Origin of the sequence: Streptomyces sp. M2CJ-2, from assembly GCF_016757295.1 — a bacterium.
Classification (GTDB): Bacteria; Actinomycetota; Actinomycetes; order Streptomycetales; family Streptomycetaceae; genus Streptomyces.
The window spans coordinates 113,364-169,313 of sequence record NZ_JAESIF010000007.1; the positions used below are offsets into that span (position 1 = coordinate 113,364).

Consider the following 55,950-nt stretch of genomic DNA (forward strand, 5'->3'; position numbering starts at 1 on the left):
GATGGGGGTACGGCTCAGCCGGGTGCGGGCAGGCGCCTGGTGCCTGGCGGGCGCGCTCGCCGCGCTGGCCGCGGTGTTCCTCGCCGCGTTCCCGGCACCGGGCCTGGAGCGCACCACCGGCCAGATCGCCCTCAACGCGTTCCCGGCCGCGATCCTCGGCGGGCTGGCCTCCCCGACCGGAGCCCTGGCGGGCAGCCTGCTCATCGGCCTGACCGAGGCGCTGGTCGTCGGCCACCAGTCCGACCTGCACGTCCTCGGTGAGGGCTTCGGCGACGTCGCCCCGTACGCCGTGATGCTGCTGGTGCTCCTGGTGCGGCCCGCCGGGCTGTTCGGCGCGAAGGGAGCGGCCCGTGTCTGACCGTCTCCTCGGCGCCCTGACCCACCGCCCGGTCCGCATCCTGCTCCTCGCCGCCGTCCTGTGCCTCCCGCCGTTCTACCTGGACGCCTTCTGGCTCCGCATCGGCCTGTTCTCCATGGCGGCGGCCATCGGCGCCGTCGGCCTCGCCCTGCTCACCGGAACGGCGGGCCAACTCTCTCTCGGCCACGCCTTCTTCCTCGCCGTCGGCGCCTACGGCTACGCCTGTCTGGCGGGCGAGCCCGGACCGGGACTGCCCCCGGCCCTCGCCGCACTCCTCGCCGTGGCGCTCACCGGAGCGGCGGGCGGGCTGTTCAGCCCCGTCGCCGCCCGGGTGAAGGGCATCTACCTGGGCATCGCCACCCTCGCCCTGGTCTTCCTCGGCCACCACGTCCTGCTGACCGCCGACTCCGTCACCGGCGGATTCAACGGCCGCTCCGTGCCCCCGCTCACCCTCGGCGGCTTCACCTTCGCGGAGAGCGACCCCGAACTGACCGTGCTCGGGGTGCCGTTCGGTGCGGAGGAGCGGTTGTGGTTCCTGGGCCTGGCGCTGTTCGGGTTCACCTGGTTCACCGCCCGCGGCCTGCTGCGCGGCCGTTCCGGGCGGGCACTGGCCGCCCTGCGCGACAGCGAGACCGCGGCGGCGGTGATGGGCGTCGACGTCGCCCGCCACCGCTCGGCGGCCTTCGTGGTGTCGTCCATGTACGCGGGCCTGGCGGGCGTGCTCCTCGCACTCTCCTTCCGCCGGGTCGTCCCGGACTACTTCTCCCTGGTCCTCTCCGTCGACTACCTCGCCATGATCGTCATCGGCGGGCTCGGCTCCGTCGCCGGAGCCACCGCCGGCGCCGTGTTCGTCACCGCGCTCCCGCTGTTGATGACCCGCTACGCCGACCAGCTCCCGCTGGTGGCCGCCCCGGGATCGGGGGAGGGCTCCGTGGGCCCCACCGAGGCCGCCCGCTATCTCTACGGCGCCGCGATCGTCGTCGTCCTGCTGTACGCGCCCGACGGGCTGCACGGCCTGGCCCGCCGGGTCCGCGACCGCGTAGGACGCAGCCGCCCCCGTGCCCCCGCCACGGACTCAGCCGACCCAGCCGGCTCAACCGACTCAGTTTCCTCGCCCCCGCAACCGGCCGCAGCCGCACGATCCAAGGAGCACACCCCGTGAACACCACGCATCACCGGCCCCGCGACCGGCGCCGCACCGCCCCCGCCGCGCTCGCCGGCGCCCTCGCCCTGCTGCTCGCGGCCACCGGATGCAGCTCCAAGGCGGACGACGGCAACGGGGGCGGCGACGTTGCCGACGGGGTCCGCACCGGCCCCGGCGTCAGTGCCGAGACCATCAGGCTGGGCGCCCTCACCGACCTGACCGGCCCCTACGCCACGCTCGGCAAGAGCATCGTGCAGGCCCAGCAGATGTGGGCCGACGAGACCAACGCCGACGGCGGCATCTGCGACCGCGAGGTGGAGATCGTCGTCAAGGACCACGGCTACGACGTGCAGAAGGCGGTCACCGCCTACGCCGACATCGCCCCGGACGTCGTCGCCCTGCCCCAGGTCATCGGCTCGCCGGTCGTCGCCGCCCTGCTCGACGACATCGAACGCGACAGGATGCTCACCTTCCCTCAGGCCTGGGCGGCCTCCCTGCTCGGCAAGGACGCCATCCAGGTCCTCGGTACCACCTACGACGTCGACATGATCGCCGCGGTCGACTTCCTCACCCGCACCAAGGGGCTGAAGAAGGGCGACACCATCGGCCACGTCTACTTCGAGGGCGACTACGGCGCCAACGCGCTGGAAGGTTCCACCTGGGCGGCGGAGCAGGCCGGGCTGAAGGTGGCCGGCCAGAAGATCCAGGCCACGGACACCGACCTGTCCGCGCAGGTCTCGGCCCTGCGCAAGGAGGGCGTGAAGGCCGTCCTGATCAGCGCGGGACCCGCCCAGACGGCCTCCCTCGTCGGCGTCGCCGCCTCCCGCGGCCTGCGCGTCCCCGTCGTCAGCAGCGCGCCGGGCTACGCGCCCCAGCTGATGGAGACCCCCGCCGCACCGGCGCTGGCGGCCATGCTGCACATCGTGAGCGCCGCGCCCGCCGTCAGTTCCGAACTGCCGGGCGTGCAGCGCATGGTGGCGTCGTACAAGAAGAAGTACCCGGACTCGCCGGTCGACTCCGGAGTGCTGTCCGGCTACAACGCCGCGCAGCTCATGGGCGCCGACCTGAAGGCGGCCTGCGAGGCGGGCGGCCTCAGCCGCGAGGACGTGGTCACGGCGCACCGCTCCCAGAAGAACGCCGACACCGGCCTCGGCACCGCGCAGAACTTCTCCGAGGTCGACCGTCCGGCGAGCGTCGAGACGTATGTGCTCAAGCCCGACGCGCAGGCGGTGGGCAGCGTGGTGAACGCCGAGGAGGCGCACACGGCCCCGGGCGTCGAGAAGTACCTCTCCTCGCGTTAGGCACGCGGCACGACCGAGGCGGCCCCGGCTGTTCCCGAGAGGGAGGCGCCGGGGCCGCCGAGAACGGCCCCGACCGGCCGGTCCCGCGCGAGGACGAGCCGGTGGTCCGGCTCAGCCCATGGTGCCGAGACGGGCCTCGCGCCACAGGTCGACGCCGCCGTCGGTGGCGTACTTGTCGATCTCGGCCAGCTCCTCGTCGCCGAAGTCCAGGTTCTCCAGCGCGGCGACGTTCTGCTCCAGCTGCTCGGTGCGGGACGCGCCGATGACCAGTGAGGTGACACGCCGGTCCCGCAGGGCCCAGGCCAGCGCCATCTGGGCGAGCGTCTGCCCGCGGCGGGCCGCGATGTCGTTGAGGGCGCGCAGCCGGTGCAGCATGTCGTCCGTCAGCCATGCGGCGTCGAACGACTTGCCTTGCGTCGCCCGTGAACCCTCCGGCACACCGTCCAGATACCGTCCGGTCAGCAGACCCTGCGCCAGCGCGGTGAACCCGATGATTCCGAAGCCCTCCTCCTGGGCCACGTCCAGCAGTCCCTCCGTCTCGATCCAGCGGTTCAGCATGCTGTACGACGGCTGGTGGATCAGCAGTGGAGTTCCCAGGTCCCGGAGGATGGCGACCGCCTGCCGGGTGCGCTCGGCGTCGTAGGAGGAGATGCCGACGTACAGGGCCTTGCCCTGGCGGACCGCGGTGTCGAGCGCGCCCATGGTCTCCTCGAGGGGAGTGGTGGCGTCGAGCCGGTGGGAGTAGAAGATGTCCACGTAGTCCAGGCCCATGCGCTCCAGCGACTGGTCCAGGGAGGCGAGCAGGTACTTGCGTGAGCCGCCGCCCTGGCCGTAGGGACCCGGCCACATGTCCCAGCCCGCCTTGGTGGAGATCACCAGCTCGTCCCGGTACGGGGCCAGGTCCTGCTTCATCAGTCGGCCGAAGTTGATCTCCGCGGCCCCGTAGGGCGGGCCGTAGTTGTTCGCCAGGTCGTGGTGGGTGATGCCGAGGTCGAAGGCGCGCAGGGCGATCTCACGCTGGGTCTCGAAGGCCCGGTCGTCGCCGAAGTTGTGCCAGTAGCCCAGGGACAGCAGGGGGAGGTCGAGTCCCGAACGCCCGGTGCGCCGGTAGCGCATGGTGCCGTCGTAGCGCTCGGGATTGATGACGTGGTTCATCTGGTGTTCTCCGGGTGCGATGCAGGAATGTCCCGTGGGACGTGGGAACCCTGTCCACACTGCCTCCGCGTGATCCGGAAGTCCAACCGATCCTTCGCACAGGACTCAGCGACGCGGCTTCTGAATCCTGGGGGGCCGTTGCCGGACGGGCGGGGGCCGATTGACGGATTGCCGCCCTCGCCCGACGGGCAGGGAGGCTCCGAGTGTCATGAGCACGACTGCCCTTCCCCCACAAGGAGGTCGACCATGCGCATCCGTACGCTGACCGGAAGCCTGGCCGCGGTTCTGGTGATGTCCTTCCCCCTGTTGTCGGGCGGCCAGGCCGTGGCCGCCCCGTCCGGTGTGCCCGAGCAGTCCCTGGCTGCCCGTGTGCTCACCTACGACGCGAGCGGCTCCGCGGAGTTCAGGTCCGCCGTCGACCGCGGCGCGGCGGTCTGGAACGAGAGCGTCGCCGCCGTGGAACTCCGCCCGGCCGCGTCCGGACAGCGCGCCGACGTCCGGGTCCTGGCGGACAACGGCTGGCCCCGCGCCCTGCCCACCGGTCTGGGCGGCGGCACCGTCTACATCGGCCGCCAGGCCGTGAACCAGGGATACGACACGATCCGCATCTCGGCCCACGAGCTCGGGCACATCCTGGGCCTGCCGGACCGCAAGCCGGGCCCCTGTTCCAGCCTGATGTCCGGCTCCAGCGCGGGAACCGCGTGCACCAACCGCTACCCGAACGCGGCGGAGAAGGCGACGGTCGAGAAGAACTTCGCGGGCGCCCTCTCCGGCACGGGCGTGACGGAACAGGCGGGACCGACGCCACGAGCCGTGCTGATCAGGGACTGACCGGCGGCGCCACCGCACCCACCGGACCACCTGCCGTGCCGCTCACCCGCCCGATGTGACTGCCCGAGGCGAGTGTGGTTATGATTGACGCACGTCAAGGCGCCGGAACTCCCGGAGCCAGAGCGTGCGTTGGTGGTCCAAGGAAAGACGCCCCGCTTCCTGCGGGGAGATGCAGGTGCAAGGCCTGCCCAGCGCTCCACCACAAGCCCGGTTCCCGAACGATGTGTTCGGGAACCGGGCTTGCGTCATCGGTGCCACGTGCCCCCTGGAGTGGGTCAGGCCGTGTGCAGGGTCAGGCCGTAGCGGCCCAGGATCTCGTTGATCGGCTGGAACCAGGTCTCGCCCCCGCCGGAACAGTTGCCCCAGCCACCGGAGGTGACGCCCTGCGCCTGGTCACCGCTGATGAACGAGCCGCCCGAGTCGCCGGGTTCGGCGCAGACGCTCGTCTTCGTCATCTGATGCACCGCGCCCTGGCTGTAGTTGACGGTCTCGTTCTTGGCCAGGACCCTGCCGCAGTGCCAGCGGGTCGTCGACCCGGAGCGGCAGATCGAGGCACCGACGGGAGCCTCGTTCGAGCCGCGCACCAGCTGGTCGGGGACCGTGCCCCAGCCGAGCACCACCGGGACCGTCCACCAGCCGCTGCCCACGTTGACCCACGCGTAGTCGTTGTCCGGGAACGAGGAACCCTGGAAGTTGCCGATGTACGAGCCGTCCCAGCCCCGCACCTGGCCGCCCACGCCGCCGCAGTGCCCGGCGGTCACGAAGCCGCCGTGCACCGAGAAGCCGATGGAACAGCGGACGTTGCCCGTGTAGTAGGGGTCGCCGCCCACCGTCCCCGCGGCGAAGGTCTCCGCGGCGGCCTCCACGGTGCGCACGGTGACCGGTCCGGCCTCGCGGGCCTCGGAGAGGAACCGCCGGACATCGTTGTCGGCCCGCTCGCCCTCGACGACGTTCACCACCACCGTGTTGGCGGTCGGATCGACGGACCAACTGCTCACGCCCGAAGGTGCGTCGAGACGGTCCAGCCGGGACTTGGCCGCGTCGAGTCGCCGTGCGCTGTGCTCGACGACGCGGACGGCCGCGCCGGAGGAACGGAGGCCGCGGAGCGTCGACGCGTCCGCGTCCGGTGTGACCGCGACGGTCAGTTTCTCGCTCTTCGCGTCGAACCAGGCGCCGCCGTAGGCGGATCCGGCGGCCTTGACCACCTCGGGTTCGAGAGCGGTGGCCCGTCGTTCGGCGGCCAGCCGCGCCTCGGCCTGGGCGGGGGACAGGCCGAAGTCCCGCTGCATCGCCTGCAACAGGGTCTCGGAGGCCGGCGCGGAATCGGCCCGGGCGGTGGATTCGGCGGAGTCGGGAATGTCACTCGCCGAGGCGGGCAGGGTGCCGGCCGCGGTCCAGCTGCCGATCATGAGCAGGGCGGCCACGCAGGCATGCGTGAGTCGGGTGCGTCTCATGGGAAGTTGCCCTTCGTCGTTCCAGCAAGGTGGGGGTGGAACAACCGCGTCTGAGAGCGCTCTCATCGGAGTTGGGCAGAGCTTAGCGGCCCCGGAGTATCAGGTCCATGCCAATGCGGGAAATCCGGTGGGGTCCGAACGGGTGACGAAGCCGGACGGCGGCGCGGAGCGGCCGGCCGGGGCCGGACCCACACCGCGGGACCCGGGCCCGGAGGAGCCGGCTATGTCCTGATCCGAGGGTGTCGTGTCCTGAAGGACGGGCGCAGTAGGGTCCTGTTCGGGGTTGAGTGGTCCCCATGCCCCCTTCTGCGTCCTCGTCGTCCTCGTCGCCCTCGTCGCCCTCGTCATGCTTGTCATCCGCGCGACCGCCCTGACAGTCCTGATGGCCCTGACCACACCGACCGTTCCGCACCACTCGGCGGCCACCGGCCGGCCGACCCGTCCGCACGACCCTGGAGTTCAGCCATGACCGACACCCCGACCACCGCCCTCGCCGGCGTCACCCTGCCCGACAGCAGTCTCGTCCGCGAAGCCACCGAACTCGTCCGGGAGGCGGCCAACGACACCGTCTACCACCACTCCCGTCGCGTCTACTTCTTCGGCACCCTGCGCGGGCAGGCCCGGGGTCTGCAGGCCGACCCCGAACTGCTCTACGTCGGCGCGATGTTCCACGACCTGGGCCTGACCGAGCGGCACCGCGACAGCAAGCAGCGGTTCGAGATCGACGGCGCCGACGAGGCCCGGGACTTCCTGCGCCGCCACGGAATCGCCGACGACGCCGCCCATCTGGTGTGGGAGGGCATCGCCCTGCACACCACCCCGGAGATCCCCTGGCACATGGCTCCCGAAGTCGCCCTGGTGACCGCGGGTGTCGAGGCCGACGTGCTGGGCATCGGCCGCGACGAGATCCCCGCTCCGGCGCTCGCCGAGGTCGTGGCCGCGCACCCCCGTCCCGACTTCAAGCGGAGCATCCTCAAGGAGTTCACGCAGGGCATCGCGCACCGCCCGGAGACCACCTTCGGCAACGTCAAGGCCGACGTCCTGGAGCGCTATGTGCCCGGATACGTGCGCCAGAACTTCGTCGACGTCATCCTGGACTCCGACTGGCCCGAGTGACCGGTCCCCGCTCTTCCCGCCCCTCCCGCCCGCTCCGAGAGCCGCGCACCAGTACCGGCGGCGGCTCTCGGCGGGATCCACCCGTCCGAGGACCCATGCCGAGCCCCTCCTCCCACACGGTCGCCGTCCTGCTGTACGAGGGTGTGCAGTTGCTGGACGTCGCCGGACCGCTGGACGCGTTCGCCGCCGCCAACGAGTACGGCGGCGGATACGACCTGCGGACCGCATCGCTGAACGGAGCGGCCGTCCGCACCAGCTCCGGCGTCCTGCTGGGCGCCGACTGCTCCGTGGACGGTCTGCCCGGGGAACTGGGCACGCTGATCGTGCCCGGGGCGCCGAACTGGCGGCCCTCGCTCCTGGACCGCGACCTGCGGCAGGCCCTCACGGCCCTCGCCACCGGTGCCCGCCGCACCGCCGCCGTGTGCGCCGGCGCCTTCCCGCTGGCCTCGACCGGCCTGCTGAACGGCCGCAGGGCAGCCACCCACTGGGAGCTGGCCCCGCACCTCGCCGACCGGTTCCCCAGGGTCCAGGTCGACGCGGACTCGATCTTCGTCCGCGACGGCACCTTCTACACCTCGGCCGGGGTCACCTCCGGCATCGATCTCACCCTCGCGCTCATCGAGGAGGACCTGGGCGCCGACGCGGCCCGTGCCGTCGCCCGGCACCTGGTGGTCTTCCTCGCCCGGCCGGGCGGGCAGTCCCAGTTCAGTGTCCGCGCCCGGATCGGCCAGCCCCGCACCCCGGCGCTGCGCACGGTGCTGGACCTCGTCACCGAGAATCCGGCGGCCGAGCACACCCTCGACTCCCTCGCCCGCCAGGTCGGGCTCAGCCCCAGGCACCTCACCCGGCTCTTCCGGGCGGAGACCGACACCTCGCCCGCGCGGTTCGTGGAGCAGGTGCGCCTGGAAGCGGCCTGCACCTTGCTGGTGACCGGGACCGACCCGCTGGACGCCGTCGCCCGGCACGCCGGATTCGGCAGCCCGGAAACCATGCGCCGGGTCTTCCAACGCGAGCTCGGCGTCACCCCCGGCGCCTACCGCACCCGCTTCAGCACCATGGCGGGCGCGGCCCACCGGCACATACCGAACGCCTGAGCCGCAGATCCTCCCGGGGACGCCCGTCGCGTCCGACGGCGTTCGACGACGTGACCGGTGATGCGGCAGTGGAGCACTGCGGCCGGGGCGCGCCGAGTGCGCCCCGTTGCGGTGCCGGGGGCTTGACGCGGCGGGACGCGCTCGGCGCTACTGGAAGGCGTCCCGGGCGGACGTTCTGGGGGGACGCCCGGTACCGGCCCGGTATGCCCGCCCCCGCCGGGATGCACGTCGGAGGTGACCGGTGCGGCCTCGATGGGCGGCGGCGATCGCTCTGCTGACGTCGATACTCCTCGCGCACCTGTACTCGCCGGTGGTCGCCGACGTGGCGGACCGGCACACGGCGACCCACCCCACGGCCGCCCCCTTCCCCACGGACGCTCAGGAGCCCGCGCCCCAACGCGTCCGCGAGCCCTCGCCCGGTACGCAGGACGCCTGCCTCCACCGCCCCCTGGCACGCTCTCCGAGGACCGCGGGCGCGACCGGAGCTGCGCACCAGACGGCGACGGACGCCCGGATGGACGCGGTTCCCCCCGAACGGGCCGCCCTCGCCCCGTATCCGCCGGGGGCCCCACGCGGCGCGGAACCGGCGGGCCCGGCCCGCGCCGCCGCATCACGGACTCTTCGCTGCTGAGCGACCGCAGTACCGCCCGAGGCCTGCACCGCGCGGCCCGCGTACTCTCCGGTGACCGCTCGCGCACCACGCCGACGCAAGGCGGCAGGCCTCCGCACGTCCCGGAAACCGTGACGACACAGGAGACCCCATGTCCCGAAAGACGTCCCGAAAGCGCGTTCTCGTTCTGCGACCGGACGAACTGGGCCCCACCGAGTACAAGACGTGGAGACACCTGCGCAGCGAATCCGGCGCACCGGAGAACCCGTTCCTCGCCCCGGCGTTCACCGCGGCCGTCGGGCGGGGCCGGCCGGGAGCCAGGGTCGCCGTACTCGAGGAGGACGGCACACCCGTCGGCTTCTTTCCGTACGAGAGAGGGCCATGGGGGCAGGGCAGGGCCATCGGGCTCGGCGTGTCGGACAGCCAGGGCGCCGTCCTGCGCCCCGGCATCCGGCTCGACCCCCGCCGCCTCCTGGCCGCCTGTGCCCTCTCCTCATGGGAGTTCGACAACCTGGAGGCCGGTCAGCACCTCTTCGTACCGCATGCCACCGCGGAACTCGCCAGCCCCGTCGTCGACATCGGCGAGGGATTCGAGTCCTACACCCGACGGCTGCGCGCGACCGCCCCCGGATTCCTCCGGCAGACCCTGGCCAAGGAACGCAGGCTCGCCCGGCAGGTCGGCGAGGTGCGGTTCGTGTACGACGCGCACGACCCGGACGCGTTACGGGCGCTGATGCGCTGGAAGTCCGCCCAGTACCGGCGCACCGGCCGCCGCGACCGGTTCGCACAGCAGCGGATCACCGCTCTGGTGGAACGGCTCGCGGGCGGCGACGACCCCGAGTGCCGTGGACTGCTCTCCGTGCTGTACGCCGCCGACCGCCCCGTGGCCGCCCACTTCGGGCTGCGCTCGCCCACGGTGCTCTCCTGGTGGTTCCCCGCCTACGACCGCGACTACGGCACATACTCCCCGGGGCTGGTGCTGCACCTGCGGATGCTGGAGGCGGCGGCGGCCGACGGGATCCGCCTGGTCGACCTGGGCAGCGGGCCGGCCCGCTACAAGGATTCGCTCAAGACCCGTGAACTGCCGGTCTACGAGGGCGCCGTGGTGCGCCCGGTGCCGGGCGGGGCCGCGTACCGGCTGAGCCGCGAACCGGCACGGGCCGCCCGCCGCTTCGTACGCGACCGCCCCCGGCTGGCCGGCGCGGTCAGGCGCACGCTGGAGGAGGCGGGCCGGCTGCACGACCGGTGAGGGCCCTCCCGTACGCCGAGGCCGGTACCCGGGGTCGCTCCCGCTGCGGGACGCCCGCGGTGACCGGGCCCGGTGCCGTGGGGCAGGTGAAAATCAGCCGTCCCGCACGCCGGGCCTTCCTCGTCGTCCTTGTCGTCCCCTCCGCGAGCCGGCTCGGGCTCACCCCCGGGCTGCTCGCATCCGGTGGTGTCACCGCGGACACCACCGGCCCGCGGCCGCCGTGGGGGCATCCGCCCGGGCCGTGAGGCTCTTCGCCGACCGGCTCCTGATCCCGCTGATCCTCGCCACGGCCACTGCGACGGTCCTCGCTCTGCGACCGGGGGTGGACGCCCCGGCACCGGGTGGCCGGAACCCCGTATGACGTGCCCGGCACATTTCGCCGAACGGACGGTGAGCGACCGCCCGGCCCGGCATGGTGGGCCGGGGAGTGGGACCGGGCATTTCGGGTAGTCGCGCGGTGTGATCGGTGAGTGAAGGCGGACCGAATGGAACTAGTTCCGGTGGACGAAGGAGACCCAGTGTCGGGCGCACCGCGACGGGTGACGTACGCCCTGGACGGTGACGGCGCGTGGATAGCGAAGGCCCGGCAGCTGGCCGCCGCGTTCCTGACGCGGGCCCGGACGGAGGACGGGCTGCCCGTCTCGGCGCGCGTGGTGGAGGTCACCCAGCTCGTGGTCAGCGAGCTGGTCACCAACGCCCGCAAGTACGCCCCCGGCCCCGTCCGGCTGGACCTGCGCATCACCGATGACGCCCTCGAGGTGATGGTCCGGGACGGCAGCGGCGTGCTGCCCGTGGCCAGGGTCGCGAACCCGGACCGGGTGGGACAGCACGGCCTGGAGATCGTGATGGCCGTCGCCCACGGACTGGAGGTGCAGCCGGAGCCGACCGGCAAACGCATCACGGCCCGCATCCCCCTCGTGGAGACGACCGGCCGCTGACGACCGGCCGCCCCCACGAGGGTGCCGCTCCTCTCAGGCGCCGACGTACGACGCGAGGTGCTCGCCGGTCAGGGTGGAGCGGGCGGCGACGAGGTCGGCGGGGGTGCCCTCGAAGACGATCCGGCCGCCGTCGTGCCCGGCGCCCGGACCGAGGTCGATGATCCAGTCGGCGTGCGCCATGACCGCCTGGTGATGCTCGACGACCACGACAGACTTGCCGGAGTCGACGAGCCGGTCCAGCAGGCCGAGCAGTTGCTCGACGTCGGCGAGGTGCAGGCCGGTGGTCGGCTCGTCGAGGAGGTAGACGCCGCCCTTCTCCGCCATGTGGGTGGCCAGCTTGAGCCGCTGCCGCTCGCCACCGGAGAGCGTGGTCAGCGGCTGGCCGAGGGTGAGGTAGCCGAGCCCCACGTCGGCGAGCCGGCCGAGGATCCGGTGCGCCGCCGGTGTGCGCGCCTCACCGGCACCGAAGAACTCCTCGGCCCGCGCCACCGACATCGCGAGCACCTCGCTGATGTCGCGGCCACCGAGGCGGTACTCCAGCACCGACGCCTGGAACCGCTTGCCCTCGCAGTCCTCGCAGGTACTGGCGACCCCGGCCATCATCGCCAGGTCGGTGAAGACGACACCGGCACCGTTGCAGGTGGGGCAGGCACCCTCCGAGTTGGCGCTGAACAGCGCCGGCTTGACGCCGTTGGCCTTCGCGAACGCCTTGCGGATCGGGTCGAGCAGCCCCGTGTACGTCGCCGGGTTGCTCCGCCGCGAGCCGCGGATCGGGCTCTGGTCGACCGAGACCACGCCCTCGCCGTCCTCCCCCTCCAGCCGGCACAACGACCCCTGCACGAGCGAACTCTTGCCGGAGCCGGCGACGCCGGTCACGACGGTGAGCACCCCGAGCGGGACGTCGACGTCGACGCCGCGCAGGTTGTGCGTCGACGCACCGCGGATCTCCAGCGCCCCGGTGGGTTTGCGCACCGACTCCTTGAGGACGGCCCGGTCGTCCAGATGACGGCCGGTGACGGTGTCGCTGCCCCGCAGCCCCTCGACGGTGCCCTCGAAACAGACGGTGCCGCCCGCCGCGCCGGCGCCGGGGCCGAGGTCGACGACATGGTCGGCGATCGCGATCGTCTCCGGCTTGTGCTCCACGACCAGCACCGTGTTGCCCTTGTCCCGCAGCCGCAGCAGCAGGTCGTTCATCCGCTGGATGTCATGGGGATGCAGGCCGGTGGTGGGCTCGTCGAAGACGTAGGTGATGTCGGTGAGCGGGGAGCCGAGATGGCGGACCATCTTCACGCGCTGCGCCTCGCCGCCCGACAGCGTGCCCGACGGCCGCTCCAGCGAGAGGTAGCCCAGCCCGATCTCCACGAACGAGTCGAGACTGTTGCCGAGGGCGGTGAGCAGCGGCGCCACCGAGGGCTCGGACAGGCCGCGGACCCACTCGGCCAGGTCCCGGATCTCCATCGCGCAGGCGTCCGCGATGGAGATGCCCTGGATCTTCGACGACCTGGCCCCCTCGCTGAGCCGGGTGCCGTCGCACTCGGGGCAGGTGGTGAAGGCCACGGCCCGCTCCACGAACGCCCGGATGTGCGGCTGCATCGACTCCTTGTCCTTCGACAGGAACGACTTCTGGATCTTGGGGATCAGTCCCTCGTAGGTGAGGTTGACTCCCTTGACCTTCACCTTGACCGGCTCCCGGTACAGGAAGTCCTGCCTCTCCTGCTCGGTGAACTCCCGGATCGGCTTGTCCGGGTCGACGAAGCCCGACTCGGCGTAGACCCCGACGGTCCAGAAGCTGTCCGACTTCCAGCCCGGGATGGTGAACGCGCCCTCGGCCAGCGACTTGGAGTCGTCGTAGAGCTGGGTGAGGTCGATGTCGGAGACGGTGCCCCGGCCCTCGCAGCGCGTACACATGCCGCCGGTGCGCTGGTAGGTCGCCTTCACCGCCTTCTTGTTGCCGCGCTCGACGGTGATCGCCCCGCTCGCCCGGACCGAGGCGGTGTTGAAGGAGTACGCGCCGGGCGGGCCGATGTGCGGCGTGCCGAGCCGGCTGAAGAGGATGCGCAGCATCGCGTTGACGTCGGTGGCGGTGCCGACCGTCGAACGGGGGTCGGACCCCATCCGCTGCTGGTCGACGATGATCGCGGTGGTCAGACCCTCGAGGACGTCGACCTCGGGCCGGGCCAGGGTCGGCATGAACCCCTGCACGAAGGCGCTGTAGGTCTCGTTGATCAGCCGCTGGGACTCCGCGGCGACCGTGTCGAACACCAGCGAGCTCTTGCCCGAGCCGGAGACGCCGGTGAACACGGTCAGCCGGCGCTTGGGGATCTCGACGCTGACATCCTTGAGGTTGTTCACGCGTGCGCCGTGCACGCGGATCAGTTCGTGGCTGTCGGCACCGTGCGGCGCGGCCGGCCGCGTCTTCGTCCTCATGGCCATGCTGGTGGTGTCTTCCTCTCGTGGGTGATTCCCGGGTCGGGTGCGATCGCCGGGTCGGGGCCGGGCGGTGACTGCGGTGACCGGGCGGCTCAACGCAGCTGCTGGATGCGGATCAGGTTGCCCGAAGGATCGCGGAAGGCACAGTCACGGACGCCGTACGGCTGCTCGGTCGGCTCCTGGACCACCTCGGCGCCGTCGGCCGACTGCAGCCGCGCGAAGGTGGCGTCCAGGTCGTCGGTGGCCAGCAGGAGACTGGCGTACGTGCCCTTGGCCATCATCTCGGCGATGGTGCGGCGCTCGTCGTCGGTGACACCGGGGTCGGCGGCCGGCGGGGTCAGGACGACGGAGGTGCCGGGTTGGCCGACGGGGCCGACCGTGATCCACCGCATCCCGCCGTGTCCGACGTCGCCCCGGACCTCGAAGCCGAGGGTGTCGCGGTAGAAGGCCAGGGAGGCGTCCGGGTCGTCGTGCGGGAGGAAACTCGCGTGAATGGTGATGTCCATGGCCGTCACGCTAGAGGGGGGCCGGGCGCGGGCGCTTCTCGATTTCTGACCGGTCTGGTGACCTGCTTCGCCACGCACGGCGGCAGCCCCGCCGTCATGCTCGCCGCGCGGCGCCGATAGGTGCTGGGCGGCATGCCGACGAGCTCGGTGAAGCGCGTGCTGAACGTGCCCAGCGACGAGCAGCCGACCGCGAAGCAGACCTCGGTGACGCTGAGGTCCCCGCGGCGCAGCAACGTCATCGCACGCTCGATGCGCCGCGTCATCAGATAGCTGTACGGCGACTCGCCGTACGCCGCCCGGAACTCCCGGCTCAGATGCCCGGCCGACATGTGCGCGCCACGGGCGAGCGCCTCGACGTCCAGCGGCTGTGCGTACTCCCGGTCGATCCGGTCGCGGACCCGGCGCAGTCGCGCGAGGTCGCGCAGGCGCTGCGCCGGGGCCGGTGAGTCGGTCATATGCGGAATCGTACCCACGGTCGCCGCCTGACCTGGGCGGAATCCTCCAGGCCGGACGGTCATGGCCGGAACAACAGGCTTCCCGGCATGGTTGAGACTGCTGTACGTACGGCTGCGACGGTGCGGGACCATGAAGGTCACGAAGACGCGGCGGAACCGTCCGTCCAGGACGCGGGAGAAGGGCTGGAGCAGATGACGAGGACCGAGAAAACCGTGGAGACGGCGCTGCTGGCGGGCGGCTGTTTCTGGGGCATGGAGGAACTGATCCGCACGTTCCCGGGCGTCCTCGGCACGCGGGTGGGCTACAGCGGCGGTGACGTCCCCAACGCCACGTACCGCAACCACGGCACCCACGCCGAGTCGATCGAGATCACCTATGACCCCGCCGTCACGGACTACCGCACGATCCTGGAGTACTTCTTCCAGATCCACGATCCGAGCACGAAGAACCGGCAGGGCAACGACATCGGGCTGAGCTACCGCTCCGCCATCTTCTACCTCGGCGACGAGCAGAAGCGCGTCGCCGAGGAGACGATCGCCGACGTCGACGCGTCGGGCCTGTGGCCGGGCCCGGTGGTGACCGAGGTCGCACCGGCCGGACCGTTCTGGGAGGCCGAGCCCGAGCACCAGGACTATCTGCAGCGGTACCCGGACGGCTACACCTGCCACTTCGTCCGCCCCGGCTGGCGTCTGCCGAAGCGCGCGGAGTCCTGAGCCTCTGGGCACCTGGCCTTCATGAGCACCTGAGCTCCATGGCATCCGAGGCCGCACACAGGGGGCGCGCACGCGAGGCGGCGCGCCCCCTGTGCTGTCCGTCTGTGCCGTCCGTCAGCCGAACTGGCCGGGCTGGTAGTCGCCGGCGGGCTGCTGGTTGATGACGTTGATGCGGTTGTAGGTGTTGATGACGGCGATGAGGGAGATGAGGGCGACCAGCTGGTCCTCGTCGTAGTACTTGGTGGCGTCGGTCCAGGCCTCGTCGGTGACCCCGCCGGCGGCGTCGGCGATGCGGGTGCCCTGTTCGGCCAGTTCGAGGGCGGCGCGCTCGGCGTCGGTGAAGACGGTGGCCTCGCGCCAGGCGGCGACGAGGTGGAGGCGCTGGGCGGTTTCTCCGGCGTGGGCGGCGTCCTTGGTGTGCATGTCGGTGCAGAAGCCGCAGCCGTTGATCTGGCTGGCGCGGATCTTCACCAGTTCCTGTGTGGCGTGCGGCAGACCCGAGTCGGAGACGGCCTTGCCCGCCGAGTTGATGTGCTTCAGCACCTTGGTCGCGAGCGCGTTGCCGAAGAGGTTGATACGGGCATCCATGGTGATCTCCTGGTTCGCGTGTGCGGTGACACCCTTCTGACGAAGTGGCCCGCCGAGATGTGACAGGTTCCCGGGATGTGACGTGCGTCTCCCGGCCGGAGACGGCCCGCGGGGTGCGGTGGGTCGGACCGCGGCGGGCTCGCGGAGGCGTCGTCCACGGAGCGGCGGACGAGCGATAGCCTGACAGCATGCAGGACCACCCCTTTGCGCCCGCCGGGAGCGGCACCGCCCTGCCGCGCGTTCAGGGCCGCGGCCAGGACTGACGCCCCGGCCCGGTACGGGAGCAATGAGGGGACGGGAAGGCCGGGACGGGGAGCGGAGCGTCGGTGAGCGAGCGTCAGGAACGCGACTGGACGGACATGACGCCAGGGGATTTCGACCGTGACGCCCCGCTGTACCTGAACGTGGGCACCGGGCCCGTCGTGGTGCCGGCCGAGCCGGACGAGTACGGCACGGTGCCCCTGTTCGGCGAGGAGCCCTCGGCCCGACGCCCCGTCCCGCGTCGCCTCCCGCGCGGCGGCGCGCCCGCCGAACAGGAGCACCTGTTCTGACTCCGTTGCGCCCCGCGGCTCAGGAAGCCTGACGGAAGCGGTGCGCCGCCGGTCCCGTGCGGGAACCGGCGGCGCCCGGTGGGGTCCGGACGCTCCGGTCAGCCGAAGGCCCTGACCGCCTGGTAGTAGGTCCACGCAGTGCTGTTGCAAGCGGTCTTCGTGCCGCCGCTGTAGCCGGCGCAGACCCGCTTGAGGTCTTCGTAGAAGGCGCTGTCGAGGCGCGCCTTGTTGGCGTCGAAGGAACCGGCCGCCTTGTAGTTGCGGTAACCGAAGTCGTGGCGCGCGCAGGAGGTGGCGAAGGGGAAGCCGAACGGGTTGTCGGGGGAGGTGGAGCAGTAGTCGGTGCTCCAGTCGAACTGGTAGGCGGACCAGGCGGCTTGGTTGGACCGCGCCGCGACCCACTGGTTGTAGCTCGAGGCACTGGTCTGGGTCCAGTTCGAGAGGACCTGGGCCTTGTCGGCGGGAGCGGCGTCGGCGGCCGTGGCGGTGCCCAGCACGCTGACGGCGGCAAGGGCCGAGGTGGCCAGTGCGGTGGCGAGTCTACGGTGCATCCCGAACCTCCATGAGGCTGCGACCCGGCCATCGGATCGCAGGTTCATGACAAGAGATGCCCATGCCGCCGACGCTTTCACACCACGTCCGGCTCGACGGCCCGTCGACATCTGGCTTCACCGGGCATCATGGGCGCACGTCATGGATGAACGGCGCACCCGGAACCGACTCCGCCGTGTCGGCCGGACCGGTCCGCCCGCCGCCGGCGTCCCTCACCGCTCAGGGGGCCGAGGAACTGGCGGCCGTCCTCACCGCCGGCCGGGCCGTACTCGCCCCGCGCCCCCGGCCCGCGCCCACCGGCCGGTGGGTCCGGGGCGCGGGTCGGTTCTCTGTCCGTCTGTTTCAACCAGCCCTGTATGAAGGCGTGTTGATGTGCGAGACTCGGTGATCGTCAGCAGCCCTGGTCCACCGTGGGACGGAGTCCTCCATGTCGGCCGGCAGGTCCGATCCTCCGCAGATCGACACCAGCAAGGCGCACCCCGCGAGGGTCTATGACTGGTTGCTCGGCGGCAAGGACAACTACCCCGTGGACGAGGCCGTCGGCGAGAAGCTGCCGCCCGAGGCGCGGGACGGCGCCCGGCAGAACCGTCAGTTCATGCACCGGGCGGCGGCCTGGCTCGCCGGGCAGGGCGTCGACCAGTTCCTCGACATCGGCACGGGCATCCCCACCGAGCCGAACCTGCACCAGATCGTGCAGTCCGTCATCCCGGCCGCGAGGATCGTCTACACCGACAACGACCCCATCGTCCTGCGGCACGCGGAGACCCTGCTGATCAGCGGCCCCGGGGGTGTCACCGACTACATCCAGGCCGATGTGCGCGGTCCGGGAAAGATCATCGAACACGCCCGGACCGTCCTCGACCTCGGGCGTCCGGTCGCGCTGTCCCTGATCGCCCTCCTGCACTTCATCCCCGATGACCAGGAACCCCTCGCCATCGTCGGCGAGTTGCTCTCCGCGCTCCCGCCGGGCAGCTACCTCGTGCTGTCGCACGCCGCCTCCGACCGGCACGCGGAACTGGCCGCGCAGGTCACCGACGAGTACGCCAGAGCCGGCATCCGCCTCGGCTTCCGCACCCGCGCCGAGGTCGCCCGCTTCTTCGACGGACTGGACATGGTGGAGCCGGGCCTGGTGACCGCACCGGAATGGTTCCGGACGGCCCCGGCCCCCGCACCCGAGGACAGCGGCATCTACGCGGGCGTCGCACGGCTCCGCTGACGCGGCACCGCTCCCGCCCCGGCCGCCGTCGCGCCCGTCATCCCAGCGGCACCGTCACCTCACCCGCTCCCCGGACCTCCGCCCCGCCGGCGACACGCACCGTGAACGGCCGCTCGGTCCCCGACGCGGTGACCCGCAGGACGTCGCCGTCACGCAGGACCCGGAAGGCCGCGGCCCGCGCCCCCGCGGTGTCGGGCACGGTGATCTCGGCCGCGTAGTCGGGCGAGGCCGTCGGGTGGACGAGGAGGACCGGCGCGTCCAGCCAGTCGCCGTCCGGCCGCGAGTCGTCGCCGGCCAGTGGCAGGACGGCGCCCTCCCGGACGTACAGCGGGAGGCTGCCGTAGCCGTGCCGTTCGGTGCGCCAGCCCGGGCCGGTGACCCTCTCGCCGCTCAGCAGATGGGTCCAGGTGCCCTCCGGCAGGTAGACCTCGACCTCGCCGTCCGGGCCGAACACGGGCGCCACCAGGAGGTCGGGGCCCAGCATGTACTGGCGGTCGAGCGGACGGCACGTCGGGTCGTCGGGGAACTCCAGCACCATCGGCCGCATCATCGGCACGCCGGTGGCGTGCGTCTCGACGGCCGCGCCGTACAGGTACGGCATCAGGCGGTGCTTGAGCAGGGTGAACCGCCGGGCGACGTCGACCGCCTCGTCGCCGAACTCCCACGGCACCCGGTACGACGAGGAGCCGTGCAGCCGGCTGTGCGAGGAGAGCAGGCCGAAGGCGAGCCAGCGCTTGAACACTTCGGGATCGGGCGTGCCCTCGAAGCCGCCGATGTCGTGGCTCCAGAAGCCGAACCCGCTCAGCGACAGCGACAGACCGCCCCGCAGCGACTCGGCCATGGCCTCGAAGGACGACCAGCAGTCGCCGCCCCAGTGCACGGGGTACTGCTGCCCGCCGGCCGTCGCGGACCGGGCGAACAGCACGGCCTCACCCTGCCCGCGCTCCTTCTCGAGGAGCTCGAACACCGTGCGGTTGTACAGCTGCGTGTAGTAGTTGTGCATCCGTTCGGGGTCCGAGCCGTCGTGCCAGACCACGTCGGTGGGGATGCGCTCGCCGAAGTCCGTCTTGAAGCAGTCCACGCCCTGGTCGAGCAGGGCCTTGAGCTTCGACTGGAACCAGGCGCGTGCCTCGGGGCCGGTGAAGTCGACCAGGCCCATGCCGGCCTGCCACAGGTCCCACTGCCACACGTCGCCGCCGGGCCTGCGCACCAGGTGCCCGAGGGCGGCGGCCTCGTCGAAGAGCGGGGACTTTTGGGCGATGTAGGGGTTGATCCAGGCGCTGATGCGCAGGCCCTTCCCCTTGAGCCGGGCCAGCATGCCGTCCGGGTCGGGGAAGACGTCGGGGTCCCACCGGAAGTCGCACCACTGGTACTCGCGCATCCAGAAGCAGTCGAAGTGGAAGACGGACAGCGGGATGCCGCGCTCGGCCATGCCGTCCACGAACGGCGTGACGGTCCGTTCGTCGTAGGACGTGGTGAACGAGGTGCTGAGCCACAGGCCGAACGACCAGGCCGGGGGCAGGGCGGGGCGGCCGGTGAGGGCCGTGTAGCGGCTGAGCACGTCCTTCGGGGTGGGACCGGCGACGACGTAGTACTCCAGCGACTGGTCCTCGACGCTGAACTGCACCTGGCCCACGGACTCCGAGCCGATCTCGTAGGAGACCGCCCCGGGGTGGTTGACGAAGACGCCGTAGCCGCGGGAGGAGACGTGGAACGGGACGTTCTTGTAGGACTGCTCGCTGCTCGTGCCGCCGTCGGCCTGCCAGACGTCGACAGTCTGACCGTTCTTGACGAACGGGGTGAAGCGCTCGCCGAGGCCGTAGATCTGCTCCCCGACACCGAGCGCCAGCCGGGTCAGCATGTGGTGGGCTCCGTCGCCGGTGGTGGCGAAGGCGGTGCCCTTGGCGTCCGCGCGGGTCAGCTCGCGTCCGTCCGCGTCGTGGAAGCCGAGCGAGAAGGGGCCGGACCCGTCGAGGCGCAGGGTCAGCGGGCCGCTGGTCAGCTCGGTGACCGGGCCGTCCGTGCGCACCGTCCCGGCGCCGTTCGGATCGCCGGTGAGGGCGAAGTCGGGGCCGGGGCGCCGCTTGCCCGCGTGGTGGGTGACGCGGACGCCGATGACGCCCTCGGCGGGGGAGAAGCACTCGACCGTGACGAGGGGAGCGTTGAGGGTGTCGCCTCGACGTGTCACTCTCTTGACGGCGGCATAGCTGGTGAAGCGCTTCGACTCCGTGCGCACATCGCGCAACTCGGTGGCGTACGAGATCTGGACGCCCTCGCGGATGCGCCAGAAGCCGTCAGTGAACTTCATGATCTTCCTCGGAGGGGGAGGGATGATGGCGAGCAGGAGGACGTGCCTGACCAGGAACTATGACAGGTCCGTGAGTTCCTGTCACGCCCTGGAGTGAGGGGAACGTGCCGCCGGGGGCCAGCGCGACCGGCTCCTGCCGGCGTATGGGTAATCAGGCCGAACAAATTGCCTCCGACCCGCAGTGCGGGGTCGTGCGCGAGCGATGTACGTCGGCAAGATCGACTATTCGTCGAAGCGCTTCACTGACCCTGATGAGCCGCCGGCCCGGTGAAAAACCGGGTCGATCCCACCCGAGGGCACCCACCGTGACAGCACATCCCCCGGTTGCCGCTCTGCGCGGGCGCCGCCCGCGCAGAGCCGTCACGTCGTTCGCCGCCGTCTCCGTCCTGGTCTCCGGGGCGGCACCGACCGGCTGCGCGCAGGAACGCGACAGCGACGTGTACACCGTGATGAACTCCTCGACCGACGAGTCCTACCACCGCTGGGACGCCGAGGCGATGGCCCGCTTCGGTCTGCGCGGCACCCGCACCATCGTGTTCGGCACCCTGATCACCCAGATGCCGCCGGGCATCGTCATCGCCCAATACGGCTCCTACGTCGAGCTCGGGCTGGTCAACTCCCCCTTCGGCCTGATGCTCGCGGACGCCTCGCTCGGCATCCCGTTCCTTCCGGGCGAGGTCCTCGCGGCCGCGCAGATCGACGGCGCCGGCCCGCTGCACACCTTCGTCCAGGTGGTGCTGCCGATGAGCCGCAACTCGCTGATCACCTCCGGCCTGTTCGCCTTCCTGTTCTCGTGGAGCGACTTCATGTTCGCGCTCACCCTGAACACCACCGACGACGTCAAGCCGATCACCCTGGGCATCTACCGGTACATCGGCGCCCACGTCGGCGACGGGGGCTCGGTGATGGCCGCGTCCGTGCTGTCCGCCGTCCCCGCGGCGATCCTGCTCGTCCTCGCCCAGAAGTACATCGCCGCCGGCATCACCGGGGGCTCCGTCAAACGACACCGCACGCCTCGAGACGGACCTGAACGCATGAGCGACTCCAGCACCGGTACCGCCGGGGGATCGCCGTGCAGCGGGGCCGTCCCGCCCTGCGACGGCCCCGGTCCGGCACCCGCGGCGCGCGGTCAGACCGACGGCGCCGGGCCGTCGGTCCCGGAATCGGGCACCGCACGGAACTCCACGTCGACGACGCCGTCGACGTTGCGGCACAGCTCCTCGAGCTCCTGGGCCGTCGCCGGCGAGGACAACTGCCCACTGAGCCGCACATGGCCGTGCGTCACCGTCACCTCCACCGCGGAGGGCGCCTCGCCGAGCGTCCTGACCAGCACGTCCTCGACGATCTCCGTGCGGATCGCCCGGTCCGCGCGCACGAAGACGCGGAGCAGGTCGCTCCTGCTCACCACGCCCCTCAGCCGCCCGGCCCCGTCGACCACCAGCAGCCGCTTGATGCCGTGCCGGGCCATCACCCGGGCGGCGTCCACCACGCTCCAGTCCTCGGCGGCACAGAGCGCGGGCGAGGTCATCAGCCCGGAGGCGTCAGTGGCCCAGGCCTTCTCCGGCCGGGACTCCACTCCCGGCCCACCGGCATCGCCCTCCTGACGTCCCCACATCTTGTGCAGCAGGTCCGCCTCGGACACCACGCCCACCGGACGGTCCTCGGCGTCGACCACGGGGACGGCGGTGATGTCGTACTCGAGCAGCAGGTGCGCGATCTCCTTGAACGGTGTCCCGCCCTGGATCCGGACGACGGCGTCACTCATCACGTCGCGCACCCTCTGGTGGCTCATCGCGGTGATTCCTCCCTGCTCCTGGCACACGTTCGTCGGACGGACGGCCGCTGTGCGCACGCGGCTGCCACTGCCATCATCGCCGGTCGGAGGGGTCGAACGAGAACAAGAGGAGGAGTTCCTTCCGGTTTCCGTCGGCGCGGGCGGGGCCAGGGCGGCGAGCGGCCCGCCTTGTAGAGTTCGGTGATCCGGTCCACGCAGTGCCCGACGCCGTCAGGAGAGCGCCATGGCCAAGGTCACCGTCACACTCGATGCCGAACTGGTCGTGGAGGTCATGGTCCTGGCCGGAGTCGGGTCGCCGCAGGACGCCGTCGAGCTCGTGGTGCGGGACTACATCGCCCGCGGCCACCGTACGGAGACACGCACCGAACTCACCGACCGGAACCTGCGCGAGGTGGACACCAAGCCGCAGGAGCCGCAGGGCTGAGCCCGGGGCGTCAAGGGGTGCGGATGCCCGCCGGGCGGGCGGGGCGGCCGAAGCGGGCGGGAACGCCCGGCGAGTACAGGACGCTCACGGGGTCTCCCGCGGGCTTCGGCAGTCCCGCCGCCGTCAGCAGGTCCTCCGAGCAGTCGAGCACCTCGGCGCGGTGCAGGGACCAGCGCGGATGGGCGTTGGGCAGGTACATCGACCGGCCGAAGAAGGAGCCGTGCATGCCCCAGCGGGCGGTCAGGAAGTGCTCCAGCTCGGTGGGCTCCTCGACCCGCTCGCCCACCCGCACGGTGATGCGGCTGTGGGCGCCGCGAGGGCCGGGCCACCGCCGGGAGCTGGTGTACGTGAGGGTGTCGCCGCTGCGCCGGACGGCCATCCGGGACCAGCGGTAGGGCATCCGGAAGCCGATCCGGCCGATCGTCGCGGGCAGTAGCCGGGAGGCGTCCAGGGAGAGGAACACCACGCCGCGGCGTCCGTGCGCGTCCACCGAGTAGAGGCGGACGTTGGTCTCGGGGAAGGAGCCGAGGTAGGGGATCCCCGGGAGGCGCAGCAAGCCGACCCGGTGCATCCGGAGAGCGACGAGTCCGACGTAGGTGACACCGTCCAGTGTGTCGGGCACCGTTTTGGCCGGCAGCAGCGGGGCCACGTCGGCCGGGTCCGCGGCCCAGTGCAGAAAGGTCAGGTCGAGCCAGCACTGGGTGAGCAGCGGGCGCGCGATGGTCGCCGGTGCCTCGGCCGTGACGGGTTCCGGGGGCCTCGGGGGTGTCGGGCGCGGCTGTGACCGCGGAGTCGGCGGCATCGCACCAGTGTCCCAGAGGAGCGGCGGGGGAGCGGCGGCCGCGGCTACGACCGCCGCTCCCGGGAACTCACCCGGAGCGGGCCGAGCTCACCGCTCGACGCCGAGGCCCGCGTCGTCCACCTCGTCCTTGCCCTCGGCCTTGAGCACCTTGTTCAGCGGTGCGAGGTCGTAGATGCCGTCCAGGGCGGGCTGCTCCAGCAGGCCGGCCTTCACCGCGTGCTGCGCCTGCGAGTCGAGCGTGGTGGCCAGCGGGTCGTCCAGGAAGGTGATGGACTCCCAGGCCGGGTCGAGGACGTCCTCGGGCAGGGCCTTGCCGGACAGTTCCTCGAGGGCCTTGTTCGCGGACTCCTTGGCCTTGTCGGGGTTGGCCTCGATCCAGTCGTTGGTCTTCACCGAGCCGCGCAGCACGGCCTCGACGACGTCCGGGTGCTCCTCGAGGAACTTCTGCGACACGATGATGTTCGTGATCACGAACTTCTTGTCGGGCCACAGGCCGGCCTCGTCGAGCAGCACCTCGGCGCCCTCCGCGACCAGCCGGGACGCCGTCGGCTCCGGGACCCAGGCACCGTCGATCGAACCGGACTTGTAGGCGTCGGGCGCCACCTTGTTGTCGGTGCGGACGACGGAGACGTCGCCCTTGCCGCTGTGCGCGTCGACCTTCCAGCCCTTCTCCGCGATCCAGTTGAGGAACGCGACGTCCTGGGTGTTGCCGAGCTGCGGGGTCGCGATCCTCTTGCCCTTGAGGTCGTCCTCGGACTTGATCCTGTCCGGGTTCACCACCAGCTTCACGCCGCCGGAGGCGGAACCGCTGATGATGCGCAGGTTCTTGCCCTGGGACCTGGTGAATCCGTTGATGGAGGGGGAGGGGCCGATCCAGCCGATGTCGATGGAACCGGCGTTCAGCGCCTCGATCTCGGACGGCCCGGCGTTGAAGGTCGCCGACTTGATCCGGGTGCCGCCGAGCTCTTTCTGCAGCAGGCCCTCCTCGATGCCCACCAGCGCGTTGGCATGGGTGAGGTTCGGGAAGTAGCCGAGCTTCACCTCGTCGACGGACAGCTTCTCGGCGTCCGCCGCGACCTCGGACTGCTTGCCGTCGTCGGTGGACTCGGAGCCGTAGCCGCACGCGGTGAGCAGGAGGGGCAGCGTCGCGGTGACGGCGATGGCGCGCAGGAGGGAGAGGGGTCTTGCGGCAGACACGGAGGTGTCCTTTCGGGGTGGGCGACGCGGCAAAGGTCGATACGCCGACATGGAGATGCAGCGATGCAGCGATGCAGAGACAGAGATACGGAAATACGGAGACGCAGAGATGCAGAGATACGGCCGGGAGGCCGGGAAGGGGACGCCGCGTCGTCTCGGGCGTGCCGGAAAGCGGACTACCGGGAGACGGGCGGCCGGGACGCGGAACGGCGACAGATGGCGCTCGACGCGCGGCCGAAGTCGATGTGACGGCGCGAGGTCAGGTGGGGCAGCAAGCGGGCCGTGCGGTCCAGTGCACGCATGACCAGCCCCCTGTCCCTGGTTTTCCTACCCGGTTGCCAGGGATCGTGGCAGACCGAGACCCTCCCTCCAAGAGGGTTTCCGTATTCTGGCAGGGCTCATCTCATGATCCGAGATCCGGAACCCGGGCGGCCGGTCCGCTTGCTCAGGGGTTGACCCAGGCGTCCGGAGCATCGGTCAACGCGGCGACCTCGGCGGGTAGTTCGGCCGCGGCGACGTCGGCCAGCGACACACCTTCCAGGATCTCGCGCACGTTGGACCGCAGTGCGATCCACAAGGGGAGCAGGGACTCGGCGGGGCCGGTGCAGGACAGGTCCGGCGGGCGGACCCCGCGCACCGAGACCAGTGATCCGTCCACGACGCGGATGACGTCGGCGATGCTGATGGTGTCGGCGGGCTTGGCCAGTCGGTAGCCGCCGTTGCCGCCGCGCCGGCTGAGGACGAGACCGCCCCGGCGCATGTCGTTCAGGACGCCTTCGAGGAACTTGTGCGGGATGTCCTGGGCGTCGGCGATGGCCTCGGCCTTGAGGGGGCGTCGTCCCGTGCCGCGGCGAGCTGCAGCGCGGCTCGTACCGCGTAGTCCGCCCTGGCTGAGAGCGGAAGACGCGCTGCACGGAGGAGATGAGCGTGGGGCTCCGGGGACCCGCGACGTGACACCGCCCGGTACCGGGCGCCCATTTTGTTCGGAGCTCTCAGTCGAGGGTGATGCGCGCGGCGACCGGCAGATGGTCGCTGCCGGTGGCGGGCAGGGTGCGGAGGTGACGGACGGTGGCCGAGCGGGCCATGACCTGGTCGATCCGGGCCAGGGGCAGCGCGGCGGGGAAGCTCAGGGCGAAGCCGCGTTCCGCCACGTTCATCCGTGAGGTCAGCGGGGTCAGGCCACGGTCGTCGACGGTGCCGTTGAGGTCGCCGAGGAGGATCACCGTTTCCAGTTCCTCGGCGGCGACCGCCCTGCCCAGCAGACGGGCGCTCTCGTCCCGGTGGGCGGAGGCGAGGCCGCTCGCCCCGACCCGGATCGAGGGCAGGTGGGCGACGTACGCCGCCACCTCCCCGTGCGGTGTGCGGACCACGGCCCGCAGCCCGCGGCTCCAGGGCTCGGTGATCCCCGGGGGCTTGATGTCCAGCAGCCGGGCATCGGTGAGCGGATGCCTCGACCAGAGGCCGACGGTGCCCCGCACCGCGTGGTACGGGTAGCGCCGGGCGAGCGTCCTCTCGTAGAGCGGCAGCGCCGTCGGCACCAGCTCCTCCAGCGCGATGAGGTCGGGCCCGGCGTCGGCCAGGGCGCGGGCCGTGGCCACCGGGTCGGCGTTCTCGTCGCTGACGTTGTGCTGCACCACCACCAGTTCCCGCGGGCCGACGGGCGGTTCGGGCAGGAGCAGTTCGCCGAAGAGACACGTCCAGGCCGCCACCGGCAGCAGCAGGGCCACCAGCGCGAGGGCCGAACGCCGCAGCAGCGCCAGGACGAACAGCACCAGGACCACCAGGCTCAGCCAGGGCAGGAACGACTCCAGCAGGCTGCCCACCCGGCCGACGGCGTTCGGCACGGCACGGTGGAACACCAGCAACCCCGCCGACAGCACCGCGGCCACCGCGACCACCCGCCCGCGCGTGGCCGTCCCCACCACCGGCAGCGCACCACTGCCCACCCGTTCCCTCACGGCTCCCCGGCTCCCCGTCCGCACGATCGACCTTGTCCTTCCCAGGACGCGCGACCGGGTGACGCGGTTGCCGGCCGGCCGGCAACCGCGTCACCCGGTGGAGAGCGAGACCGTCGCGGTGCTCGACCGAAACGGCCCGGCCCGGCTGAACGCACAACAAGGCCCCCGGAAGTCGGCGTGTTCCAGGGGCCGGTGACGCTGTGAGGGCGCGATCAGCTGGACGTGCGCATATGGTGCACTTCGCTGGCGACCGCCGCCATCAGTTCGGGATCCAGGACCGACGCGTCGGCGAGACGGGTCGAGGCGGTCAGGGAGTTCAGCAGCGTCTTGGTGACCCGCACGGCGGGCAACGAGCGCCGCAGGAGCGGTCTGGCCCACTCGTCGACCGCGGCGTCGAGAGCATCCTCGGGCACGACCCGTTGCAGGATCGACAGATTGAAGGCCTCATGGGCGGGGAGGGGGCGTCCGGTGAGGATGATTTCGCGCACGGACGCGGCTCCGACCTCGCTGACCAGCCGCGGCAGCAGGCCGCCCCACGCCGTGGGCAGACCGAGGGCGAGTTCGGGCAGCCGGAAGCTCGCGGTGTCGGCACCCACCCGCAGATCGCAGGCGAGGGCGAGGGCGAAGCCGGCCCCGATGGCTCTGCCCTGGACGCGGGCGATGGTGACGGCGGAGTGGGACGTCAGCGCGTCGCACACCCGCCGGGCCTTGACGCCGGAGACACGGATGCCGTTGCCGGTGGCGTCGTGGGCGAGGTGCCCGGCGAACTCCTCACGGTCCCCGCCGAGGCAGAAGTCCTGCCCGGCGCCGGTCATCACCAGGACGCGCACCGAGGGGTCCTGGTCGTCCAGCACGGTGAGCAGGTCGTCCAGCATGGCCTCGCTGACGACGTTGCCCTGCTCGGGAACGTTCAACTCGATGGTGAGGACAGGACCCTGCCGGTGGGTGCGCAGGGTCTTCAGTATCCGGTCGTCGGGGTCGCCGGACAGGAGCGGGGCGTTCATATCGTCACTTTCAGGGAGGTGATGCGGCGGAACACGATACGGGTGGTGTCGTACGCGGGAGGTGCGGTGGGCCGCAGAGTGGGAAAGCGTTCCAGCAGTTGGACGAGGAGTTCACGCGCCTCGAGTCGTCCGAGGCCCGCTCCGAGGCAGTAGTGCGCGCCGCCGCCGAAGGTGAGGTGCCCGCCGCCCCGCAGGATGTCGAAGGAACCGGGGTCCGGATTGCGGCGCGGGTCGTGGGCGGCGGATCCGTACAGGACGTGGACGGTGGTGTCCTTCGCGATCGGCACGCCCGCGAGGACGGTGTCGTCGGCGGCGATGCGGGAGTTGAGGACCACGGGAGGGTCGTAGCGCAGCGTCTCCTCGATCGCGTCGTCGATGTGGTCGGGGTTCCGCCGCAGCCAGTCGGCGCGCGACGGGTCCTGGGTCAGGAACCAGACGGCGTTGGTCAGCAGGACGGCGCTGGTCTCCAGGGAGGCGATGGTGATGAACATCGTCAGGTCGTAGAGCACCTGGTCCGCCGCGGCCCGGTCGTCCGGGTACTGGGCGTCCCAGTAGTGGATCCAGCCGGTGAGGGCGTCGTCGCCCGGGTGTGCGCGCCGGTGCCGGATGAGCTCGGTGAAGTAGGCCCGCATCTCCAGGGTGGCCTGGGCCGATATCGCGAGTTCGTTTTTGCTGGGCAGCAACTCCTGTGCGTAGACCTGCCGGTGGGTGAAGTCCAGGATGTGCGCGTGGTCGGCCGGGTCGAGGCCGAGCCACTGGCCGACGGTGCGGACGGGCAGCTGCTCACCGACGACGGTGCCGAAGTCCGCCTCGCCGGCGGCGCTGAGCCGGTCGGCGAGTTCGTCGAGGAGACCGGTGACGAGAGCGGCGATCCGGGGACGCGCCTGTTCGATCGAGGAGCGGTCGAAGGGGTTGCCCAGAGCCCGCCGCTGGCAGGTGTGGGCGGGGGCGTTGAGGCGGATCAGGGTTCTGGTCATCTCACGGGTGGCGGGGTCTTCCCAGCGGTCCTGGTCCGACTGGCGCTCCTGCCAGGCGAAGTCGGGGACGAGCCAGTTCCTGCCGCGCAGGACCTGGCTGCACGCCTCGAATCCGGTGACGAAGTAGCCGCCCCAGGGGGCGCGTACGACGTCTCCCATGGAACGCAGTTCCTCCCAGACGGGAAGCGGATTGGTCTGTCCTTCACTCGAACGCAGGCGACGGAGGAGGGAGATGACGGTCCGGCGGTCCGTGTTACTGGTGCCGGGGATGGTGCTGATATCACGTATTTCGCCAACGGCGGTCACGCGAAGCTCCTTTGGCTGGGCGCTGCCGGTACCGCCGGAATCTACCCTTCCACCCTCCTCCGTCATGCGCCACAGGGTGTTGCCCCTGTCACATGCCGTGCATCAGACGCGGAAGACGTCGAGGAAGCTGCTCCAGAAGCCCCTCCTCCGGCCCGACTCCCGCCGCGCCGGGGCGGCCTGGGCCACGGGCAGCGGCTGTTCCGCACCGGCCGACGCGGCCCGGTGCTGCAGAGCCGCCGCCATCCGCGTGGCCGGCGTCGGACTGAACGTCGCCGGCAGTGTCACCAGCGCGCGGTGGAACGGCCCCGGCCGCCACTGCAGTTCCTCCTGCGGTACGGCCAGCGTCAGGTCGGGCAGCGCGTTGAGCAGCCGCTCGATCGCGGTGATCGCGATGACCTGCGCCGGGTCCTTGGCGGGGCAGGCGTGCGGGCCGGCCCCCCACGCCAGATGGGCGCCCCTGCTGCGGATGCGGCGGGCCTCGGCGAGCGCGGGGTCGCTGTTGGCGCCCGCGAAGGAGATGACGACCGGGGTGCCCGCCTCCACCACATGGCCGCCGAGGTCGACGTCCTGGACCGGGTAGTGGGTCGCGTAGTTGGCGATGGGGGTCTGGTTCCACAGCACGTGATCGAGGGCCTCCTCGATCAGCATGCCGCTCTGCCGGCCGCCCGTGCCGGACAGCAGCAGCACCAGGGCGTTGCCGATGAGGTTGCGCTCGGGTTCCACCCCGGCGCCCATCAGCATCACCAGCTGGTCCTTGAGCTCCTCGTCGGTCAGCCCGGCCGGGTGCTGGATCAGCCAGGAGGTGATGTCCTCGCCGGGCTGGCGCCGCTTGAGGGCGATCAACTCCATGAGGCAGGCGGTGAGGTCCTCGTTGGCACGCAGGGCGTCCTTGCCGTCGAAGATCGCCGACATCGCGGTGGTGAGGGTGTCACCGATGTTCGCGGGGCAGCCGAAGAGCTTGTTGAACAGCAGCAGCGGCAGCAGCTTGGCGTAGTCGTTGAGCAGGTCGGCGCGGCCCCGCTCGCTGAACTGGTCGAGGAGGTAGTCGGCGATCGGCTCGACGTCACGGCGGACCCGGGTGATGTTGAGCTGGGCCAGGCTGTCGGTGACCGCCTTGCGCAGCCGCAGGTGCACCGCACCGTCGGTGAACAGGCAGTTGGGCCGGTACGCCATCATCGGCAGCACCGGGTTGTCCATCCCGATGCGCCCCTCGTTCAGGGCCTTCCACCGGCGGGCGTCGCGGGCGAAGAGGTCGGTGTTCTGCAGGACGCGCAGCGCCATCTCGTGCCCGACGACCAGCGTGGCGTCCACGCCCGGCGCGAGCTCGACCGGACCGGCCGGGGAGTGGGCGCGCAGCTGGTCGTAGAGCGCCTGCGGATCCGCGGCGAACGAGGCGTCGTGCATGGGGCATCTGCTGCCCGTGGGCGCAGATGTCGGCTGGAGATCCATGAAGTCTTCCTTGGTGATCCGGGAACCGCTGTTCCCGGGTGGAGTGGGCGCGTGACGGTCAGGCGGCGCGCTCGAGCAGATGCCGGACCAGCGCGATCAGCGCCTGCGCGGAGGATCGCTGGTCACGGGCGTCGCAGTAGACGACGGGAGTGTCCGGCAGCAGGTCGAGCGCCTCACGCACCTCTGCTTCGCCGTACGTGGCGGACGGGTCGAAGGTGTTGACGGCGATGGCGTACTCCAGGCCGTACCCCTCGACGAGGTCGATGACGGGGAAGGTCTCCTCCAGCCGCGCGGGGTCGACCAGGAGCAGGGCTCCCAGCGCACCGCGCGCCATGTCCTCCCACAGCTGCATGAAGCGCTGCTGTCCCGGCGTGCCGAACAGGTACAGCACGAGGTCTTCGCTCAGCGTGAGACGACCGAAGTCCAGGGCGACCGTGGTGGTGGTCTTGTCCGTCACGCCCCGCAGGTCGTCGACGTGGACGGAGGCCTGGGTCATCTTCTCCTCGGTGCGCAGCGGAGTGATCTCCGACAGCGAGCCGATGAGAGTCGTCTTGCCCACGGCGAAATGCCCGACGATCAGGATCTTCGCGGCGTTGGTCACCGCGTTGGAGACGTAGATGGAGCCCTGGGCCGTCTCAGCTGATGAGGGATTGGAGTCCATGCAGAACCTTCTCGAGGGTTGCTCTGTCAACGTTCTGGGCCCGCGGCGGTTCGGCGCGGTGCAGCAGGTGCCCCTGCTCGAACAGGTCGGTCAGCAGCAGGCGGGCCACTCCGACCGGCAGGCCGAGGTGGCCGGCCACCTCGGCCACCGACAGGTAGCCCCCCGCGCACAGGTCCCAGATCGCCGTCACTTCGGGCCCGGCCCCGAGCGGGAGGATCCGCTCGGGAGCCAGCGTGACGAGGGTGTGCAATGCAAGATCGTCCGAAGAAGGCAGGCTCCGGCCGCCGGTGATGACGTAGGAGCGGACGAAGTCGCTGGATACGGACCCTCCTTCGCCGGGAGCCGTCATGAGCCGACACCGTAGCTCGAGCGTGGCGCCACGCTCATCGCCTTGCTCAGTGCCGCCACCGTCTTCTGCATGCGGAACGACACGGCTTCCATGTCGACGTCCGGAGCCGCCGAGACGGCCAGGTAGGCGCCCTGACCGGCGGCGCTCAGGAAGATCCAGCCGCCGTCGTACTCCAGCAGCGTCTGCTTCCAGATGCCGTTGCCCGCCCCGACGAAACCGGCGACCGCCCGGCTGAGGGACTGCATGGAACTCATGGCGGCGGCGTTCGTCTCCGCGTCGTCGCGCGAGATGTCGTCCGAACGCTGAAGCAGCAGGCCGTCACCCGAGACGAGCACGGCGTGACGGGCACCACGCACCTCGAGCACGTCGTTCAGCACCCACGACAGGTCGGTGTTCACCGCTGATCAGGTCCTTCCATGGTGTTCGTGATCCGACCGAGCTGTGTGCCACGGGCGAACGCCCCGAGGCGTGACGCGGTCACCTCGCTGGCCGGTTCGGATGTCTGCTCGTCGACACCGGCCGTGTCGTCCGGTGCGGGCACCACCGAGATGGGGCCCTGCCGCCGGCGTCGCTTGGGAAGCCCGCCGTTCGTCCGGCCCACCACGTGGGAGGGGCCCACCGGGACGGGAGCCAGCCGCTGCGGGGCGGCCTCCTGGCTCACGGCCTCCTGGACGGGCTCGGCGGGTGCGGGCGCGTCGGCGGCCAGGAGACTTTCCGGTACACGGATCACTGCACGCACTCCGCCGTAGGGGGACACCGAGCCGACGGAGACGGAGAAGCCGTACCGCGTGGCGAGCATGCCGCACACCGCGAACCCGAACCGGGGCGGGTCGCCCAGACCGGTGATGTCGACCTCACCGTCGGCCGACAGCAGAGCCGCCGCCCGGTCCTTGGTCTCCTGGTCCATGCCCAGGCCGGCATCGTCGACGATGAAGCACACACCCGTCGGGACGGCCTGGATGTTGACCTCGACCGGCGTGCCCGGAGCGCTGTAGGTGGTCGCGTTGTCCAGCAGTTCGGCCAGCACGACGGCCACCGGCTCCACGGCCTTGGCGGAGACGGAGACGCTGACCTGCGCGTGGATGCCGACCCGGTTGAAGTCCTTGATCCGCCCCTGGGCGCTGCGCGCCACGTCGTACACGGTCGCCGCGCCGTCACGCCGCCCCAGCCAGCCACCGCACAGGACCGAGATGCCCTTGGCCCGGCGGCTGAACTGACTGCCGGTGTGGTCCACCGACATCAGGTCGGCGAGGACCTCGGTGTCGTTTCCGTACTTCTTCAGCAGGCCGTCCAGCAGCAGCTGCTGCTCCTCGGCGAGGGACTGCAGCGTTCCCATCGCCGACTTCAGTACGGCTTTGGTCGACGACTCGGCATCCGCGCGGACGTCGGCGAGGTCGCCCTGGTGCCGTGCGTTGAGGGTGGCGATGTACCCCTGCTGCTGGGCGAGCTGGCCCTGGGCCTGACCCAGGTCCGATTCCAGGTCCTTCCTTGTTCTGCGGAGCGCCAGGTTGGTTCTCCGCGCCCTCATCACTGCGAACGCCGCAGCGATGAGTACTACCAGCAAGATCCACAACAGTGGATCCCTGATCAATGACGTCATGAGACTCTCTTCAAGTCGCATCGTGCCGGGAGCGCGGAGGGTCCACCGATCCGACTCGAGGAATCCGGCCGTCGAACGGCTCGAGCCCACGGACGGACCACACCTCACACCTCGGCGATGGGGCCTTAGAGACTGTCCCCCGTACGCGTTCATGACGCGCCGTCAGTCTACTGAAAGTTCGATGATCTTATCAGGTGCATATGCACAAAACGCTTGCCTCGGTCATTGCTCGACGACCCTCACCAGACCCTCACACGCCCGTCTTCCACGAGCCACCGAAGCGGAAAACGACGGTGTGGGTCGGGCCGGGCACCGGGGTGGAACCGGCCTCGAGAATCCGGTGGACAACGCACGGGCCGTCGGCACATGTTGGAGCAATGCAGCAGGAGGAGATCTGGGACGCCGACACCGCACAGCGCTACGACACGCCGGGCACCGGCATGTTCGCGCCCGAGGTCCTGGGGCCGGCCGTCGACCGGCTCGCCGGCCTCGCCGGGGAGGGGGCCGCGCTCGAGTTCGCCGTCGGGACCGGCAGAGTGGCGGTCCCCCTCGCCGAGCGAGGGGTGCCGGTCACCGGCATCGAGCTGTCCGTCCCGATGGTGGAGAGGCTGCGGACCAAGGCGGACGAGGCGACGATCCCGGTGGTCATCGGCGACATGGCGACCACCGTCGCACCGGGCGAGTACAGCCTCGTCTACCTCGTCTACAACACCCTCTCCAACCTGCTCACCCAGACCGAGCAGGTCGAGTGCTTCCGCAACGCCGCCCGCCACCTCGTTCCCGGGGGCCGGTTCGTGATCGAGCTCTGGGTGCCGGAGCTGCGCAAGCTCCCACCGGGCCAGGAGGCCATGGTCTGGCAGTCCGAGCCCGGATACATCGGCCTGGACACGTACGACGTCCTGCGTCAGCAGGTGGTGTCGCACCACTTCCGGTTCGACGGGACCCGGCAGGCGCGGCTGTTCCGCAGCCCCCACCGCTACGTGTGGCCGGCCGAACTCGACCTCATGGCCCGGTTGGCCGGCTTCGAACCGGAGGCCAGGCACGCGGACTGGGCCGGGGCCCCCTTCACCGCCGAGTCACGCTCCCACGTTTCGGTCTACCGCATCCCGCCCGCCCGGTAGAGAACGAGCACGCCGGGCCGGCCCGTACGGGCCGGCCCGGCGGATGGTCCGGCTCGGTGTCAGACGTTGACGCCGAAGTCGGCGGCGATTCCGGAGAGCCCGGAGGCGTACCCCTGGCCGACGGCGCGGAACTTCCACTCGGCACCGTGGCGGTAGAGCTCGCCGAAGACCATGGCCGTCTCGGTGGAGGCGTCCTCCGAGAGGTCGTAGCGGGCGATCTCCTGGTTGTTGGCCTGGTTGACGACGCGGATGAAGGCGTTGCGGACCTGGCCGAAGCTCTGGCCGCGGTTCTCGGCGTCGTGGATCGACACCGGGAACACGATCTTGTCGACCTCGGCGGGCACGCCGACGAGGTTCACCTTGACGCTCTCGTCGTCGCCCTCGCCCTCACCGGTGAGGTTGTCACCGGTGTGCTCCACCGAACCGTCCGGACTCCTCAGGTTGTTGTAGAAGACGAAGTGCTGGTCGGACAGGACCTTGCCGGAACCGTCGACCAGCAGCGCGGAGGCGTCGAGGTCGTAGTCGGTGCCGGTGGTCGTGCGGACGTCCCAGCCGAGGCCGACCACGACCGCGGTCAGCCCCGGGGCCTCCTTGCTGAGAGAGACGTTGCCGCCCTTGGACAGGGAAACACCCACTGCGTACTCCTTCTTGGTTGTCCTTGCTCGTTCTCGGTGGTTCAGTCGCGCGAGTTGCCGAAGAGGAGGCGGTAGCCGACGAGGAGGACGAGCGCGCCGACGATGGCCGAGCCCCAGGTGGCGGCGTCGAAGAACTCCCGCTGTACCGGGCGGCCCAGGAACTGCGCCGACAGCCAGCCACCGAGGAAGGCCCCCGCGATGCCGATGATCGTCGTACCGATGAGCCCGCCCGGATCGCGTCCGGGCAGGACGGCCTTGGCCACCGCTCCTGCGAGCAGCCCCAGTACCAGCCAAGCGATGACGCCCATGTCCACCCACTCCTCGTCTCTTCGCGTGCGTGCGTCGGCAGCCTATCTTCTACAATTATGTAGAAGGCGGGGGGTGGGGCGCCACGCGGTGATCAGTCCTCTCCCTCGTCTTCCTCGTCTTCCTCGCCCTCGAAGAAGTCCCCGACCTCGTCGACGACCTCGGCCGCGACCATGCCGCCGACGACACCGACGGCGAGCCCGGCCGCGCCCGCCGCGACGACGGTTCCCATGCCGGGGCCGGAGCGGCGGCCGTCGTGGTGGTGCTCGTCGTGGAGGTGGTGGCCGCCGTGCCCGTGGTCGGCGTACGCGCCGTACGAGGCCCGGTGCTCCACGAGCCGGCGCACCCAGTCGTCGACCACGGCGTTCCAGTCCTGGTGCTCGACGCCGTCGTGGGAGACGGTGAACCGGTTGATCGTGTCGTGGCCGGAGGAGAAGAGCCCGCCGCGCTTGTCCGCCTCCAGGACGACCTCCATGCCGCCGGGGCCGGCGAGGAACGTCACCTCGATCTCGTTGACCTGGTGGGCGTACTGCGGCGCCGGGGTCAGCTCGATCTCCTGATAGAAGGGCAGCTGCTGGCCGGTGCCGCCGATGCGGCCGTACTCGAGGTCGGCGGACCTGAAGCCGAAGCCCAGCCCGCCGAACGCCTCGAGGATCGCCTCCTGCACGGGCAGGGGGCCGACGCTCAGCTGGTCCAGGTCGCCCTTGTCCCTGGCGCCCGCCACGGCGAGCTCGGTGCGCACGCCCAGGGCGATGCCGAGGCCCTGGCCGTGCAGCTCGGTGATGGGCGTCTCCCAGGGCAGCATCACGGAGAACGGCACGCTGTGCGCCGTGCCCGCGACGAGCCGGAAGCCGCCGCCCACGGTGAACCGCTCGAAGGCGACGACGCCTTGGCTCTCGCCCTCCTCGTGCTCGGCCTCGACCCGGGCCACCAGCTCCAGCGTGATGTGCTTGATGTCGAAGTCGGCGTCTCCACCCTTGAGGTGGACCTGCCCGGTCAGCGCGGCTCCGGGCCGGGGCGCACCGGGGTCGAGGACCGTGTCGACCGTGGGGCCACCCACTCCGAGCGAACCGAGCAGTCGTTTGAACACCATCGCGGCGTTCACTCCTTCGCGTGCGATTGTTCCGTAGGCGCGACGCCGCACGCCCCCGCGGGCGTCCGGCAAGGGCCTTCTACAAGCACGTAGAAGCATAGAGGCGGTGGCGATCGAGGAAGGGTTCGCTGCGTGCCCGCACGGCGTGAATGGCCGAAAGTGGACACCCGTGGCGTGGGCGGATTCCGCGGGTCCGGGAGCCGCCGGACGTACGCGCTCGCAACGGTGACACGACCACGGATCCGGTTTTACCCCGGCGCCCGCCCCGGTTACGGTTTCCCGAGCCGCTCCTCTCGTGTCGCACACGCAACTCTCGTAAGAGGTGTTCTGCCCTGTCTGGGTTCCCGAAGGAAGGAATCGTGAAAGAAACGCTGCCCTCGCGCAGCCCCGGGGAGACGGACGGGCCACCGACGACGTCCGGCGGGACGCCACCGGCCACGGGGCAGACCCGCGCCGCCCCCGCGCCGGCCGACGCGCGCACCCGGTCGGCGAAACCGCGGGACGCGCTCTTCGACAACGCCAAGTACCTGGCCATCGTGCTGGTGGCGGTCGGCCACGCATGGGAACCGCTGCGCAGTGAGAGCCGTACCGTCACCGCCCTCTACACGCTTGTCTACGCCTTCCACATGCCGGTGTTCATCGTCATCTCCGGCTACTTCTCGCGCGGCTTCGACTGGAGCGCGGGACGGATCAAGCGTCTGGTCACCGGGGTCGCCGTGCCCTACGTCGTCTTCGAGGTGGCGTACACCTTCTTCACCCGGTGGAGTGACAACAAGCCGGACCGTTCGATCAGCCTGCTGGACCCCCTGTACCTGACCTGGTTCCTGGCCGCGCTGTTCATCTGGCGGCTCACCACCCCGATCTGGCGGTCCGTGCGGTGGCCGCTGCCCCTCGCCCTCACCATCGCGGCACTGGCCACCCTCGCCCCGTCCATCGGCAAGGACCTCGACCTCCACCGCACCCTGCAGTTCCTGCCCTACTTCGTACTCGGCCTGTCCCTCAAGCCGGAGCACTTCGAGAAGGTGCGGCGCCGTCAGGTGCGCATCCTGGCCGCACCGGTCTTCCTCGGCGCGCTGGTCATGGCGTACTGGGCCGTGACGCGGATGAACTACGCCTGGTTCTTCCACAACTCCAGTGCCGAGGATCTCGCGGCGCCCGCCTGGTACGGGCCCCTCATGACGCTGGCGATCTTCGGCTGCTCGACGGTCCTGGTCGCCTGCTTCCTCGCCCTCGTTCCGCGACGCCGGACGTGGTACACCGCGCTCGGCGCCGGCACGCTGTACGGCTACCTGCTGCACGGCTTCGTCATCCAGGGCGCCAACCACTGGCACTGGTCCCGCAACGACTGGTTCCACCGCCCGCTCGGCGGAATCACCGTCACCGTCGTCGCCGCCGTGGTCGTGACCGTCCTGTGCACGGCACCGGTGCGGCGGGTCTTCCGGGCCGTGCTCGAGCCGAGAATGGACTGGGCCTTCCGGCAGCGGGAACCGGCACCACCGAAATCCGGCTGAAGCCCGAGGGGCGCATGACCTCGACAGCTCGTGCGCCCCTCGCGTTCGTGCGTCCCGCGGGCCCCGCACCACGCGGTCGTACCGCGCGCCGTGCCGTCAGGCCGCCTGACGGGAGGCCGACAGCCTGGCGGCGGCGCGAGCGCCGCGGGCCCGGGTGCGCAGTACGGCCTTGAACACTTCACCGGTCCAGAGGATGGCCGAGCCGACGGCCGCACAGGCCAGCCACTGGCCGGGGGTGAGGTCGGTCGTGGTGAAGAAGCCGTGCAGGGCGTCCGTCTCGACGATGAGCACGAGCAGGACGACCACGGCGAGGGTGGCGACGAACGCGGAGGTGTTCTGCAGCGTTTCACGGCTGAACACGCTGCGGGTGTCGTGCCGGACGTTGAGCAGGTTGAAGACCTGGAAGAACACGAAGGTGACGAAGGCCATCGTGCCGGCCACGGTCGCCTTCCCCAGCTCCGCCTCGGGTCCGGGGGCCCAGATCAGCACCGCGAGGGTGCCGACCGCCATCACCGCGCTCGCCAGGAGGATCCGGGTGAGGCGTTGCCGGCTGAGGATGCGTTCGCCGGCGCGCCGGGGCTGCCGGCTCATCGCGTCCGGGTCGACCGGGTCGACGCCCAGGGACATGGCCGGCGGGCCGTCCATGACCAGGTTCACGAACAGGATCTGCAGGGCGGTGAACGGCGCCCCGCCGGCCAGACCGGTCAGTGAGGCGATCAGGAACGTGGCGACGAAGCCCAGGGCGGTGGAGACCTGGAACCGGGTGAACTTGACGATGTTGTCGTAGATGCCGCGGCCTTCGCGGACGGCGGACACGATGGTGGCGAAGTTGTCGTCGGTCAGCACCATCGTGCCGGCCTCCTTGGTGACCTCCGTCCCGGTGATGCCCATCGCCACCCCGATGTCGGCCTTGCGCAGCGCGGGCGCGTCGTTGACGCCGTCCCCGGTCATCGCGACCACGTCACCGCGGTCCTGCAGCGCCCGGACGATACGGATCTTGTGCTCGGGGGACACCCGGGCGACGACGCCCACCTCGTCCAGCCGGCCGGCCAGCACGGCGTCGTCGTCGACGCGGTCCAGCTCGGCGCCCGTCACCGCTTCTCCGGGGATGCCGAGTTCGCGGGCGATGGCACCGGCGGTCACCGCGTGGTCGCCGGTGATCATCCGGACCCGGATTCCGGCCTCCCTGCACTCGGCGATGGCCGCGCGCACCTCGGGACGCGGCGGGTCGACGATGCCCACCAGCGCCGTCAGCACGATCCGGTCGAGGAGGTCCTTGAGGTCCTCGGGGGCCCGGAACCCATCGGCCGGGAAGTCCTCCATCCCCAGCGCCATCACCCGCATGCCCTGCTCGGCCAGGGAGGCGTTGCCCTCGTCGAACCGCCGCCGTGCCGCCTCGTCGAACGGCAGGAACCCCTCGTCGCCGAGGCAGCGGTCCGCGCGGTCCGCGAGGACGTCGGGGGCGCCCTTGACGCAGCATCGGATCACCGCACGCCCGGAGTCGTCCGTCCAGTCGTGGAAGGTCGCCATGAACTTGTAGTCGGAGTCGAAGGGGATCTCCAGCCGCCGCGGCCGCTCCTGACGCAGGCCGACCACGTCGATGCCGCCCTTCTCGGCGAGTACGACCAGGGCGCCCTCGGTCGGGTCGCCCACGACCTGACCGTCGCGGATCGCGGCGTCGGTGCACAGGGCCATCGCGGTCAGCGCGTGGTCCAGGGTCGCCGGCAAGGGGCGGCCGTCGGTGGTGCGGATCCGCCCCTCGGTGGAGTACCCCTCGCCGGAGAGGGTGAGCCGACGGCCCGCCACCAGCACTTCCCGCGCCGTCATCTGGTTCAGCGTCAGCGTGCCGGTCTTGTCCGTGCAGATCTGGGTGGTGCTGCCCAGGGTCTCCACCGACGCCAGCTTCTTGACGATCGCCCCCTTCTTGGCCATCCGGCCGGTGCCCATCGCGAGGGTGAAGGCGACCACCGCGGGCAGCCCTTCGGGGATGGCGGCGACCGCGAGCGACACGGCGCTGACGAACAGGTCGCCGAAGTCCTGCCCGCGCACCAGGCCGAGGACGAAGACGATGACGATGACCAGCCCGGCGACCAGCGCGAGGGTGCGGCTGAGCGTGTCGATCTGGCGTTGCAGCGGAGTCGGCCCCGGCTGGGCCTGGTGCAGCATGTGGGCGATGCGGCCGGTCTCGGTGCTCATGCCGGTGGCGGTGACCGTGACCTCGCCGCGGCCGCGGGTGACGGCGGTGTTCATGAACACCGCCGTCACCCGGTCGGCCAACGGGGCGTCCGGCGCGACCTCGGCGTCCGCGTCCTTCGCCACGGCCAGGGCCTCACCGGTCAGGACGGACTCCTGCACCTCCAGGGACGCCGACGTCAGCAGCCTGCCGTCCGCCGGCACCCGGTCACCCGGCGCCAGGGTGATGACGTCCCCGGGAACCAGTTCACCGGCGGCCAGTCGCACCAGCCGCCCGTCGCGGCGGACGGTGGCATGCGTCACCGTCATCTCCCGCAGGGCGTCCAGAGCCGCCTCGGCCCGGGACTCCTGCACGAACCCGATCGTCGCGTTGAGCAGGACCACCACCGCGATCGCGATCGGTGTCTCCCACTCCCGGGACACCACCAGGCTGACCACGGCGGCCACCAGCAGGATGATGATCAGCAGATCCTGGAACTGGCGCAGGAAGGCCCGCCAACGGGGCTCCCGGGGTGCCTCGTCCAACTGGTTCGGCCCGTGCTCCGTGAGCCGCCGCGCCGCCTCGTCGGACGACAGCCCCGCACCCGGTTCCACATCGAGCCGATCGGTGACCTCGGCGGTGGGCAAGGCATGCCAGGAGGGCGGTGTGACGGAAGCGTTGGAAGGCGACATCGCTCCATTCTGCACGCGGTGGTACCGCCGGGCATGTGTGGGACGCCAGGTGCCCGGCCCTGCCGCTGCCTGCCCGAGGCCGCCCCCGGGCCGTGCCTGCGGCGCCCCTCGTCCGCCCCATGACCGGGATTCAGCTCTCCGACGGGGTGAGCACCACGGAGTCCGCGTTCCAGGGGTCGAGGCAGACGGCGAGCCGGCCGACGCCCTCGGCGCCGGCCGGCTCCGGGCCGGGCGTCAGTCCAGCGGTGCCAACGGTGTGATCCGGATGTCACGGAACCGGACCCTGTTTTCGGGGTTTCCGTGGTCCTGGAGCCGGACGGCTCCCGCGGCCGGCGTCTCGGCCCTGCCCGACGCCGTGGGCCCGTCCAGGGCGACGTCGTCGTGGACCTTCTGCCCGTTCCACACCACCGTGACCCGGGCATCGGCGGTCTTGCGGCCGTTCTCGTCGAAGCGGGCCGCGCGGAAGACGATGTCGTAGGTCTGCCACGTCTCGGGCGCCGTGGCCGCGTTCGTGTCGGGCGCCCGTTTCAGGTAGAACGCCCCGGCCTCGTCGGTGCCGAGCGTGGTGTCACCGTAGGAGTCCAGGATCTGGAGCTCGTAGCGGTCCTGGAGGAAGATGCCGCTGTTGCCGCGGTCCTGCCCGGTGACATCGGGCGGAAGCAGCGGGACGCGGAACTCCACGTGCAGCGCGAAGTCCCGGTACGCGTCCTTGGTGCGGAGGTCACCGCAGCACACCTCCATCGACTTCTCGTCGGCGAGCGGCCACCGCGGGATCCTCCCGTCGGTGTGCTGCCACTGGGCCTGTGAGCCGGCCGTGCCGTCGAAGAGGATGACCGGGGCTCCGTGCGGATGGACGCTGATCATGTCGAGGTTGACATGGCCGGTGTCGCCCGGGTCGTACCGGTAGGAGACCGTGTTGTGTCCGGCGCGCAGGCCCAGCTTCTCGGCCTGTGTCGACCACGAGTCCCAGTCACCGGTGGAGGCGAGCTTCGTCTGTCGCGCCTTCTTCCCGTTGACGTACAGGGAGAGGGACTTGGTGCCCTCGAACGGGTTGGGCCCGTTGGAGTAACGCAGGCCCACGTCGTAGGCGCCCGCCCTCGGGACCGTCACGTCGAAGGTGGTGCCGGCCTTGCCCTCCGTGGCGTAACGGTCGACGAAGCCGCTGCCGGAATGGCCGACGTGGTCGGTGTCGACGCCGGCCGTGCCCGTCAGGCGCGCCTCCTCGGCCTCGTAGCGGGTGGCGGGCGGCGGCTGCTTGCCCGGTATCCGGTTGAGGGTGTACCAGGCCTCGGTGTTCCACAACTGCTCACCGGAGGCGGAGGAGAAGGGGCGCGGGGAGCGGACGTGCACCACACGGCCCGGCTTCAGGCCGTCCAGCCGCAGTTCGACGGTGCGGCGGTCCTTCGAGAGCGTCGCCGAGCGCACCGCGAGCCGTTCCTCGGCGATCTTCGGACCGCCGTAGTCCGCGGTCGGCGTGTAACGCCACTGCTCGGCACGGTAGTGCGCGGCGAGCTCCTCGGCGGTGGCGGCGGACACCGGCTGGGTGTACGTCAGGTCGAAACCGCCGGGAACGGCCCGCATGGTGCGGATGTCGAAGGTGTTCTCACCGTTCGGGGTCAGCTTCTGCAGGCCGAAATTGAGTTTGCCCTCCTGGCCCCAGTTGCCGCCGGCGCCCAGGCCGCCGGCGTAGATCGCGCCGTCGGGGCCCAGGGTGATGCGGTTGACGCCCGCTTCGAGTCCCTGGGTGTAGCGGAAGACGGCACCCTGGTACTGGCCCTTCACCTTCTCCAGGAAGGCGCGCTGCAGACCGCCGTAGGTGACGTCGCCCAGCAGCATCTGCCCGGCGAACGTGCCCTTCTTCAGATACAGCGGAGTGGAGGGCGAGTTGGCGATCTCGTTCTGCGGCAGCCACAGCACCGGTTCGGTGACGGGGGAGTCCTCGAAGGGGCCGGAGGGCTCGGTGTAGTGGTTGAAGAAGCGGTCCTTCTTGATCTGGACGAGCTTCGACGAGGGAAGCCACCCGCCCTGGTTGTCGGTGGCGAAGATGCCGCCGTCGGGTCCCCAGCCGATGCCGTTGGGCGTCCGCAGCCCTCCCGCGACCGGACTGATCTTCCCCGTCCTCTTGCTGATCTTGTACGTGGCCCCCCGGCCAGGCGCCGGCTGCGGCACGGTGGTCGCGCCGCCGAGGTCGATGGCGACGGAGAGGTTCACGTAGAAGTGGCCGTCGCGGTAGAGCAGGCCGAAGGCGAACTCGTGGAAGTTGCCTCCGTACGGCCAGGTGGCGACCGTGCGGTACTCGTCGGTGACCTCGTCGCCGTCCCGGTCGACGAGCCGCGTCAGCTCGTGCTTCTGCGAGACGTACAGCGCCCCGTCGACGTACTTGACGCCCATGGGCTCGCGCAGCCCGCTCGCCACCTTGGTGACGGTGACCTTGTCGCGGCTGGTGGCGCCGGTGACGTCGTCGAGCAGGTAGACCTCTCCGGCAACGTTGTCCGAACCGCCCCAGGTGCTGATCGCCAGCCGTCCGTCGGGCAGCCAGTCCATGCCGCTGACCTGCGGTTCGAAGCCGTCCGGGCGCAGGTCGGTGAGGGTCAGGTCGGGCCGTACGCCGGTGAGCGGCAGACCGTCGCCGGGGGAGTCGCCGCTCGCCTCGCATTCCTTGCGGCCCGGCGCGGTGACGCGGACGACGTCGGCGTCGGTGCTCAGCGCCTCGCGGGGCACCACCGTGAAGTCGCTTGCGCCCGGCGGTTTCCAGGCCAGGTGGAGCCGCTGCCCGCCGTCGCGCTCGAAGTGGTCGATGCGCAACGGGTGTGCACCGGCGGTGAGATGGACCGTGCCGTCCTTCGGCTCGGCGCCGTGGAGCCCGTCGTGGTCGATGACGAGGTCGCCGTCGAGGACCAGCCGTGAGCCGTCGTCACTGGTCAGGCGGAACACGTACGAGCCGTCGCGCGGAACATTGAGGTAGCCCGAGGCCTCCGCGACGAAGTGGTCGGACAGGCCGCCGAAGTCGGCCTTCGCGGACCAGTCGACCGTCGGCATCAGCTTGTCGTGGTTGGGGGTCTGACCCGGCTTCAGCGTGCACAGCTTGCTCAGGGGCGTCTGCACGTCGAACACGCGCAGAGTGACCCCCGGTTCCTGGGGCGGGATGTCCGCCGGAGCGGCGGCGGCCGGCGGGGCGGAACACAGGCCCGCGGCCAGGGTCCCCGCGAACAGTAAGGGAATGAAGTGTTTTCGAGCGCGTGGGAACAGACGTGGGGGCATTGGTCCTCCAGGAGGTGGGGACCGGACCGTGCCGGATCTCGCTCCGGTCTGCTGCGGTGGCGCTGCACTCGCGCCGCCAAGCTAGAGGACTTCTGCTTGACATGTCCATACTTTGTCATCGCAGAGTTCAAAGTCCGGCCCCGGGGCGGCCGGGGAAGGTGGCGGGGTTCCTCTCGACGGGCTCGACCTCGAAGGGTGGGCCGTGATGATGTCCAGTCAACTGAGGGGCGGGGGCGCAGTGTTGACGGGGGCATGACTTAAGAGTTCAATCACGCCTTGAGATAAGTCGTTCGGTTCATCGGCCCGGCACAACCCGCAGTTCTCACCACGTGTCTCACGCCGTCCCCGCGGGCGGCCCCCGACACCGTCGCCCCCACCGCGCGTTCCAGTCCTTCAGGGCCTGAAGGACCTGAAGGACCTGAAGGCGAGGACACCCCCCACGAGGACACCCCCCACCGAGAGGCCGCACTCATGACTCCCCTGCGCAGACGCGTCCTGTTCCGCGGCACACCTCACGCCCGCCGGCTCCCCGCGTCACTGGCCGCCGCACTCATCCTCGCCCTCGCCCTGACCCTCGCCCCCGGCACGACGCCCCAGGCGGTCGCCGCGGGGGAGCGGGTCGGCGTATGGCTCACCACGACGTCCGACGCGGGCGGCCGCAACGTCACCCGCGGCCTGGCCGAACAGACACCGGTGACCTTCGGCCCCGCCCAGGGCGGCGCCGACCAGACGATCACCGTCGACGAGGCGACGACCTACCAGCGGTTCGAGGGCGGCGGCGCCTCGATCACCGACACCACCGCCCATCTGCTGCGCGGCGGCGCCGTCAGCGCCTCGACCCGTGACGCCGTGATGCGCAGACTGTTCTCACCGACGGACGGCATCGGGCTGTCCTTCGTCCGCAACCCGATCGGCGCCTCCGACCTCTCCCGGCCGGGCCACGTCTCCCTCGACGACACCTGCTGCGACCTGTCCGACTTCGGCACCAACGGCTACGACACCGATGTCCGGCTGCTCACCGCACAGGCCCAGCAGCTCAATCCGGAACTGCGAGTCAAGGGCGTTCCCTGGAGCGCTCCCGGCTGGATGAAGGACAACGGCCGCATGGACCAGATGGGCTGGCTCAAGTGGGAGTACTACCCCCTGTACGCCCAGTACCTGGTCAAGTACATCCAGAGCTACCGGGCCGCCGGCGTGGACGTCGACTACCTGTCCGTCCAGAACGAACCGAACTGCTGCCAGGCCGGCAACCCCACGGCCATGAACTACCCCGGAATGAGCTGGAACCCGTCCGGGCTGGTCGAGTTCACCAAGAACCACGTCTACCCGGCCTTCCGCGCCGCCGGAATCGACACCAAGGTCCTCGTCCACGACTGGAACTACGGCGACTACGCGAACTTCGGCGCTCCCGTCCTCGCGGACGCCGGGGTGCGCAACGACCCGCTCTTCGGAGGCATCGCCTGGCACGGCTACGCCGGCGACCCCGCGGTGGGCAGCCAGGTGCACGACCAGTACCCGAACGTGCGGCAGTTCAGCACCGAGCACTCCGGCGGCACCTGGATCGGCAACCAGCACAACGAGGACCTGGCCGACATCGTGGGCTACGCGCGCAACTGGAGCAGCAGCCTGGTCAAGTGGAGCCTGGCACTCAACCAGGACAGGGGACCGCACAATGGCGGCTGCGGCACCTGCACCGGGCTGATCACCGTGCAGGAAGGCGGCCCGCGGGCAGGGCAGGTCGACTACACGATCGAGTACTACACCACCGGTCACCTGACCAAGTTCGTCAGGCCCGGCGCCCACCGGATCGCCTCCACCGCCAGTGGCACGGTGCCCAACGTGGCCTGGCGCAACCCCGACGGCTCCAAGGCCCTCATCGCCCACAACGGCGGCACCTCGGCCCGCTCGGTCCGCGTCGACTGGGGCGGCCAGTCCTTCACCTACACACTGCCCGCCCGTACCACGGCCACCTTCACCTGGTCCGGCACCCCGTCGGGCAACCCGGGCGGCGGCACCGGCACCCTCACCGGGCTCGCGGGCAAGTGCCTCGACGTCGCGGGCGGGGCCACGGCCGACGGCACCGCGGTGCAGCTGTACACCTGCAACGGCACGGCGGCCCAGCGCTGGACCGTGGGCGCCGACGGCAGCGTGCGGGCGCTCGGCAAGTGCCTGGACGTGAGCGCCGCCTCCACGGCCGACGGCGCACGCGTACAGCTCCACACGTGCAACGGCAGCACGGCGCAGCGATGGTCGTACAGCGCCACGACCCACGACGTGGTCAACACCGGCGCGGACAAGTGCCTCGACATCACCGGCAACAACTCCGCGAACGGCACCCCCGCCCAGATCTGGACCTGCACCGGCGGCGCCAACCAGAAGTGGACCCTGAACACCGCCTGACCCCACCCGCCGCACCCCCGGGCCACCCCTGCGACACGCACTGCCCGGCACCGAACACCGGTGCCGGGCAGTGCGAGTGACGGGGAGCCGCGCGCCTACGACGACTCGCGCACCACCAGTTCCGTCGGCAGCGTCACCTGCTGCCGGGGCGCGCCGTGCCGGGTGATGTCGGTGAGGTCGCCGGGCAGCTTGTGGAAGGCGACCTGGTCGGCGCTCGGCGACACCACCGCCGACGGCGCGGACACGCGCGGTTACTTCCTGTGGTCGCTGCTGGACGACTTCGAGTGGGCCCACGGCTACGGCAGGCGTTTCGGCGCGGTCTACCTTTGATCTTGCGCAGTGCTCCCCCGTTCACGGGGAAGGTGAAGCTCCTCTCACTACTGCTCTGACCTCGGCTTCGGTTGCGGATCTGTGCTGTTGACCTCGGCGCTGTTGACCTCGGCCGGATCACACGGGGCGCTGCTGGTTCTCGATGTACTGGCGTACGACGCTCGTGGGTGCCCCGCCGCAGGATCCGGCGAAGTACGAGCCGGACCAGAAACGGCCGCCCCACAGGTACCGGCGGACATGCGCGTCGTACTCCTTGCGCAGGTACCGGGAGGAGACGCCCTTGAGGGAGTTGACCAGCCTGAAGAGCTGGACCGTGGGCGGGTAGTGCACCAGCAGGTGGACGTGATCGTGTTCGCTGTTGAACTGCTTCAGCTCGGCCCCGAAGTCCTGGCAGACCTCCCGCATGATCTCCTCGTACCGCCTCAGCATCTCGCCCGTGAACGCCTCACGTCGGTACTTGGTGACAAAAACCAAGTGGACGTGCAGGTGGTGGACGAGGTGACGGCCGGTGCGTACGTCGGGATGTGGATCCCGGCGCGGCGGCACACGGCCACGCGGTACTGTGACCGCGTGAGTACGGAACGTGTTCAGGGGCGACGGCAGTTCGGGCACCGCGCCCGGCTGGCACCGACCCCCGCACAGGCCCGGCTCATGGACGACCAGGCGCACGCGGCCCGCACCTTGTGGAACTGCCTGCACGACTGGTGGACGATGCTCCCCAAGGACAAGCGCAGCCTGTCGGCGGCAGACGTCGCGATCCGCCGGGCCCGCCAGGAGATCGACTGGCTCGGCGTGCTCCCCGCCCAGGCCGCACAGGCGGTGCTGAAGACATACTTCCAGGCCTGGAAGAACTGCTGGGACGGCCGCGCCGACGCCCCCACCTTCAAATCCCGCCCGCGCACGGTGATGTCGGTGGACATCCCGCAGGGCCGCGACCTGCACATCACCCGGGTGCACCGCCGCTGGGGCATGGTCAACATCCCGAAGGTCGGCCGGGTCCGCTTCCGCTGGACCAAGGACCTCCCGGTCGGCAAACACGCCACCAGCGAGAACCGGATCACCGGGGCCCGGCTGGTCAAGGACGCCCTCGGCTGGCACATCGCCTTCCGTGTCCAGATCTTCGAAGCCAAGCCGGAGCCACACACCGGCCCGCACGTCGGCATTGACGCCGGGGTGAACCTGCCCCTCGCCCTCTCGGACGGCAACCACCAGGACCACGGCCGCCCGCCCCGTCTGCCCGACGGAACGGCCGACCGCGACAAGTGGCTGAACCCGCGGGAGAAGGCCAGGCTGCTGCGCCTGGAACGACGCGCCGCCTGGCGCAAGCAGCACCGCAGGCGCGGGGAGAAGACCTCCCGCCGCCTGCGGCACACCTACGACCAGATCAAACAGCTCCGCGCAAGAGCCACGCGCCGCGCCGTTGACTGGCAGCACAAGACCACCACCGCCATCGCCAGGCAGTACGGCACCGTCGTGGTCGAAGCACTCACCATCACGAACATGGTCAAGTCCGCCCGGGGCACCCTTGAGGAACCCGGCCGGAACGTCGCGCAGAAGTCCGGCCTGAACCGCTCCATCAGCCAGGAGGCATGGGGCCGCACCGTGACGATGCTGACCTACAAGACCGCCCGCCGGGGCGGCGCCCTGCACAAGGTTCCCGCCCCCGGAACCTCCCTGCGCTGCTCGGCCTGTGGGTTCACCACACCGGGCAGCCGGCAGACCCAGGCCGTGTTCGCCTGCAAGAACCCCGATTGCGGCTGGTCCGGCAACGCCGACCACAATGCGGCCCGGAACGTCTTGCATCTGTACCGGATGGGCCTCGCGCTCGTCCCGGCTGCCGGGAGGGCAGTCGTCAGGCGTCCCCGTGGCGTCAAGCCCGCCACCGCAAGGTAGGTGGGAGTCTCCCTCGTTTACGAGGGAGAGCACTTCAAGTGGACTACCCGACCGGCACCCGCATCCCCAAGGCCAGCGCCCGCTGTACTCCGAGGTGGCCCGCAGCGGGGTCCTGCCCGGCGCCTGACCGGCCTCAAGGCGTCGCCGGAACAGAGCGGGGCCGGTCCACGCACCGGCCCCGCTCCGGAAGTCCTGCTAAATGTCGCCTGATGACTTCCGGCGTACGGCCCAGGAGGGGATTTCGCCCCGAACGTCGAACTGATCGGCCGGATGCGGGGCTCGCCTGGCGCCGTCAGCAGGGTCGACGGCGTAAAGGCGGCCATCGCGTCGCCGCAATGCCTTTTCGGGGAACTTCGAAACATTCGAATTTCCCTTGCGTGTCCTTAGAGGCTGCCGTGCCCGTGCCCCCTCACGCCTCCCTGGGCGGAGCCGTGCTCTGCCGTACCACCAGGTGCGTCGCCAGCTCTATGCGCTGGGCGGCCGTGCCCGGGACGTCCGGGCGGAGCAGCATCCGGGCGGCCTCCTCGGCCATGTGCCGCAGCGGCTGGTGGACCGTGGTGAGCGGCGGACTCGACCACTGCGCCGGCGGTACGTCGTCGTAGCCGACCACCGACAGGTCCTCCGGCACGCGCAGGCCCCTGACCCGTGCAGCCTCCAGCACGCCCAGCGCCTGGAGGTCGCTGCCCGCGAAGATCGCCGTCGGCCGGCCGGGTCCGTCCAGCAGGTCCATGGCGTGCTCGAAGCCGCCCTGCACATGGAAGTCGCCGAAACGCATCAGACGCGGGTCGGTCTCCAGGCCCGCCATCGCCATGGCCGAGCGGTAGCCGTCGAGGCGGGCCAGCGAGCACAGCATGTCCTCGGGACCGGTGATGATCGCGACCCGCTCGTGACCGAGGCCGGTGAGGTGGCGAGTGGCGGCGAGGCCGCCGGCCCAGTTGGCGGAGCCGACCGAGGGGACGTCCGGGTCGGGGTCGCCCGCCGGGTCGATGACGACGAAGGGGATGGCCGCCGCCCTGAGCCGGCGCTTGACGTCCTCGGGGAGTGCGGAGAAGACCAGGACGACGCCCAGCGGCCTGCGTTGCAGCACACCCGGGAGCCAATCCGGCGCGGGCGTGTGCCGGGTACCGCTCTCGGTGAGCGCCACCGTCGCGCGGTTCTCCCTGGCGACGTTCTCCACGCCTTTGATCAGCTCCATCGACCAGATGCTGTCCAGTTCGTGGAAGACGAGCTCGATGAGCGGGGAGCGGGATGTCGGCTGCCCGCGCCGACGGTAGCCGTGGGTCTCCAGAAGCCGCTCCACCTTGGTCCGCGTCGCGCGGGAGACGTCCGACCGGCCGTTGAGGACCTTCGAAACTGTCGGCATCGAAACGCCGGCCTCTTTCGCGACCGCGGCCAGGGTGACTCTGCCGCTCACCTCGTCGTCATCGTGCATGGCCGCAGGATAGGCCACCGCGCGTCGGTAACGGTTTGGGCGAGCACGTGCAGGACCGTTGACCGGCAACCGACCCTGACCTACTGTCCCAGCGCATGGACTTTCGGCGCTTGAGTCGAAACTTTCGAAAGGCAAACGATGAAGACACGTGCGCGCTTGCCCAGACTGGTCGCTTGTGGTGCGACGTTCGCCCTCACCCTGGGTCTTTCGGCCTGCGGCGGTGACAGTGGTGCGTCGGCGGACGACGGCAAGATCCATGTCCTGGTCTACGGGGACGCCACCAACAAGGTCGAGAAGCGGATCGTCGACACGTTCAACAAGACGTCCGACGTCAAGGTCGTCCTCGACACCATCCCCGGTGCGGACTACCAGAAGAAGCTTCAGACGATCATCAGCACCCCCCAGGCACCGGACGTCTTCTTCAACTGGGGCGGCGGCAGCATCAAGCCGTTCGTCAAGGCCGACCTGCTGATGCCGCTGGACGACTTCATCGAGAAGGACCCGGACCTGGAGAACAAGTTCCTGCCGTCCGTCTTCAACAACGCGGTCGTCAGCGGCAAGCCGTACGGCGTCCCGATGCGCGGCACCCAGCCGGTCCTGCTCTTCCACAACAAGAAGGTCCTCGACGAGGCGGGCGTCAAGCCGCCGAAGACCTGGGACGAACTGCTCGACGCGGTCGGGAAGCTCAAGGACGCGGGCGTCACACCGATCGCGCTCGGCGGCGGCGACGTCTGGCCGACGCAGATGTGGTTCCAGTACCTCTTCGACCGCGTGGCCGGCCCCGGGCTGTTCGAGAAGGCCGTCGGGGGCGACAAGAGCGCCTGGGGGAGCGCGGACGGCAAGAAGGCCCTGGGCATGATCAGGGAGCTCGTCGACGCCGGCGCCTTCGGCAAGAACTACGACTCCGTCAAGTACACCAACGGCGGCTCGGTCGCCCTGGTGGCCTCGGGCAAGGCCGGCTTCGAGCTGATGGGCTCCTGGTACTACTCCCAGCAGCTGACGGACCACGAGGACTTCGCCGAGAAGGACCTCGGTTACACCGCCTTCCCGACCGTCGAGGGCGGCAAGGGCGATCCGGCCAACGTCGCCGGCAACACCAACAACTACTACTCGGTGATGAAGAAGACCAAGCACCCCGAGGCCGTCGCCGAGTTCCTGAAGCTCATGTACTCCGACGAGTTCGTCAAGGCGCAGCTGGAGATCGGCAACCTGCCGACCACGACCAACACCGACAAGTTCATCGAGACCGCGGGCACCCCCGAGTACTCGCGCTTCCAGTACGACCTGGTCGCCGACGCCCCGTCGTTCCAGCTGTCCTGGGACCAGGCGTACCCGCAGAAGGCGAGCTCGGACATGCACAAGGCCATCCAGCAGTTCTTCAACGGACAGCTCGACACGGACGGCTTCATCAAGGCCATGCAGGCCCTCCCCACCGAATGAACGGCTCATGACCACTCAGATCACGAGCGCTCCGCCCGCCGCCGGACCCCGCAAGGGGCCCCGGCGGCGGCCGCCCGCCCCGTCCGCAACGACGGTGGGCCGCCCCGGCTTCGCCTGGGCGCTGCCCGCCGCAGTGTTCTTCGCCCTCTTCGCGATCGTCCCGCTGATCATGGTGGCCGTGCTGTCCTTCATGAGCTGGGACGGGATCGGCTCGCCCCGGTTCGTCGGCACGGACAACTGGTCGCGCCTGATGGACGACCCGGTGATGCTCAAGAGCATCTGGCTGACCCTGCTCCTGACCGTGCTCGGCGTGGTCGTCCAGACACCGCTGAGCATCGTGCTCGGCGTCTGGGCCGCCGGCCACCAGCGCAACCGGGCCGTGCTGTCCGTCATCTACTTCATCCCGCTGCTGCTGTCCGCCACGGCCGTCTCCGTGCTGTGGCGGGCGCTGCTGGACCCCAACTTCGGCATCCCCGCCGAGGCCGCCTGGCTGTTCGGCGACGGCAACCTGTTCGGTGAACAGGCCACCGCCATCGGGGTGCTGGCGTTCGTCAGCACCTGGCAGTTCACCCCGTTCCACACCCTGATCTACCAGGGCGCCGCCCGGGCCGTCCCACAGGTGCTCTACCAGGCGGCGGAGATCGACGGGGCGGGCCGCTACCGGCAGTTCTTCCACATCACCCTGCCGCAGCTGCGCACCTCGATGATCACCTCGATGATCCTGATGATCGTCGGCGGCCTGACCACGTTCGAGACGGTCCTCATCCTGACCCAGGGCGGCCCCGGCACCGACACCACCATCAGCGCCTACTACATGTACGACAAGGCCTTCAAGGGCTTCGACTTCGGCGCCGGCTCCGCCATCGTCCTCACCCTGGTCGTCGCGGCCACCGTCATCTCCCTGATCGTCGTCCGGGTCTCCGGCTACGACAAGATGCGCAGCACCATGGAAGGTGTGTCATGAGGCGCCGCCCCCACTACCTGGCCGGCGCCGGCTCGCTCCTCTGGCTCTTCCTGGTCGGCCTGCCGCTGTACGTGATGCTCGCCGCGACGGTGCGCACCCGCCAGGACTACGCCGAGAACGGCCCGGTCTCCCTCCCGGACAGCTTCACCCTGGACAACTACACCGGCGCCTTCGACTCGGGCTTCGGCCGGTACTTCCTCAACACGCTCGTCGTCACCGCCTGCGTGATCGGCATCGTGCTGCTGCTGGTCCCGCCCCTCGCCTACGCGATCGTCCGCAGCCGGGGCCGGATCACGTCCGCCGTCTTCCGGCTGTTCCTGCTCGGCCTCGCCATCCCGGCCCAGGCCGTCATCGTGCCGATGTTCTACCTCATCAGCGAGGCCGGGCTGTACGACAACCTGCTCGGCGTCATCCTGCCCACCGCCGCGTTCTGCCTTCCGATGTCGGCACTGATCCTCAGCGGCGCGATGCGCGACATCTCCCCGGAGCTGTACGAGGCCATGGCCATGGACGGCGCCACCCCTCGGCGCGTGTTCTTCCAGCTCGTCCTGCCGCTGTCCCGCGGCGGACTGTCCACGATCGTGGTCTTCTCCGCGCTCCAGGCGTGGAACGGCTTCCTGTTCCCGCTCGTCCTGACCCAGTCCGACGCCACCAAGGTGGTCACCCTGGGTCTGTACAACTTCCAGACCGAACACGGCATCGACATCCCCGGTCTGCTGGGAGCCGTGGTGCTGTCCATGGTGCCCGTCCTGCTCGTCTACCTGTTCGCCCGTCGCGCCCTGGTCCAGGGGCTGATGGGCGTCGGAGGAAAGTGACTGCCAACGTGGCCGTAGAGACCACCCCCGACATCCCCCTCTGGAACGACCCCGCTCAGCCCGTCGCCGCCAGAGTCGACGCGCTGATCGGCGCGATGACCCTCCAGGAGAAGATCGCCCAGCTGTACGGCGTGTGGGTCGGTGCCTCCGACAAGGGCGGCGAAGTCGCCCCCCACCAGCACGACATGGAGGAGGCCGTCGACCTCGACGCACTCCTGCCCACCGGACTGGGCCAGCTCACCCGCCCCTTCGGCACCGTCCCCGTCGACCCCGCGCTCGGCGCGCTCTCGCTGCTGCGCACCCAGACCCGCATCGCCTCGGCGAACCGCTTCGGCATCCCCGCCGTCGCGCACGAGGAGTGCCTGGCCGGCTTCGCCGCCTGGGGCGCCACCGCCTACCCCGTCCCGCTGTCCTGGGGCGCCACCTTCGACCCGGACGTGGTGCGCCGGATGGCCGCCGCCATCGGCCGCGACATGCGGTCCGTCGGCGTCCACCAGGGCCTCGCACCCGTCCTCGACGTGGTCCGCGACGCCCGCTGGGGACGTGTCGAGGAGACCATCGGCGAGGACCCCCACCTCGTCGGCACCATCGGCACGGCATATGTGCAGGGCCTGGAGTCCGCCGGGATCGTCGCCACCCTCAAACACTTCGTCGGCTACTCGGCCTCCCGCGCCGGACGCAACCTCGCCCCTGCCCCCATGGGCACCCGCGAACGGGCCGACGTCCTGCTGCCGCCGTTCGAGATGGCGATCCGCGAGGGCGGCGCCCGCTCCGTGATGCACGCCTACAACGACATCGACGGCGTGCCCGTGGCCGCCGACGAGACGCTGCTGACCGGACTGCTCCGCGACACCTGGGGCTTCGACGGCACCGTCGTCGCCGACTACTTCGGCATCGCCTTCCTCAGGACCCTGCACGGAGTCGCCGCCGACTGGGCCGACGCCGCGGGCACCGCGCTGACGGCGGGCGTCGACATCGAACTGCCCACCGTCAAGACGTTCGGCGCGCCGCTCGTCGAGGCCGTCACCGAGGGGCGGGTCCCCGAGCCGCTCATCGACCGCGCCCTGCGCCGCGTCCTCGGCCAGAAGGCGGTCCTCGGCCTGCTCGACCCGGACTGGAGCCCGGTCCCGCCCGCGCTCGAGGGCGTCGACCCGGACGACCCCGAGGCGCTGCGCGGCAGGATCGACCTGGACCGGCCCGAGAACCGGGAACTGGCCCGCGAGATCGCCGAGAAGGCGGTCGTACTGCTCACCAACGACGGCACCCTGCCGCTCACTCGGCCCCGCCGCATCGCCCTGGTCGGCCCCAACGCCACCGAGCCGACCGCCGTACTGGGCTGCTACTCCTTCCCGCTGCACGTCGGCGTGCAGCACCCCCAGGTCCCGGTCGGCATCGACCTGCCCACCCTGCGCGACACCCTGGCCGCCGAGTTCCCCGACGCGGACATCACGGTCACCCGCGGCACCGGCGTCGACGACGGCGACCTCTCCGGCATCGGTGAGGCGGTGGACGCGGCCCGCGAGGCGGACCTCGTCATCGCCGCCCTCGGCGACCGGGCGGGCCTGTTCGGCCGCGGCACCAGCGGTGAGGGCTGCGACGCCGAGTCCCTCACCCTGCCCGGCGCCCAGCAGCCCCTGCTCGACGCGCTGCTCGACTCCGGCACGCCGGTGGTGACCGTACTGCTCGCCGGCCGGCCGTACGCCCTCGGTCGTGCCACGGCCGACTCGGCGGCGATCGTGCAGTCCTTCTTCCCCGGCGTCGAGGGCACCCACGCGATCGCCGGGATCCTCAGCGGCCGCACCGACCCCTCCGGACGGCTCCCGGTCAGCGTGCCGCGCGGCCCGGGCGCCCAGCCGACCACCTACCTCGGCGCACGCCTCGCCCAGGTCAGCGAGGTGTCCAACATCGACCCGACCCCGGCGTTCGGCTTCGGGCACGGCCTGACGTACACGAGTTTCACCTGGAGCGACCTCACCGTGAACGCGCGGGAGGCCCCCACGGACGGCGAGTTCACCCTCGCCCTCACCGTCCGCAACACCGGCGAACGGTCCGGCACCGAGGTCGTCCAGCTCTATCTCCACGACCCGGTCGCCTCCGTCGTCCAGCCGGTGCAGCGCCTCGTCGGCTACACCCGGGTCCCGCTGGAGCCGGGCGAGGCCCGCCGCGTCCACGTCACGGTCCCCTCCGACGTGGCCTCCTTCACCGGCCGCGACGGCCGCCGGATCGTCGAACCCGGCGACCTGGAACTCCGCCTCGCCGCGTCGAGCACCGACCCCCGCCTGACGGCGACGGTCACCCTGACCGGCCCGGAACGCCGGGTCGACCACACCCGCCGCTTCCACGCGGCCTTCACCCAGGACCCGGCACCCGAGGCGTGAACCGGACCCGACACGACCCGGCCGGCCCGGACCGCACCCGCGGCCCGGGCCGGCCGGGCGTCGGCGCCGAGAACTCCGAACCTCCTTCGACGCTGTCAGTGCCGGTCCGTACGCCCGACACCAAGGAAGAGTCGAACCGCGAGGACTGAGCGTCGTGGTCTCGGGCGGGCAGGTCAGATCCGGTTTCGCCCCAGGCTCGCGACGAACCCGGACCATACGCTCCGCGGGAACGCGAGCTGAGGTCCGTCGTGCTCCTTGGAGTCCCGTACGTGTATGGCGGTCGCGTCGGGGGCGACTTCGACGCACTCGCCGCCTTCGTCGCCGCTGTAGCTGCTCTTCAACCAGGTGAGCTGTGCGAGCTGTTCGGTGTTCATAGGTCTCCCAGCATCTTCTCGATGAGGCGTAGGGACTCGC

Annotated in this window: 51 protein-coding genes and 4 pseudogenes (2 of these 55 running past the window's edge); 24 read left to right on the plus strand and 31 right to left on the minus strand. The window is 70.7% G+C overall.

Annotated features, from left to right (window positions below):
• The 3 genes in view from JL475_RS09165 to JL475_RS09175 are tightly spaced (each overlapping or abutting the next) and all read left to right on the plus strand, a layout consistent with a single transcriptional unit that may run on beyond the window.
• On the plus strand, positions 1–358 hold the 3' end of the coding sequence (locus tag JL475_RS09165) for a branched-chain amino acid ABC transporter permease (RefSeq protein ID WP_202276948.1). Its footprint begins 539 nt before the window's first position; only the last 358 of its 897 coding nucleotides appear in the window; the start codon falls outside the window, past its left edge; it ends in the stop codon at positions 356–358.
• Positions 351–1,520, plus strand: coding sequence for a branched-chain amino acid ABC transporter permease (locus JL475_RS09170; RefSeq protein WP_202276949.1), 1,170 nt, complete (start codon positions 351–353; stop codon positions 1,518–1,520). Before JL475_RS09165 ends, JL475_RS09170 begins: the two co-directional genes overlap by 8 nt.
• On the plus strand, positions 1,517–2,803 hold the full coding sequence (locus tag JL475_RS09175; RefSeq protein ID WP_202276950.1) for an ABC transporter substrate-binding protein: 1,287 nt from the start codon (positions 1,517–1,519) through the stop codon (positions 2,801–2,803). The genes JL475_RS09170 and JL475_RS09175 overlap by 4 nt, the downstream gene beginning before the upstream one ends.
• 111 nt (positions 2,804–2,914) lie before the next feature.
• Here JL475_RS09175 and mgrA read toward each other — a convergent pair whose 3' ends face one another.
• Positions 2,915–3,958, minus strand: coding sequence for an L-glyceraldehyde 3-phosphate reductase (gene mgrA, locus JL475_RS09180; protein WP_202276951.1), 1,044 nt, complete (start codon positions 3,956–3,958; stop codon positions 2,915–2,917).
• Positions 3,959–4,204: 246 nt separating this feature from the next.
• Here mgrA and JL475_RS09185 point away from each other — a divergent pair, with 246 nt between their 5' ends.
• The gene (locus tag JL475_RS09185; RefSeq protein ID WP_202276952.1) at positions 4,205–4,789 is read left to right on the plus strand and encodes a snapalysin family zinc-dependent metalloprotease; all 585 of its coding nucleotides are present in this window, start codon (positions 4,205–4,207) and stop codon (positions 4,787–4,789) included.
• A 275-nt stretch (positions 4,790–5,064) separates the two neighbouring features.
• On the opposite strand, the gene JL475_RS09190 is transcribed toward JL475_RS09185, so the two are convergent.
• Entirely contained in the window at positions 5,065–6,243 is a 1,179-nt protein-coding gene (locus JL475_RS09190; protein WP_202276953.1) for a S1 family peptidase, read from the minus strand.
• 283 nt (positions 6,244–6,526) lie between these two features.
• Here JL475_RS09190 and JL475_RS09195 point away from each other — a divergent pair, with 283 nt between their 5' ends.
• The 6 genes from JL475_RS09195 (at position 6,527) to JL475_RS09220 (ending at position 11,250) form a co-directional block, all read left to right on the plus strand.
• Positions 6,527–6,712, plus strand: a complete 186-nt coding sequence (locus JL475_RS09195) for a hypothetical protein (RefSeq protein WP_202276954.1) — start codon at positions 6,527–6,529, stop codon at positions 6,710–6,712.
• Complete coding sequence (locus JL475_RS09200) at positions 6,709–7,359, plus strand: HD domain-containing protein (protein ID WP_202276955.1); 651 nt, start codon at positions 6,709–6,711, stop codon at positions 7,357–7,359. Before JL475_RS09195 ends, JL475_RS09200 begins: the two co-directional genes overlap by 4 nt.
• A gap of 95 nt (positions 7,360–7,454) precedes the next feature.
• Positions 7,455–8,453 carry a GlxA family transcriptional regulator gene (locus JL475_RS09205; protein ID WP_202276956.1) on the plus strand — a complete coding sequence of 333 codons (999 nt, stop codon included), beginning with the start codon at positions 7,455–7,457 and terminating at the stop codon, positions 8,451–8,453.
• Between the two features lie 241 nt (positions 8,454–8,694).
• Positions 8,695–9,084 carry a hypothetical protein gene (locus JL475_RS09210; RefSeq protein WP_202276957.1) on the plus strand — a complete coding sequence of 130 codons (390 nt, stop codon included), beginning with the start codon at positions 8,695–8,697 and terminating at the stop codon, positions 9,082–9,084.
• Between the two features lie 130 nt (positions 9,085–9,214).
• On the plus strand, positions 9,215–10,312 hold the full coding sequence (locus JL475_RS09215) for a GNAT family N-acetyltransferase (RefSeq protein ID WP_202276958.1): 1,098 nt from the start codon (positions 9,215–9,217) through the stop codon (positions 10,310–10,312).
• Positions 10,313–10,797: 485 nt separating this feature from the next.
• A complete protein-coding gene (locus JL475_RS09220; protein WP_202276959.1) occupies positions 10,798–11,250 on the plus strand; it encodes an ATP-binding protein in 453 nt (150 codons plus the stop codon).
• A gap of 33 nt (positions 11,251–11,283) precedes the next feature.
• Here the strand turns inward: JL475_RS09220 and JL475_RS09225 are convergent, their stop codons facing one another.
• The 3 genes from JL475_RS09225 to JL475_RS09235 all read right to left on the minus strand — a co-directional run bounded on the left by JL475_RS09225 (position 11,284) and on the right by JL475_RS09235 (position 14,641).
• Positions 11,284–13,683 carry an excinuclease ABC subunit UvrA gene (locus JL475_RS09225; RefSeq protein WP_202276960.1) on the minus strand — a complete coding sequence of 800 codons (2,400 nt, stop codon included), beginning with the start codon at positions 13,681–13,683 and terminating at the stop codon, positions 11,284–11,286.
• Between the two features lie 89 nt (positions 13,684–13,772).
• Positions 13,773–14,186, minus strand: a complete 414-nt coding sequence (locus tag JL475_RS09230; protein ID WP_202276961.1) for a VOC family protein — start codon at positions 14,184–14,186, stop codon at positions 13,773–13,775.
• A 5-nt stretch (positions 14,187–14,191) separates the two neighbouring features.
• Positions 14,192–14,641, minus strand: a complete 450-nt coding sequence (locus JL475_RS09235; RefSeq protein WP_202276962.1) for a helix-turn-helix transcriptional regulator — start codon at positions 14,639–14,641, stop codon at positions 14,192–14,194.
• 192 nt (positions 14,642–14,833) lie between these two features.
• Between JL475_RS09235 and msrA the strand changes: the two genes are divergently transcribed.
• On the plus strand, positions 14,834–15,355 hold the full coding sequence (gene msrA / locus JL475_RS09240) for a peptide-methionine (S)-S-oxide reductase MsrA (RefSeq protein ID WP_202277004.1): 522 nt from the start codon (positions 14,834–14,836) through the stop codon (positions 15,353–15,355).
• Between the two features lie 114 nt (positions 15,356–15,469).
• On the opposite strand, the gene JL475_RS09245 is transcribed toward msrA, so the two are convergent.
• Complete coding sequence (locus JL475_RS09245; RefSeq protein WP_202276963.1) at positions 15,470–15,943, minus strand: carboxymuconolactone decarboxylase family protein; 474 nt, start codon at positions 15,941–15,943, stop codon at positions 15,470–15,472.
• Between the two features lie 326 nt (positions 15,944–16,269).
• On the opposite strand from JL475_RS09245, the gene JL475_RS09250 reads away from it, so the two are divergent.
• The gene (locus JL475_RS09250; protein ID WP_202276964.1) at positions 16,270–16,494 is read left to right on the plus strand and encodes a hypothetical protein; all 225 of its coding nucleotides are present in this window, start codon (positions 16,270–16,272) and stop codon (positions 16,492–16,494) included.
• A gap of 98 nt (positions 16,495–16,592) precedes the next feature.
• Here JL475_RS09250 and JL475_RS09255 read toward each other — a convergent pair whose 3' ends face one another.
• Positions 16,593–17,045 (minus strand): phospholipase, encoded by a 453-nt coding sequence (locus JL475_RS09255; protein WP_202276965.1) that lies wholly within the window; start codon positions 17,043–17,045, stop codon positions 16,593–16,595.
• Positions 17,046–17,473: 428 nt separating this feature from the next.
• On the opposite strand from JL475_RS09255, the gene JL475_RS09260 reads away from it, so the two are divergent.
• Positions 17,474–18,262: an SAM-dependent methyltransferase gene (locus JL475_RS09260; protein WP_202276966.1), complete on the plus strand. Its 789-nt coding sequence runs from the start codon at positions 17,474–17,476 to the stop codon at positions 18,260–18,262.
• Between the two features lie 37 nt (positions 18,263–18,299).
• On the opposite strand, the gene yicI is transcribed toward JL475_RS09260, so the two are convergent.
• Positions 18,300–20,570, minus strand: coding sequence for an alpha-xylosidase (yicI, locus tag JL475_RS09265; protein WP_202276967.1), 2,271 nt, complete (start codon positions 20,568–20,570; stop codon positions 18,300–18,302).
• A gap of 497 nt (positions 20,571–21,067) precedes the next feature.
• On the opposite strand from yicI, the pseudogene JL475_RS09270 reads away from it, so the two are divergent.
• Positions 21,068–21,571 (plus strand): annotated as a pseudogene (locus tag JL475_RS09270) (carbohydrate ABC transporter permease); the annotation flags it as partial.
• Positions 21,572–21,699: 128 nt separating this feature from the next.
• Here JL475_RS09270 and JL475_RS09275 read toward each other — a convergent pair.
• Positions 21,700–22,362 (minus strand): CBS domain-containing protein, encoded by a 663-nt coding sequence (locus JL475_RS09275; RefSeq protein ID WP_202277005.1) that lies wholly within the window; start codon positions 22,360–22,362, stop codon positions 21,700–21,702.
• Between the two features lie 226 nt (positions 22,363–22,588).
• Between JL475_RS09275 and JL475_RS09280 the strand changes: the two genes are divergently transcribed.
• Entirely contained in the window at positions 22,589–22,789 is a 201-nt protein-coding gene (locus tag JL475_RS09280; RefSeq protein ID WP_202276968.1) for a type II toxin-antitoxin system VapB family antitoxin, read from the plus strand.
• 10 nt (positions 22,790–22,799) lie between these two features.
• On the opposite strand, the gene JL475_RS09285 is transcribed toward JL475_RS09280, so the two are convergent.
• The 11 genes and pseudogenes from JL475_RS09285 to JL475_RS09335 all read right to left on the minus strand — a co-directional run bounded on the left by JL475_RS09285 (position 22,800) and on the right by JL475_RS09335 (position 33,092).
• On the minus strand, positions 22,800–23,591 hold the full coding sequence (locus JL475_RS09285) for a YqjF family protein (protein ID WP_202276969.1): 792 nt from the start codon (positions 23,589–23,591) through the stop codon (positions 22,800–22,802).
• Positions 23,592–23,678: 87 nt separating this feature from the next.
• A complete protein-coding gene (locus tag JL475_RS09290) occupies positions 23,679–24,788 on the minus strand; it encodes an aliphatic sulfonate ABC transporter substrate-binding protein (RefSeq protein ID WP_307825001.1) in 1,110 nt (369 codons plus the stop codon).
• Positions 24,789–25,233: 445 nt separating this feature from the next.
• Positions 25,234–25,745 (minus strand): annotated as a pseudogene (locus tag JL475_RS09295) (Rrf2 family transcriptional regulator).
• Between the two features lie 35 nt (positions 25,746–25,780).
• Positions 25,781–26,746 (minus strand): endonuclease/exonuclease/phosphatase family protein, encoded by a 966-nt coding sequence (locus JL475_RS09300; protein WP_307825002.1) that lies wholly within the window; start codon positions 26,744–26,746, stop codon positions 25,781–25,783.
• A 212-nt stretch (positions 26,747–26,958) separates the two neighbouring features.
• The gene (locus JL475_RS09305) at positions 26,959–27,750 is read right to left on the minus strand and encodes an enoyl-CoA hydratase/isomerase family protein (protein WP_202276971.1); all 792 of its coding nucleotides are present in this window, start codon (positions 27,748–27,750) and stop codon (positions 26,959–26,961) included.
• Positions 27,747–29,033, minus strand: a complete 1,287-nt coding sequence (locus JL475_RS09310) for a cytochrome P450 (RefSeq protein WP_307825003.1) — start codon at positions 29,031–29,033, stop codon at positions 27,747–27,749. Before JL475_RS09310 ends, JL475_RS09305 begins: the two co-directional genes overlap by 4 nt.
• 102 nt (positions 29,034–29,135) lie before the next feature.
• Positions 29,136–30,437, minus strand: a complete 1,302-nt coding sequence (locus JL475_RS09315; RefSeq protein WP_202277007.1) for a cytochrome P450 — start codon at positions 30,435–30,437, stop codon at positions 29,136–29,138.
• A gap of 103 nt (positions 30,438–30,540) precedes the next feature.
• On the minus strand, positions 30,541–31,143 hold the full coding sequence (locus JL475_RS09320; protein ID WP_202276973.1) for an ATP/GTP-binding protein: 603 nt from the start codon (positions 31,141–31,143) through the stop codon (positions 30,541–30,543).
• Positions 31,118–31,492 (minus strand): DUF742 domain-containing protein, encoded by a 375-nt coding sequence (locus tag JL475_RS09325; RefSeq protein WP_202276974.1) that lies wholly within the window; start codon positions 31,490–31,492, stop codon positions 31,118–31,120. The genes JL475_RS09320 and JL475_RS09325 overlap by 26 nt, the downstream gene beginning before the upstream one ends.
• The gene (locus JL475_RS09330) at positions 31,489–31,890 is read right to left on the minus strand and encodes a roadblock/LC7 domain-containing protein (RefSeq protein WP_202276975.1); all 402 of its coding nucleotides are present in this window, start codon (positions 31,888–31,890) and stop codon (positions 31,489–31,491) included. Before JL475_RS09330 ends, JL475_RS09325 begins: the two co-directional genes overlap by 4 nt.
• Positions 31,887–33,092 (minus strand): sensor histidine kinase, encoded by a 1,206-nt coding sequence (locus JL475_RS09335; RefSeq protein ID WP_202276976.1) that lies wholly within the window; start codon positions 33,090–33,092, stop codon positions 31,887–31,889. The genes JL475_RS09330 and JL475_RS09335 overlap by 4 nt, the downstream gene beginning before the upstream one ends.
• 377 nt (positions 33,093–33,469) lie before the next feature.
• Between JL475_RS09335 and JL475_RS09340 the strand changes: the two genes are divergently transcribed.
• On the plus strand, positions 33,470–34,213 hold the full coding sequence (locus JL475_RS09340; protein WP_202276977.1) for a class I SAM-dependent methyltransferase: 744 nt from the start codon (positions 33,470–33,472) through the stop codon (positions 34,211–34,213).
• 59 nt (positions 34,214–34,272) lie between these two features.
• Here the strand turns inward: JL475_RS09340 and JL475_RS09345 are convergent, their stop codons facing one another.
• The 3 genes from JL475_RS09345 to JL475_RS09355 all read right to left on the minus strand — a co-directional run bounded on the left by JL475_RS09345 (position 34,273) and on the right by JL475_RS09355 (position 36,247).
• Positions 34,273–34,848: a TerD family protein gene (locus tag JL475_RS09345; RefSeq protein WP_202276978.1), complete on the minus strand. Its 576-nt coding sequence runs from the start codon at positions 34,846–34,848 to the stop codon at positions 34,273–34,275.
• Between the two features lie 41 nt (positions 34,849–34,889).
• Complete coding sequence (locus JL475_RS09350) at positions 34,890–35,156, minus strand: GlsB/YeaQ/YmgE family stress response membrane protein (RefSeq protein WP_202276979.1); 267 nt, start codon at positions 35,154–35,156, stop codon at positions 34,890–34,892.
• 92 nt (positions 35,157–35,248) lie between these two features.
• Positions 35,249–36,247 carry a sporulation protein gene (locus JL475_RS09355; protein ID WP_202276980.1) on the minus strand — a complete coding sequence of 333 codons (999 nt, stop codon included), beginning with the start codon at positions 36,245–36,247 and terminating at the stop codon, positions 35,249–35,251.
• Positions 36,248–36,606: 359 nt separating this feature from the next.
• Here JL475_RS09355 and JL475_RS09360 point away from each other — a divergent pair, with 359 nt between their 5' ends.
• Positions 36,607–37,758 (plus strand): acyltransferase family protein, encoded by a 1,152-nt coding sequence (locus tag JL475_RS09360; protein WP_307825004.1) that lies wholly within the window; start codon positions 36,607–36,609, stop codon positions 37,756–37,758.
• 96 nt (positions 37,759–37,854) lie between these two features.
• Here the strand turns inward: JL475_RS09360 and JL475_RS09365 are convergent, their stop codons facing one another.
• The 3 genes and pseudogenes from JL475_RS09365 to JL475_RS09370 all read right to left on the minus strand — a co-directional run bounded on the left by JL475_RS09365 (position 37,855) and on the right by JL475_RS09370 (position 43,884).
• The gene (locus JL475_RS09365; RefSeq protein ID WP_202276982.1) at positions 37,855–40,623 is read right to left on the minus strand and encodes a cation-translocating P-type ATPase; all 2,769 of its coding nucleotides are present in this window, start codon (positions 40,621–40,623) and stop codon (positions 37,855–37,857) included.
• A gap of 130 nt (positions 40,624–40,753) precedes the next feature.
• Positions 40,754–40,843: pseudogene (locus tag JL475_RS39870) on the minus strand (VOC family protein); the annotation flags it as partial.
• A 14-nt stretch (positions 40,844–40,857) separates the two neighbouring features.
• On the minus strand, positions 40,858–43,884 hold the full coding sequence (locus JL475_RS09370) for a family 16 glycoside hydrolase (protein ID WP_202276983.1): 3,027 nt from the start codon (positions 43,882–43,884) through the stop codon (positions 40,858–40,860).
• A gap of 471 nt (positions 43,885–44,355) precedes the next feature.
• Here JL475_RS09370 and JL475_RS09375 point away from each other — a divergent pair, with 471 nt between their 5' ends.
• Entirely contained in the window at positions 44,356–46,284 is a 1,929-nt protein-coding gene (locus JL475_RS09375) for a lectin (protein ID WP_202276984.1), read from the plus strand.
• Between the two features lie 95 nt (positions 46,285–46,379).
• Here JL475_RS09375 and JL475_RS09380 read toward each other — a convergent pair whose 3' ends face one another.
• Positions 46,380–46,529: a hypothetical protein gene (locus JL475_RS09380; RefSeq protein WP_202277010.1), complete on the minus strand. Its 150-nt coding sequence runs from the start codon at positions 46,527–46,529 to the stop codon at positions 46,380–46,382.
• Here JL475_RS09380 and JL475_RS09385 point away from each other — a divergent pair.
• A pseudogene (locus JL475_RS09385) lies at positions 46,516–46,611 on the plus strand (family 1 glycosylhydrolase); the annotation flags it as partial. The gene JL475_RS09380 and the pseudogene JL475_RS09385 sit on opposite strands and share 14 nt — an antisense overlap.
• A 120-nt stretch (positions 46,612–46,731) precedes the next feature.
• Here the strand turns inward: JL475_RS09385 and tnpA are convergent.
• Positions 46,732–47,160, minus strand: coding sequence for an IS200/IS605 family transposase (gene tnpA / locus JL475_RS09390; protein ID WP_202276985.1), 429 nt, complete (start codon positions 47,158–47,160; stop codon positions 46,732–46,734).
• Between the two features lie 24 nt (positions 47,161–47,184).
• Here tnpA and JL475_RS09395 point away from each other — a divergent pair, with 24 nt between their 5' ends.
• Positions 47,185–48,507 (plus strand): RNA-guided endonuclease TnpB family protein, encoded by a 1,323-nt coding sequence (locus JL475_RS09395; protein ID WP_202276986.1) that lies wholly within the window; start codon positions 47,185–47,187, stop codon positions 48,505–48,507.
• A gap of 409 nt (positions 48,508–48,916) precedes the next feature.
• Here JL475_RS09395 and JL475_RS09400 read toward each other — a convergent pair whose 3' ends face one another.
• Positions 48,917–49,939, minus strand: a complete 1,023-nt coding sequence (locus JL475_RS09400) for a LacI family DNA-binding transcriptional regulator (RefSeq protein WP_202276987.1) — start codon at positions 49,937–49,939, stop codon at positions 48,917–48,919.
• A gap of 138 nt (positions 49,940–50,077) precedes the next feature.
• Between JL475_RS09400 and JL475_RS09405 the strand changes: the two genes are divergently transcribed.
• From JL475_RS09405 to JL475_RS09420, 4 genes are read left to right on the plus strand one after another with little or no spacing between them, the layout of a single operon-like run.
• Complete coding sequence (locus JL475_RS09405) at positions 50,078–51,379, plus strand: ABC transporter substrate-binding protein (RefSeq protein WP_202276988.1); 1,302 nt, start codon at positions 50,078–50,080, stop codon at positions 51,377–51,379.
• Positions 51,380–51,386: 7 nt separating this feature from the next.
• Entirely contained in the window at positions 51,387–52,343 is a 957-nt protein-coding gene (locus JL475_RS09410) for a carbohydrate ABC transporter permease (protein ID WP_202276989.1), read from the plus strand.
• Complete coding sequence (locus JL475_RS09415; RefSeq protein WP_202276990.1) at positions 52,340–53,158, plus strand: carbohydrate ABC transporter permease; 819 nt, start codon at positions 52,340–52,342, stop codon at positions 53,156–53,158. The genes JL475_RS09410 and JL475_RS09415 overlap by 4 nt, the downstream gene beginning before the upstream one ends.
• Positions 53,155–55,536, plus strand: coding sequence for a glycoside hydrolase family 3 N-terminal domain-containing protein (locus JL475_RS09420; RefSeq protein WP_202276991.1), 2,382 nt, complete (start codon positions 53,155–53,157; stop codon positions 55,534–55,536). The genes JL475_RS09415 and JL475_RS09420 overlap by 4 nt, the downstream gene beginning before the upstream one ends.
• Before the next feature lie 173 nt (positions 55,537–55,709).
• Here the strand turns inward: JL475_RS09420 and JL475_RS09425 are convergent, their stop codons facing one another.
• A complete protein-coding gene (locus JL475_RS09425) occupies positions 55,710–55,910 on the minus strand; it encodes a DUF397 domain-containing protein (protein ID WP_202276992.1) in 201 nt (66 codons plus the stop codon).
• Positions 55,907–55,950: the 3' end of a helix-turn-helix transcriptional regulator gene (locus JL475_RS09430; protein ID WP_202276993.1), read on the minus strand. The gene runs 829 nt beyond the window's last position; 44 of the gene's 873 nt are visible here — the last part of the coding sequence; its start codon lies beyond the right edge, outside the window; it ends in the stop codon at positions 55,907–55,909. Before JL475_RS09430 ends, JL475_RS09425 begins: the two co-directional genes overlap by 4 nt.

What these genes read in the sequence shown, in the direction of transcription:
- mgrA (WP_202276951.1), bottom strand. Translation starts at nt 3,958, where the DNA reads ATGAACCACGTCATCAATCCCGAGCGCTACGACGGCACCATGCGCTAC.
- JL475_RS09185 (WP_202276952.1), top strand. Translation starts at nt 4,205, where the DNA reads ATGCGCATCCGTACGCTGACCGGAAGCCTGGCCGCGGTTCTGGTGATG.
- JL475_RS09190 (WP_202276953.1), bottom strand. Translation starts at nt 6,243, where the DNA reads ATGAGACGCACCCGACTCACGCATGCCTGCGTGGCCGCCCTGCTCATG.
- JL475_RS09200 (WP_202276955.1), top strand. Translation starts at nt 6,709, where the DNA reads ATGACCGACACCCCGACCACCGCCCTCGCCGGCGTCACCCTGCCCGAC.
- JL475_RS09205 (WP_202276956.1), top strand. Translation starts at nt 7,455, where the DNA reads ATGCCGAGCCCCTCCTCCCACACGGTCGCCGTCCTGCTGTACGAGGGT.
- JL475_RS09215 (WP_202276958.1), top strand. Translation starts at nt 9,215, where the DNA reads ATGTCCCGAAAGACGTCCCGAAAGCGCGTTCTCGTTCTGCGACCGGAC.
- JL475_RS09220 (WP_202276959.1), top strand. Translation starts at nt 10,798, where the DNA reads ATGGAACTAGTTCCGGTGGACGAAGGAGACCCAGTGTCGGGCGCACCG.
- JL475_RS09225 (WP_202276960.1), bottom strand. Translation starts at nt 13,683, where the DNA reads ATGGCCATGAGGACGAAGACGCGGCCGGCCGCGCCGCACGGTGCCGAC.
- JL475_RS09230 (WP_202276961.1), bottom strand. Translation starts at nt 14,186, where the DNA reads ATGGACATCACCATTCACGCGAGTTTCCTCCCGCACGACGACCCGGAC.
- JL475_RS09235 (WP_202276962.1), bottom strand. Translation starts at nt 14,641, where the DNA reads ATGACCGACTCACCGGCCCCGGCGCAGCGCCTGCGCGACCTCGCGCGA.
- msrA (WP_202277004.1), top strand. Translation starts at nt 14,834, where the DNA reads ATGACGAGGACCGAGAAAACCGTGGAGACGGCGCTGCTGGCGGGCGGC.
- JL475_RS09245 (WP_202276963.1), bottom strand. Translation starts at nt 15,943, where the DNA reads ATGGATGCCCGTATCAACCTCTTCGGCAACGCGCTCGCGACCAAGGTG.
- JL475_RS09255 (WP_202276965.1), bottom strand. Translation starts at nt 17,045, where the DNA reads ATGCACCGTAGACTCGCCACCGCACTGGCCACCTCGGCCCTTGCCGCC.
- JL475_RS09260 (WP_202276966.1), top strand. Translation starts at nt 17,474, where the DNA reads ATGTCGGCCGGCAGGTCCGATCCTCCGCAGATCGACACCAGCAAGGCG.
- yicI (WP_202276967.1), bottom strand. Translation starts at nt 20,570, where the DNA reads ATGAAGTTCACTGACGGCTTCTGGCGCATCCGCGAGGGCGTCCAGATC.
- JL475_RS09275 (WP_202277005.1), bottom strand. Translation starts at nt 22,362, where the DNA reads ATGAGCCACCAGAGGGTGCGCGACGTGATGAGTGACGCCGTCGTCCGG.
- JL475_RS09280 (WP_202276968.1), top strand. Translation starts at nt 22,589, where the DNA reads ATGGCCAAGGTCACCGTCACACTCGATGCCGAACTGGTCGTGGAGGTC.
- JL475_RS09285 (WP_202276969.1), bottom strand. Translation starts at nt 23,591, where the DNA reads ATGCCGCCGACTCCGCGGTCACAGCCGCGCCCGACACCCCCGAGGCCC.
- JL475_RS09305 (WP_202276971.1), bottom strand. Translation starts at nt 27,750, where the DNA reads ATGAACGCCCCGCTCCTGTCCGGCGACCCCGACGACCGGATACTGAAG.
- JL475_RS09315 (WP_202277007.1), bottom strand. Translation starts at nt 30,437, where the DNA reads ATGCACGACGCCTCGTTCGCCGCGGATCCGCAGGCGCTCTACGACCAG.
- JL475_RS09320 (WP_202276973.1), bottom strand. Translation starts at nt 31,143, where the DNA reads ATGGACTCCAATCCCTCATCAGCTGAGACGGCCCAGGGCTCCATCTAC.
- JL475_RS09325 (WP_202276974.1), bottom strand. Translation starts at nt 31,492, where the DNA reads ATGACGGCTCCCGGCGAAGGAGGGTCCGTATCCAGCGACTTCGTCCGC.
- JL475_RS09335 (WP_202276976.1), bottom strand. Translation starts at nt 33,092, where the DNA reads ATGACGTCATTGATCAGGGATCCACTGTTGTGGATCTTGCTGGTAGTA.
- JL475_RS09340 (WP_202276977.1), top strand. Translation starts at nt 33,470, where the DNA reads ATGCAGCAGGAGGAGATCTGGGACGCCGACACCGCACAGCGCTACGAC.
- JL475_RS09350 (WP_202276979.1), bottom strand. Translation starts at nt 35,156, where the DNA reads ATGGGCGTCATCGCTTGGCTGGTACTGGGGCTGCTCGCAGGAGCGGTG.
- JL475_RS09355 (WP_202276980.1), bottom strand. Translation starts at nt 36,247, where the DNA reads ATGGTGTTCAAACGACTGCTCGGTTCGCTCGGAGTGGGTGGCCCCACG.
- JL475_RS09365 (WP_202276982.1), bottom strand. Translation starts at nt 40,623, where the DNA reads ATGTCGCCTTCCAACGCTTCCGTCACACCGCCCTCCTGGCATGCCTTG.
- JL475_RS09370 (WP_202276983.1), bottom strand. Translation starts at nt 43,884, where the DNA reads ATGCCCCCACGTCTGTTCCCACGCGCTCGAAAACACTTCATTCCCTTA.
- JL475_RS09375 (WP_202276984.1), top strand. Translation starts at nt 44,356, where the DNA reads ATGACTCCCCTGCGCAGACGCGTCCTGTTCCGCGGCACACCTCACGCC.
- JL475_RS09400 (WP_202276987.1), bottom strand. Translation starts at nt 49,939, where the DNA reads ATGCACGATGACGACGAGGTGAGCGGCAGAGTCACCCTGGCCGCGGTC.
- JL475_RS09405 (WP_202276988.1), top strand. Translation starts at nt 50,078, where the DNA reads ATGAAGACACGTGCGCGCTTGCCCAGACTGGTCGCTTGTGGTGCGACG.
- JL475_RS09410 (WP_202276989.1), top strand. Translation starts at nt 51,387, where the DNA reads ATGACCACTCAGATCACGAGCGCTCCGCCCGCCGCCGGACCCCGCAAG.
- JL475_RS09415 (WP_202276990.1), top strand. Translation starts at nt 52,340, where the DNA reads ATGAGGCGCCGCCCCCACTACCTGGCCGGCGCCGGCTCGCTCCTCTGG.
- JL475_RS09425 (WP_202276992.1), bottom strand. Translation starts at nt 55,910, where the DNA reads ATGAACACCGAACAGCTCGCACAGCTCACCTGGTTGAAGAGCAGCTAC.